This is a genomic window from Ruminococcus sp. OM06-36AC (genome assembly GCF_003438725.1).
Classification (GTDB): Bacteria; Bacillota; Clostridia; order Oscillospirales; family Ruminococcaceae; genus Ruminococcus_C; species Ruminococcus_C callidus.
This window is the reverse complement of record NZ_QSTT01000012.1, coordinates 1-57,671: the sequence shown is the minus strand read 5'-3', so window position 1 is coordinate 57,671 and position 57,671 is coordinate 1. Positions and strand designations below refer to the sequence as shown.

The 57,671-nt window shown below is 51.1% G+C and carries 54 protein-coding genes and 1 tRNA gene (1 of these 55 running past the window's edge); 16 read left to right on the top strand and 39 right to left on the bottom strand.

Annotation, left to right across the window (positions count from 1 at the left end; all coding sequences use genetic code 11):
* The 3 genes in view from thrH to DXB92_RS08950 are tightly spaced (at most 12 nt apart) and all read left to right on the top strand, a layout consistent with a single transcriptional unit that may run on beyond the window.
* Positions 1-534, top strand: partial view of a bifunctional phosphoserine phosphatase/homoserine phosphotransferase ThrH gene (gene thrH / locus DXB92_RS08960; RefSeq protein ID WP_021683362.1) — the 3' portion only. 66 nt of this gene lie to the left of the window's left edge; the window shows 534 of its 600 coding nt (coding positions 67-600); its start codon lies off the left edge, out of view; the stop codon is at positions 532-534.
* Positions 535-546: 12 nt separating this feature from the next.
* Positions 547-816, top strand: coding sequence for a GNAT family N-acetyltransferase (locus DXB92_RS08955; RefSeq protein WP_117733616.1), 270 nt, complete (start codon positions 547-549; stop codon positions 814-816).
* Positions 809-1,132 (top strand): cupin domain-containing protein, encoded by a 324-nt coding sequence (locus tag DXB92_RS08950; RefSeq protein ID WP_117733615.1) that lies wholly within the window; start codon positions 809-811, stop codon positions 1,130-1,132. The genes DXB92_RS08955 and DXB92_RS08950 overlap by 8 nt, the downstream gene beginning before the upstream one ends.
* A gap of 89 nt (positions 1,133-1,221) precedes the next feature.
* On the opposite strand, the gene DXB92_RS08945 is transcribed toward DXB92_RS08950, so the two are convergent.
* Both DXB92_RS08945 and DXB92_RS08940 read right to left on the bottom strand, forming a co-directional pair.
* A complete protein-coding gene (locus DXB92_RS08945; protein WP_117733614.1) occupies positions 1,222-2,289 on the bottom strand; it encodes a hypothetical protein in 1,068 nt (355 codons plus the stop codon).
* Positions 2,286-8,141: an ATP-binding protein gene (locus tag DXB92_RS08940; protein ID WP_117733613.1), complete on the bottom strand. Its 5,856-nt coding sequence runs from the start codon at positions 8,139-8,141 to the stop codon at positions 2,286-2,288. The genes DXB92_RS08945 and DXB92_RS08940 overlap by 4 nt, the downstream gene beginning before the upstream one ends.
* 361 nt (positions 8,142-8,502) lie before the next feature.
* On the opposite strand from DXB92_RS08940, the gene DXB92_RS08935 reads away from it, so the two are divergent.
* Together DXB92_RS08935 and DXB92_RS08930 are read left to right on the top strand one after the other, a co-directional pair.
* Positions 8,503-9,696, top strand: coding sequence for a PLP-dependent aspartate aminotransferase family protein (locus DXB92_RS08935; protein WP_117733612.1), 1,194 nt, complete (start codon positions 8,503-8,505; stop codon positions 9,694-9,696).
* Positions 9,696-10,460 (top strand): tRNA threonylcarbamoyladenosine dehydratase, encoded by a 765-nt coding sequence (locus tag DXB92_RS08930; RefSeq protein ID WP_117733611.1) that lies wholly within the window; start codon positions 9,696-9,698, stop codon positions 10,458-10,460. The genes DXB92_RS08935 and DXB92_RS08930 overlap by 1 nt, the downstream gene beginning before the upstream one ends.
* Before the next feature lie 192 nt (positions 10,461-10,652).
* On the opposite strand, the gene DXB92_RS08925 is transcribed toward DXB92_RS08930, so the two are convergent.
* The 5 genes from DXB92_RS08925 to DXB92_RS08905 all read right to left on the bottom strand — a co-directional run bounded on the left by DXB92_RS08925 (position 10,653) and on the right by DXB92_RS08905 (position 16,139).
* Positions 10,653-10,728: transfer RNA gene (locus DXB92_RS08925), tRNA-Pro, on the bottom strand.
* 156 nt (positions 10,729-10,884) lie between these two features.
* Positions 10,885-12,231, bottom strand: coding sequence for an MATE family efflux transporter (locus tag DXB92_RS08920; RefSeq protein WP_117733610.1), 1,347 nt, complete (start codon positions 12,229-12,231; stop codon positions 10,885-10,887).
* Positions 12,232-12,545: 314 nt separating this feature from the next.
* Positions 12,546-14,507, bottom strand: a complete 1,962-nt coding sequence (locus tag DXB92_RS08915) for a clostripain-related cysteine peptidase (RefSeq protein ID WP_117733609.1) — start codon at positions 14,505-14,507, stop codon at positions 12,546-12,548.
* A 326-nt stretch (positions 14,508-14,833) separates the two neighbouring features.
* On the bottom strand, positions 14,834-15,031 hold the full coding sequence (locus tag DXB92_RS08910) for a TM2 domain-containing protein (RefSeq protein WP_040648207.1): 198 nt from the start codon (positions 15,029-15,031) through the stop codon (positions 14,834-14,836).
* A gap of 217 nt (positions 15,032-15,248) precedes the next feature.
* Positions 15,249-16,139, bottom strand: coding sequence for a hypothetical protein (locus DXB92_RS08905; protein WP_040648206.1), 891 nt, complete (start codon positions 16,137-16,139; stop codon positions 15,249-15,251).
* 271 nt (positions 16,140-16,410) lie between these two features.
* Here DXB92_RS08905 and DXB92_RS08900 point away from each other — a divergent pair, with 271 nt between their 5' ends.
* The 5 genes from DXB92_RS08900 (at position 16,411) to DXB92_RS08880 (ending at position 21,552) form a co-directional block, all read left to right on the top strand.
* On the top strand, positions 16,411-17,133 hold the full coding sequence (locus DXB92_RS08900) for a LytTR family DNA-binding domain-containing protein (protein WP_117733608.1): 723 nt from the start codon (positions 16,411-16,413) through the stop codon (positions 17,131-17,133).
* A 4-nt stretch (positions 17,134-17,137) separates the two neighbouring features.
* The gene (locus DXB92_RS08895; RefSeq protein ID WP_147330041.1) at positions 17,138-18,703 is read left to right on the top strand and encodes a hypothetical protein; all 1,566 of its coding nucleotides are present in this window, start codon (positions 17,138-17,140) and stop codon (positions 18,701-18,703) included.
* Positions 18,700-20,643 carry a GHKL domain-containing protein gene (locus DXB92_RS08890; RefSeq protein ID WP_117733606.1) on the top strand — a complete coding sequence of 648 codons (1,944 nt, stop codon included), beginning with the start codon at positions 18,700-18,702 and terminating at the stop codon, positions 20,641-20,643. The genes DXB92_RS08895 and DXB92_RS08890 overlap by 4 nt, the downstream gene beginning before the upstream one ends.
* 197 nt (positions 20,644-20,840) lie before the next feature.
* Positions 20,841-21,050, top strand: a complete 210-nt coding sequence (locus tag DXB92_RS08885; RefSeq protein ID WP_117733605.1) for a hypothetical protein — start codon at positions 20,841-20,843, stop codon at positions 21,048-21,050.
* Positions 21,007-21,552: a hypothetical protein gene (locus DXB92_RS08880; RefSeq protein WP_117733604.1), complete on the top strand. Its 546-nt coding sequence runs from the start codon at positions 21,007-21,009 to the stop codon at positions 21,550-21,552. The genes DXB92_RS08885 and DXB92_RS08880 overlap by 44 nt, the downstream gene beginning before the upstream one ends.
* Before the next feature lie 36 nt (positions 21,553-21,588).
* Here the strand turns inward: DXB92_RS08880 and DXB92_RS08875 are convergent, their stop codons facing one another.
* The gene (locus tag DXB92_RS08875; RefSeq protein ID WP_117733603.1) at positions 21,589-21,999 is read right to left on the bottom strand and encodes a hypothetical protein; all 411 of its coding nucleotides are present in this window, start codon (positions 21,997-21,999) and stop codon (positions 21,589-21,591) included.
* 335 nt (positions 22,000-22,334) lie between these two features.
* On the opposite strand from DXB92_RS08875, the gene DXB92_RS08870 reads away from it, so the two are divergent.
* Positions 22,335-23,105 (top strand): type III pantothenate kinase, encoded by a 771-nt coding sequence (locus tag DXB92_RS08870; protein ID WP_021683344.1) that lies wholly within the window; start codon positions 22,335-22,337, stop codon positions 23,103-23,105.
* Between the two features lie 72 nt (positions 23,106-23,177).
* Positions 23,178-23,567 carry a DUF2185 domain-containing protein gene (locus tag DXB92_RS08865; RefSeq protein ID WP_021683343.1) on the top strand — a complete coding sequence of 130 codons (390 nt, stop codon included), beginning with the start codon at positions 23,178-23,180 and terminating at the stop codon, positions 23,565-23,567.
* Between the two features lie 308 nt (positions 23,568-23,875).
* Here the strand turns inward: DXB92_RS08865 and DXB92_RS08860 are convergent, their stop codons facing one another.
* The 18 genes from DXB92_RS08860 to DXB92_RS08775 all read right to left on the bottom strand — a co-directional run bounded on the left by DXB92_RS08860 (position 23,876) and on the right by DXB92_RS08775 (position 39,241).
* Positions 23,876-25,564 (bottom strand): GTP-binding protein, encoded by a 1,689-nt coding sequence (locus DXB92_RS08860; protein ID WP_117733602.1) that lies wholly within the window; start codon positions 25,562-25,564, stop codon positions 23,876-23,878.
* Positions 25,564-26,463 carry a sulfate adenylyltransferase subunit CysD gene (gene cysD / locus DXB92_RS08855; RefSeq protein ID WP_021683340.1) on the bottom strand — a complete coding sequence of 300 codons (900 nt, stop codon included), beginning with the start codon at positions 26,461-26,463 and terminating at the stop codon, positions 25,564-25,566. Before cysD ends, DXB92_RS08860 begins: the two co-directional genes overlap by 1 nt.
* Before the next feature lie 12 nt (positions 26,464-26,475).
* A complete protein-coding gene (locus DXB92_RS08850; protein ID WP_021683339.1) occupies positions 26,476-26,790 on the bottom strand; it encodes a ferredoxin family protein in 315 nt (104 codons plus the stop codon).
* Positions 26,774-28,453 carry an adenylyl-sulfate reductase subunit alpha gene (locus tag DXB92_RS08845; protein ID WP_117733601.1) on the bottom strand — a complete coding sequence of 560 codons (1,680 nt, stop codon included), beginning with the start codon at positions 28,451-28,453 and terminating at the stop codon, positions 26,774-26,776. The genes DXB92_RS08850 and DXB92_RS08845 overlap by 17 nt, the downstream gene beginning before the upstream one ends.
* 13 nt (positions 28,454-28,466) lie before the next feature.
* Positions 28,467-29,372: a thioredoxin-disulfide reductase gene (trxB, locus tag DXB92_RS08840; protein ID WP_117733600.1), complete on the bottom strand. Its 906-nt coding sequence runs from the start codon at positions 29,370-29,372 to the stop codon at positions 28,467-28,469.
* A gap of 3 nt (positions 29,373-29,375) precedes the next feature.
* On the bottom strand, positions 29,376-29,789 hold the full coding sequence (locus DXB92_RS08835) for a M67 family metallopeptidase (RefSeq protein WP_021683336.1): 414 nt from the start codon (positions 29,787-29,789) through the stop codon (positions 29,376-29,378).
* Complete coding sequence (gene thiF, locus DXB92_RS08830) at positions 29,786-30,598, bottom strand: thiazole biosynthesis adenylyltransferase ThiF (RefSeq protein ID WP_021683335.1); 813 nt, start codon at positions 30,596-30,598, stop codon at positions 29,786-29,788. Before thiF ends, DXB92_RS08835 begins: the two co-directional genes overlap by 4 nt.
* Before the next feature lies 1 nt (position 30,599).
* Positions 30,600-30,806, bottom strand: a complete 207-nt coding sequence (gene thiS / locus DXB92_RS08825; RefSeq protein WP_021683334.1) for a sulfur carrier protein ThiS — start codon at positions 30,804-30,806, stop codon at positions 30,600-30,602.
* 21 nt (positions 30,807-30,827) lie between these two features.
* A complete protein-coding gene (locus DXB92_RS08820; protein WP_117733599.1) occupies positions 30,828-31,145 on the bottom strand; it encodes a thioredoxin domain-containing protein in 318 nt (105 codons plus the stop codon).
* Entirely contained in the window at positions 31,146-31,391 is a 246-nt protein-coding gene (locus tag DXB92_RS08815) for a sulfurtransferase TusA family protein (protein ID WP_021683332.1), read from the bottom strand.
* Positions 31,384-32,244 carry a 4Fe-4S binding protein gene (locus DXB92_RS08810; RefSeq protein ID WP_021683331.1) on the bottom strand — a complete coding sequence of 287 codons (861 nt, stop codon included), beginning with the start codon at positions 32,242-32,244 and terminating at the stop codon, positions 31,384-31,386. The genes DXB92_RS08815 and DXB92_RS08810 overlap by 8 nt, the downstream gene beginning before the upstream one ends.
* A complete protein-coding gene (locus DXB92_RS08805) occupies positions 32,245-33,483 on the bottom strand; it encodes an aminotransferase class I/II-fold pyridoxal phosphate-dependent enzyme (protein WP_117733598.1) in 1,239 nt (412 codons plus the stop codon).
* A gap of 461 nt (positions 33,484-33,944) precedes the next feature.
* Complete coding sequence (locus tag DXB92_RS08800) at positions 33,945-34,517, bottom strand: Rrf2 family transcriptional regulator (protein ID WP_242986636.1); 573 nt, start codon at positions 34,515-34,517, stop codon at positions 33,945-33,947.
* Positions 34,441-35,373 carry a cysteine synthase A gene (cysK, locus tag DXB92_RS08795; protein ID WP_117733597.1) on the bottom strand — a complete coding sequence of 311 codons (933 nt, stop codon included), beginning with the start codon at positions 35,371-35,373 and terminating at the stop codon, positions 34,441-34,443. The genes DXB92_RS08800 and cysK overlap by 77 nt, the downstream gene beginning before the upstream one ends.
* A gap of 132 nt (positions 35,374-35,505) precedes the next feature.
* Entirely contained in the window at positions 35,506-36,564 is a 1,059-nt protein-coding gene (locus tag DXB92_RS08790; protein WP_117733596.1) for an ABC transporter ATP-binding protein, read from the bottom strand.
* Complete coding sequence (gene cysW, locus DXB92_RS08785; RefSeq protein WP_117733595.1) at positions 36,564-37,388, bottom strand: sulfate ABC transporter permease subunit CysW; 825 nt, start codon at positions 37,386-37,388, stop codon at positions 36,564-36,566. The genes DXB92_RS08790 and cysW overlap by 1 nt, the downstream gene beginning before the upstream one ends.
* A gap of 2 nt (positions 37,389-37,390) precedes the next feature.
* Positions 37,391-38,224 carry a sulfate ABC transporter permease subunit CysT gene (cysT, locus tag DXB92_RS08780; protein WP_117733594.1) on the bottom strand — a complete coding sequence of 278 codons (834 nt, stop codon included), beginning with the start codon at positions 38,222-38,224 and terminating at the stop codon, positions 37,391-37,393.
* A 9-nt stretch (positions 38,225-38,233) separates the two neighbouring features.
* Positions 38,234-39,241 (bottom strand): sulfate ABC transporter substrate-binding protein, encoded by a 1,008-nt coding sequence (locus DXB92_RS08775; RefSeq protein ID WP_117733593.1) that lies wholly within the window; start codon positions 39,239-39,241, stop codon positions 38,234-38,236.
* A gap of 320 nt (positions 39,242-39,561) precedes the next feature.
* On the opposite strand from DXB92_RS08775, the gene DXB92_RS08770 reads away from it, so the two are divergent.
* Both DXB92_RS08770 and spoIVA read left to right on the top strand, forming a co-directional pair.
* Entirely contained in the window at positions 39,562-41,118 is a 1,557-nt protein-coding gene (locus DXB92_RS08770) for a DUF3794 domain-containing protein (protein WP_021682118.1), read from the top strand.
* A gap of 18 nt (positions 41,119-41,136) precedes the next feature.
* Complete coding sequence (gene spoIVA / locus DXB92_RS08765; protein ID WP_117733592.1) at positions 41,137-42,612, top strand: stage IV sporulation protein A; 1,476 nt, start codon at positions 41,137-41,139, stop codon at positions 42,610-42,612.
* 275 nt (positions 42,613-42,887) lie between these two features.
* Here the strand turns inward: spoIVA and DXB92_RS08760 are convergent, their stop codons facing one another.
* The 11 genes from DXB92_RS08760 to DXB92_RS08710 all read right to left on the bottom strand — a co-directional run bounded on the left by DXB92_RS08760 (position 42,888) and on the right by DXB92_RS08710 (position 52,884).
* Complete coding sequence (locus DXB92_RS08760; protein WP_207636446.1) at positions 42,888-43,382, bottom strand: PTS glucose transporter subunit IIA; 495 nt, start codon at positions 43,380-43,382, stop codon at positions 42,888-42,890.
* Positions 43,383-43,406: 24 nt separating this feature from the next.
* Positions 43,407-43,562, bottom strand: coding sequence for a hypothetical protein (locus DXB92_RS13700; RefSeq protein ID WP_181977002.1), 156 nt, complete (start codon positions 43,560-43,562; stop codon positions 43,407-43,409).
* 15 nt (positions 43,563-43,577) lie between these two features.
* The gene (locus DXB92_RS08755; protein WP_181977001.1) at positions 43,578-45,029 is read right to left on the bottom strand and encodes a glycoside hydrolase family 32 protein; all 1,452 of its coding nucleotides are present in this window, start codon (positions 45,027-45,029) and stop codon (positions 43,578-43,580) included.
* Positions 45,030-45,045: 16 nt separating this feature from the next.
* Positions 45,046-46,461, bottom strand: a complete 1,416-nt coding sequence (locus tag DXB92_RS08750; RefSeq protein WP_117733589.1) for a PTS transporter subunit EIIC — start codon at positions 46,459-46,461, stop codon at positions 45,046-45,048.
* A gap of 334 nt (positions 46,462-46,795) precedes the next feature.
* Positions 46,796-47,815, bottom strand: coding sequence for a LacI family DNA-binding transcriptional regulator (locus DXB92_RS08745; RefSeq protein WP_117733588.1), 1,020 nt, complete (start codon positions 47,813-47,815; stop codon positions 46,796-46,798).
* 218 nt (positions 47,816-48,033) lie between these two features.
* Positions 48,034-48,615, bottom strand: a complete 582-nt coding sequence (locus tag DXB92_RS08740) for a hypothetical protein (protein ID WP_021682129.1) — start codon at positions 48,613-48,615, stop codon at positions 48,034-48,036.
* Positions 48,612-48,926 (bottom strand): hypothetical protein, encoded by a 315-nt coding sequence (locus DXB92_RS08735; protein ID WP_021682130.1) that lies wholly within the window; start codon positions 48,924-48,926, stop codon positions 48,612-48,614. The genes DXB92_RS08740 and DXB92_RS08735 overlap by 4 nt, the downstream gene beginning before the upstream one ends.
* Before the next feature lie 322 nt (positions 48,927-49,248).
* Positions 49,249-49,344, bottom strand: coding sequence for a stage V sporulation protein SpoVM (gene spoVM / locus DXB92_RS08730; RefSeq protein ID WP_117733587.1), 96 nt, complete (start codon positions 49,342-49,344; stop codon positions 49,249-49,251).
* A gap of 323 nt (positions 49,345-49,667) precedes the next feature.
* Positions 49,668-50,252 carry an accessory gene regulator B family protein gene (locus DXB92_RS08720; protein WP_117733585.1) on the bottom strand — a complete coding sequence of 195 codons (585 nt, stop codon included), beginning with the start codon at positions 50,250-50,252 and terminating at the stop codon, positions 49,668-49,670.
* The gene (locus DXB92_RS08715; RefSeq protein ID WP_117733584.1) at positions 50,252-50,407 is read right to left on the bottom strand and encodes a cyclic lactone autoinducer peptide; all 156 of its coding nucleotides are present in this window, start codon (positions 50,405-50,407) and stop codon (positions 50,252-50,254) included. Before DXB92_RS08715 ends, DXB92_RS08720 begins: the two co-directional genes overlap by 1 nt.
* A 428-nt stretch (positions 50,408-50,835) precedes the next feature.
* Entirely contained in the window at positions 50,836-52,884 is a 2,049-nt protein-coding gene (locus DXB92_RS08710) for an elongation factor G (protein WP_117733583.1), read from the bottom strand.
* 562 nt (positions 52,885-53,446) lie between these two features.
* Here DXB92_RS08710 and DXB92_RS08705 point away from each other — a divergent pair.
* Positions 53,447-54,763 carry a hemolysin family protein gene (locus tag DXB92_RS08705; RefSeq protein WP_117733582.1) on the top strand — a complete coding sequence of 439 codons (1,317 nt, stop codon included), beginning with the start codon at positions 53,447-53,449 and terminating at the stop codon, positions 54,761-54,763.
* 98 nt (positions 54,764-54,861) lie between these two features.
* On the opposite strand, the gene DXB92_RS13695 is transcribed toward DXB92_RS08705, so the two are convergent.
* Positions 54,862-55,005 carry a hypothetical protein gene (locus DXB92_RS13695; protein WP_181977000.1) on the bottom strand — a complete coding sequence of 48 codons (144 nt, stop codon included), beginning with the start codon at positions 55,003-55,005 and terminating at the stop codon, positions 54,862-54,864.
* Positions 55,006-55,019: 14 nt separating this feature from the next.
* On the bottom strand, positions 55,020-55,250 hold the full coding sequence (locus DXB92_RS08700; RefSeq protein ID WP_187118443.1) for a hypothetical protein: 231 nt from the start codon (positions 55,248-55,250) through the stop codon (positions 55,020-55,022).
* Positions 55,251-55,579: 329 nt separating this feature from the next.
* Here DXB92_RS08700 and DXB92_RS08695 point away from each other — a divergent pair, with 329 nt between their 5' ends.
* On the top strand, positions 55,580-57,370 hold the full coding sequence (locus tag DXB92_RS08695; RefSeq protein WP_117733580.1) for a Na/Pi cotransporter family protein: 1,791 nt from the start codon (positions 55,580-55,582) through the stop codon (positions 57,368-57,370).
* Positions 57,371-57,671 lie beyond the last annotated feature (301 nt).

The following is a 57,671-nucleotide window of genomic DNA, read 5'->3' as shown; positions in this document are numbered from 1 at the left end:
GAAAGCGGTATCCCCGAACTGAAACGCACCACCAGAGATGAACCGGATTATGACAAGCTGATGCATTGGCGGCTGGGAATCCTGAAGGAACACGGTCTGGGACTGAAAGAGATTCAGGAAACCATTTCGAAGATCGAACCGCTGGAGGGTGCAAAGGCATTTCTGGACAAACTGCGGGAACTGACACAGGTCATCATCATCAGTGATACCTTCACCCAGTTTGCAGGCCCTCTGATGAAGAAGCTGGGCTATCCCACCATTTTCTGCAACTCTCTGGAAGTTGCTCCGGACGGCGAGATCACAGGCTTCAAGATGCGTTGCGAAAACTCGAAGCTGACCACAGTCAAGGCTCTCCAGTCGATCGGTTATGACACCATCGCCAGCGGTGACAGCCACAACGATCTGGCAATGATTCAGGCAAGCAAGGCGGGATTCCTGTTCCGCAGCACCGAACAGATCAAAAAGGACTATCCGGAACTGCCGGCATTCGAGTCCTACGACGACCTGCTGCACGCCATTCAGCAGGCTCTTTAAGAGGCATATTATATGGAATATCAAAGTGAACCCTACCGCATTTCCTGCACCGATGATGCCGGAAAGTGTGTGGCAGAGATCACATTCCCTGAAACAGAAGCCGGTGTCTGCTGCATCGACCACACGTTTGTAGACGATTCCCTGCGGGGCATGGGAATCGCAGGCGAGTTGGTTTCCCGTGCAGTACAGCAGATTCAGGCAAACGGGAAGCAAGTCATTGCCACGTGCTCCTATGCGGCACACTGGCTGGAAAAGCAAAAAGGAAGCGGCAAAAATGTATAAGAATATTGAAAAGCAGGCTGTTTTACAGCTGAAAGATCTGGTGAAGTACCAGACCGGTCAGGTTGTCAGCAAAACACTGGTACAGAACGACAAGGTGAGCATGACCATTTTCTCCTTTGATAAGGGCGAGGAAATCTCCACACACGCTGCCGGCGGCGACGCTATGGTAACGGTGCTGGAGGGTACCGGAAAGTTCACCGTAGGCGGCGAAGTGTTCCTGCTCCACGCCGGCGAAACCTTGATCATGCCCAAGGACATTCCTCATGCTGTCTATGGCGAGGAACAGTTCAAGATGCAACTGATCGTTTCGTTCTAAGAAAACAATAGATCAAAAACGCCCCCGCACAGTTTCACCGGTAATTTTCCGGTGACTGTGCGGGGGTGTCTTTTGTATATGATGTTATTTTAGATCATGTCAATGTCTTTTAGTTGTTCATATGACAGAATATCCCAGTGTGCCAGAATGTTGCGGGCATTCCGCATCTTTTTCAGCATTTCAAATTCTGCATAGTCTGTGATCCTGCTGCCGCTGTTCTCTTTGCAGATGTAGAACAGCTGTCCGATTTCCAGATCGGCTGCCTGATCTACTGTATCATTGTTGGAACTGCGAATCGGCAGATACTGCTGCAGTTTGGACGCATACTTTCGAATGATCTCCACGCGGAAATTTTCCAGCTTCGGAAATACCAGCTTGATCTGTGCCTCCCAGACAGCAGCACGCACGACGTTCTGCAAGTTTGTGACCTTGATGTCATTTTCCTGATACACGCGTTCCGTCACGCCAACCGGATCCCGCAGCAAGTCCAGATTTTCTGCTGCCAGCAGTGCGGCACGCTCAATGTGGTTATGGGCAATGTTGCTTGCCACTTCACAGAGATACATCTTTTCGGCTCTTCCGCAGGACAGATCGGATACCATAGTCAGGCAGAGCATCATGCAGTCATAGTCCGTGACATAATCAGTATACCGGAATGCGGTCAGCTGCTTGGTTCCCACCGCCGGTGCTCCCTCTATCATTAGCAGGAAAACGCCGTGTTCCTTTGTCGGATCACAGTTTTCCATATACTCTGAAATGGAAGCGATCCATTTTGCCGCGTGTTCCAGTCGGATACCAGTCAGGCAGACATCTTGCTTATTCAGATTGGTGTCGCGGCTCTGTGCCAGAAAACGCATTTCATTGCCGTGCGTGGTTGGCCAGTAAACATTCTTCTCCTCTTTTCTGCAAAATTCTTCCAACAGGTAAGATCCTATTTCATTACTATCCGATACACTAGATACATTCAACACTCTCAGCTTGCGGTCGTCGTTCTGATCTGCCAGCCGCTGTTCAATGGTTTCGATCATGATGTCCTGCCACGGAATCTCGTCATCGAAAAACAAGACTACCGATTTTTCGTTCATGACCGCAATCTGAATGTCATCGAGAAACCGCACGGAATTGACAAGGCGGTTCCACCAGAGTTCCCCTATCATTCGGATACCTCCTCCTCAAAATAGTCTGCCATGCTCTTTTCCACCTTGTCCTGACTGCCAAGGAATTTCCGGAATCCGTCGGTGGCGAATCGATAATAATTATCCATGACACTGACAACGTTCAGATCCAGCATTTCGTTCAGGATTTCTTCGAACTGGTTGGGTTTCAGCGAAGTGATACGGGTGATGTGATATTCTTCCGCGATCCGCAGCAGATCATCCCTGGTATAGCCCTTTTCATTCGGCGAAACGTAGCACAGATACGCAATGATCAATGCAATGATGTGATAATTGCTCCGTTCCTTGGCATCGGTAAACAGTGTGGCTTCCAGCTTCTGATCGACTTTTTCAGTGAAGTCGGTATCCGAGAGGACTTTCTTATAATGGCTCTCAGTCACTTCATAAAACGGTGTGACAGATTCTCCGTAGCCGGCATAGTCCTCGTTCTTCATTGCCTCCAGAAGCTTCTGACAGTAGAACTGAATCAGTCCCGGGAAGTTATAGGTAGAAGCAAGAATGTTGTCAATAATGTCCTGATTGAACCGGAATCCCAGATAGGAAAGCGTACAGGTCAGCAGCTTGGTGGCTTCTTCCCGCCGGAACTGCTTGATGACGATCCAGTTCAGGTGGATCAGGTTGGAGTTCTCGTGCATCATTTCTCTGTGATAGCGGCTTACATTGTGCAGACCCGCCATGACCAGTTTGAAGCGGCCGGAGGGCAGGCTCTTGAGGGCAGTGATCGGAGAATCCTCTGTGTCACCGCTGGTCTTGATGATCTCGTCCGCCTCGTCCAGCATCAGCAGCAGATAGTGGATCCGTGTTTCCGGATTTTCGTCCATGAACCGCTTCTGGAGATGTCCGGCGAGGGCAGTCCATGTGTCACAGCGGGTGGATTCGTCCAGTATCCCCTCCAGAATCAGCTTGTCGGACACGATCTTGACGGCTTCTGCTGCACTGCGGTCTTTGAGTTCTTCCACCAGAACAGCTCTGTCGCCGTTGCCGTTTTTATCGATGTTGTGCCGTGCCATTTTCAGCAGGGCACTCTTGCCCAGCTGGCGGCCGCCGTAAACCAGATTTGCCCCTTCCGGCGACTCGATTTGGGTCAATTCCGCTTCTCTGCCGGTAAACAGTTCCGGCGGCATGTCCTGTGTAGAGGATTCTACAAAAGGCTGATAGTACGCAAAGGGCAGCGTTACCGCCATGAGCCGCCGAATCACGGTATTTTCCGCATAGTGCTTTGCCAGATAGAACAAAATGACACGGTCGATCACGATAAACGTGGTGGCGAAAGATTTTTCTTCCTTGATCTTTCTGGCGAGCCGTCTGCGTTCTTCCATGTTCATGGCAAAGTCCAGCAGCACAAGGGTATGCTTTGCCACCGCATTGACCTCGCGGAACTTATCCATCAGACTGTCACAGTCGTATTTGCCATACAGACACAGCACACGGAAGCCGTCTGTTTCGCTCTTGGAGCCGAACGCCGGTATCGGGTGAACGTAGTTGATCTTACCGATCTGTTTCCGGCAGAACACCTGATATGCTTCTGTGTCCAGACTGGTGTCCGGCTGAACGGAAACCGGCTTAAATCCCAGATAAGAGAGCAGTTTTTCCAGCTGGTTCAGACTGGCAGGACCGCCGGATGGAATCCAGCTTTTCAGCAGGTTTGCACCGCCTCTGGTTTCCTTACGGGCATTGTTTGTCAGATGCAGCAGTGCCAGATCCAGATCTTTTTTCCCCGAATATTCGGCAATCGTTTCAGTAATGTGCTTTCCGCCCCTGCGGACTGCACGGTAGTTGGTGGCATGCTCATTGATAAACTCGCGGAAATATCCAAACGGCTCATCGGAATAGTCAGAGATCCCGCTGACATCGCGGCGGAGGATACAGCTCATGATGAACTCCGCGGAAGAATAGTTCTGGTCATTGATCTTGGCTTCAATCATTTCCTTGCTGAACACGCCAAAGTCATAGTCCGGACTGTCTGCCAGTTCTTCCAGCTGGTGCAGAAGGCGTTCGCCTTTTTGCACGGCATTGACAGAAATGCGGTTGCGGATCACTTCCAGCAGTCTGACATAGAAGCCGTAATCGTTGGTGACACGGGTGATGCGGTACCACGCGTAGGCAACCGCCATGATCGCACTCTTTTCCCCGTTGATGTTCGAAAGGGTGCCGTAGCTTTCACAGAGTTCCAGTTCATCGGAGAAATCCTGAAACATGGTTTCGAACCGCTGCTTTGCCTGCTTCAGGCATTCCCCGTACTGGGCAAGGTCCTTGTGTTCTCTGATCGCTGCAATGTCCATGTCCTCTCCATAGGCTTTGATGAGCCTTGCAGTACGGAAATTGTGCTTGGTTTCCACATTGCTGAGAATTTCGGAGAGCCGTTCCGGCAGTTCCGGATGCGGCTTGGAGGCATGCTGTTCGATGCGGTACAGAATGTGGAAATCCGGCATGCCGCAGAACGTGGACTGGGTTTCCGGCAGGTAGTTGTCGTTCAGCAGAACGTCCTCGCCCCGCAGGAAGTCCATGAAGAAATACTTTCTGGTTTTGGTGTTGTATGTACCGTTCATCTTTTCCAGCAGTTCGGTGGCTGCACGGCGAACGCTCTCGGTGCCCCAGTCGAATCCCCGCTCTGCAAGCATGTCATTGCAGATGCGAACGATCTCTGTCAGTTCCTCTGTCACCTTCGGCTCCAGCGTGTCATACTGTTTTTTGGCAAAAGCATTATCAGTACTGCTGAAATGCTCTGCCACAGCGAGCCAGTCACAGATACAGGAAAGCATTCGCTTCAGCGTTGCCATAATGCTGTTCCGCTTGCTGCCCTTGATTTTTTCATGAGGTCTGGCGATGTGCTTTCCCTCATTTTGGATCGCAATGCGGGCACGTTCCCAGAAATCGTCAATGCACTTATCTGCTTTTTTCACGTCCAGATATTCCATCTGTATAGACTTATTGGCACGAATGAACAATTCCGACACCGTATCCTTGACAAACTGGAACTTGTCGGTTTCATTTGCTGCAACAATGTTCAGACAGGTACGGAGTTCACTTTCCTCGCTGGCGAACAGCAGTTCCCGTGTACAGCGGACTTGTCCGTGGTTCTCATACACATCATTCCGCATATCCGCCGCATTACAGCACTCCTTCGCCTCGTCAATGACCGATTCAATAACGCTGCTGTTGGTCTTATAGGCAGCAAACGAGTCCATGCCGTATCCGGTTTTTTCACGGAACGCTACCAGATCGCCCAGCAGCGGCAGCATTGCCGGATAGGTATCCAGTCCGAAATTTTCCACCACGAAAGAAAAGTCTTCAATGCTGTAATCTGGTACAGAAGGCGTATGGAACAGGGCATGCATGGCAGAAGCTGCAAAAAGTGATGCACTGATGTCCGGCAGGACGTTCTGTGCCTCATCAAATACTGCCATGATCTCTGTGCTGAGATACTCAGAGTCCAGAAGCGGACTGTGAAACGCATAGGCAAATGCTGCATCTGCCGCTCTGATCGCCTGTCCCACATAGACAGTAGTGCCGTCCTCTGTGTTCCGCACGATTTCGGAATCCTTTGTCAGCATTGCCGCACTGTTGAGATACGTGAGCAGGCAGTGCAGCTGTTCCGGCTGGAAGTGCAGAGCCTTGCTGATAACCGCACTGTCATCAATTCCCAGAGCTTCAAAACCAGCGGTATCCGTGTAGGAATCATACGCTGTTTGCAGAGATTCTTCCGGCTCAGAGCCTTCTTCGAAGCCATCATCTGCATCGTTGTCTGCATCCATGGCATTCGTCTGTCTTTCGGCTTCTTCCAATGCTGCCTTTCTGTCCGCAAGATTTTGCAGCATTACCTGTTTCCGTTCGCAGTCGCTGGAGAGCCCGACATATTTTTCCGCATTCTCATAGTCACCGGTTTCAAAATACAGTTCTGCCAGTTCGATATAAATACAAGTGTTCCGTATCGTGTAGCGTTCTGTAATTTTATTTCGCTTGACAATATCCAGCCAGTCCAGCAGTTCGCTGATCGCGGAAGGATAGTCTTTGATTTCCCGATAACAGCGTCCCTTCCCCTGCAAGTAATGCAGGATCTTGCCGTGCTCGCCGGGGTCGCACTGTTCCATCAGGCGATTCAGGATCCGGATCGTTTCTGCATATTGGTGTGTTTTCATATAATACTGCTGAAGTGCTTCCAGTGCTTTTAACGCCTTTACTTCCCGATCCGCATATTTTTCCACAAACACACGAAGTTCGTTCAGATACCCCAATTCTTCATTTTCATTGTTCATACGTAAATAACACATGATGATCGCTGTAAAAGCATCTTCCCAGCAATCTTTATCCATATAAGTCTTGCAGACCTCGACCACCTTGGAATACGCTTTTTTTGCCGTCCAATGGCTTATGGCGGCACTCAGCTGCTTTCCGTCCTCACTTTTTTCCAAGGGCTCTTCAGAAGCAGGTGCAGATGTTTCCTTCTCTGCCGCTGCTGCCTTGAAAATAGAAGCTGACAGGGGCAGATCTGCTGATGCTGCGGCTGGCGTTTCTGCCGCAGCTTCAACTGCGGCATTCCACTGTGCTGACGGCAAGTAAAACGATGCTGTTCCGCGTTTAATGGATACCGCCAGATAATTTTTGCCGCTTTTCAGCAGCTGGAACTTTACCGGAATAGGAGTCATTGTTCTTTTGTTGATCTTCCGGACTTCTTTCTGAAGCGATTTATCTGTAATATTCTTGACATCAAACGAATACTTTTCTTCGCTGGGTCCCTGAATTTTTCCCTTTTCCTCGAAATAATTGTAAGAAATGATATAGCCAGTGTGTGTCTTGGTGAGATCCGGCTCATCATTTGCAGGCGGTGTTTCCGGCATGTCCACAGATTCCGGTTCGGTTTCCAAGCCGGATTTCAGAGAGTTGCTCTGCAATTTGGTGATTTTTTTCCGCACCGCATTCCCCGGGAACAGATACCGCAGACTTTCCAGCAGTGCCTGCATATCCTGCAGTTCTGCCGTGGTCTTTCCATGATCTACGCCAATGGAACGAATGATGCGGTTCAAAGCTGCCCTGCTGCTTTCTTCCACAGCATGTTCTAATGCATAGGTGATACCGGAGATGTCTGCCAACTGCACAGAGGACTTTTGCAGCACCTCTGCGGCTTCTTCTTTGCCAAGTGCATTGTCCTCAGAAAGAAACAACGCAGCAAAAGCGGCAGCAAGGAGAGCGTATTCCCGTTCTTCTTTTTTCTGTGCCCCCTGATATGCCGCACAGTAGGCATACCGCAGATTACCGGCATAGAACAGCGATTCTGCTGCCATATCATAGTCTTCACAGACTAGTTGCAGCAAGCCCAGAAAAAAATTGACACGAGGATTATAATCCCACTCATTTTCTTCGATCACATTCCACGCCAGCTGAACTGCCTCCTGACACTTCGAAGTTTCATGACTTTGCAGATAATTCAGATACTTATTATATCCTGTTGTCAGAGCTTTTTTCTCTTGGGATTCCATAGCTTTAAACGCCTGTGTTACAGCTTCTTTATCGCATGGAATCTGCATGTTTTCAAAACCAGATACTGGTTTTTGTTTTGGAGCCGCTGGTGCCGGAACCGCTGCCGGCTGTACCGGTGCTGCTTGCAAAACAGGATCAGCTGCTGGTTTTGGCTGTGGCATGCCGGCTTGTGTACATTCCTCCAGTATGCCGATCTGATCGTACCGCAGCGTGGCTGTTGATGTGATCTGTACCGAAAGAGCGTCTTTTCCGTCATTTTCCATGACAACGCCCTCAATGATCTGTCCGGATTTGTGTACAAGTCGAACATGACTGCCTATGGGCAATGCGGCTAGTTTTTGGTCTAATAAATTCATTGGTTGTACCTCCTGTAAGTATGCCGGTATAAATTTTGTTTTTGCCGGCATGATGGAAATACTATCCTATAGATAGCATAGTATTATTATACATCTGTTTTGCCCAAATTGCAACATAGAATTGTAAAACTTGATGCTTTTTCACATTTTATCCATGACGCAACAGTTCTTTGGCAAATAAAGGTGAATATAGTTCTCCGTTGCCGTTGACAAGAAAAATTCCAGAACCCCTTGACAAGTTCCGTTCTGTCATGTATAATAGCATATGTAACCTATCAAAACTATAGGAATTAGAAAATTCAGATGTATACTAATCTGCCGACAGGCTTTCGAACACAAAACACAGAGAGGAGCAAATCTCATGGAAAAACACACTTTCGGAAATGAATACGGCTTTCAGACCAGAGCTGTTCATACAGGAAACGACATCGATGCGGAAACCGGAGCGATCAAGCGTCCGATCACCATGGCAAACAGCTATGCCCTGCCCTATGACCCCAGCGATCTGAACTGGAGCAGTGCAGGCAAAAATCTGTACACCCGAAACGGCGGCTCTAACCAGCAGTATTTACAGGAAAAGCTGGCTTCGCTGGAGGGTGGTGAGGACTGCGTTGTGCTGGCAAGCGGCGTGGCAGCACTGTCCGGCTTGTTCTTCGCCCTGCTGGAAAGCGGCGATCATGTGGTATTCTCCAGTGTGACCTATATTGCCGTATACCGCCTGCTGAACGAACTGCTGAAAAACAAGTTCCACGTGGACACGACCATTGTGGACACCTCTGATCTGGAAGCTGTGAAAAAGGCGATTCGTCCCAACACCAAGCTGGTACACATCGAAACGCCGGGCAATCCCACGCTGACGATCTCGGACATTCGTGCCATTGCAGACATTGCCCACGAAAACGGTGCTCTGCTGTCGGTGGACAACACCTTTGCTTCGCCCTATAACCAGCGACCTATTGAACTGGGAGCCGATTTCACCGTGGAAAGCCTGACGAAATATATCAACGGGCACGGAGATGCCATGGGCGGTGCGATCATTGGCAAAAAGAAATATCTGGACATCATCCGGACACAATCGCAGGTGAATCTGGGTGCGACGATCAGCCCGTTTAACGCATGGCTCATCATGCGTGGTGCAGTTACCCTGCCCCTGCGGATGCGGCAGCACAATGCCAACGCATTGCAGGTGGCAAAGTATCTTCAGACGGTAAAGGGTGTCCGCTTTGTGGCATACCCCGGACTGGAAACTCACAAGGGACACGAGATCGCCGCAGAACAGATGCACGGCGGTTTCGGCGGCGTGCTGTCCTTTGGGCTGCATGCCGATCACGACACCTATAACCGTTTTGTCAGCCACCTGAAGGTGATTACCTCGGCGGTTTCGCTGGGACATGACGAGAGCCTGATCGTCTTTCTGGGTGAAAATGACGAACGGCAGTATCTGTATCCCGAGGAATTCCACGGCGGATTTTTCCGGTTCAGCGTGGGCATTGAGGACACGGAAGATATTATCGCCGATCTGGAACAGGCATTTGCAAAGGAGGGACTGCTGTAATGGCGTTGCACGCATTTTCCAGAACGGAACTGCTGGTGGGAAAGCCGGCAATGGAACGGCTGGCACAGGCACGGGTGGCAGTGTTCGGCATCGGCGGTGTAGGCGGCTATACCGTAGAGGCTCTGGCCCGTAGCGGCGTGGGAGCACTGGATCTCATTGATGACGACCGCGTGTGTCTGACCAACATCAACCGGCAGATCTATGCAACCCGAAAGACGGTGGGGAAATACAAGGTCGAGGTGGCGAAAGAACGCATTCTCCAGATCAATCCGGTTTGTCAGGTAGAAACCCACTGTGCCTTTTACATGCCGGACACTGCCGCACAGTTTGATTTCCGCCAGTACGATTATGTGATAGATGCCATTGACACCGTCACCGGCAAGCTGGAAATGATAGAGCAGGCGTATCGTGCCGGCACGCCGATCATCAGTTCCATGGGAGCCGGCAACAAAATGGATCCCACTGCCTTTGAAGTGGCAGACATTTACGAAACCTCTGTCTGCCCGCTGGCAAAGGTCATGCGGCACGAACTGCGAAAGCGTGGGATTCCCAAGCTAAAAGTGGTCTACTCCAAGGAAAAACCCATTGCCCCGAAAGAGGACATGGCAAACAGCTGTAAGACCCATTGCATCTGTCCGCCGGGCACTGCCCGCAAGTGTACCCAGCGGCGGCAGGTCCCCGGCAGCAATGCCTTTGTCCCGTCGGTGGTAGGGCTGATCATTGCCGGAGAAGTGGTGAAAGATCTGATCGGAGAGATCGAGTAAGGGCAGCAGTGCACAAAACAAGCTGCTCTCCTTGACGATATGCAAAAGAAGGCTGTACACTTTAAAATCGTGTACAGCCTTCTTTTTGTCAATTGGTGTTGTTCAAGAATTTTGTTGCAGATTTCCCTAGTGTTCCCCCACACAAAACAAAACACGCAGTTCCGAAAAATCTTCGAAACTGCGTGTTGATTCTGGTCTGAGTGACCCGACTTGAACGGGCGGCCTCTACCACCCCAAGGTAGCACGCTACCAACTGCGCCACACCCAGATAAAGTGCTTTCTGCACACCAGCATAAATAATTATAGCATGTTTTTTCTGGGTTGTCAATGATTGCGTAGAAAACTATTTGTGATATGGATAAATCAGCAAACAAAATGTATTCCTGAAAATGAATCTGCCGTTCCGCACGGTCGCCACTCCTTATTATTGCGAAACCGCAGTCTGTTTTCGCCGCCATTTTCCCGTGCGGTATTCCAGAAACGAAATCAGCCAGTTGCAGAACCAGCCGATAGGCACGGCACACCACACCATAAAAATGCCAAACCGCGGAGCCATTGTCACAGCAACGATCACGCGAATGCTAAGGTTCACCAGATTGGCGACCGTGAACATTTTCATATCCCCAGCCCCACGCAGCAAGCCGTCCACTGCCATTTTGAAACCGACGAAACAGAAGAACCACCCCATAAAGGTGAGGTAGCCCTCGCCTACGGAGAACGCGGTTTCTGTGCCGTCTGCTCCCAGAAACAGAGCGACCAGCGGGCGTTCCAGCAGTTCCACGCAAACGCAGATCAGGACAGCACTGCAAAGTACCATGCGGTTCGTGGCGTGATACCCTTTTACCACTCGTTCTTCCTGTCCGGCACCCAGATTCTGGGCAGTGTAGGAGGAGAGGGCGTTGCCGAACGCCGCCATGGGCACAATGCAAATGGACTCCACCCGCATTGCCGCCGAAAATCCAGCCAATGCCTCGGAACCGAAGCTGTTTATCACCGACTGCACCAGCATCATGCCAATGGAAACGGTGGACTGCTGTAAAATGGAGGGCAGGGCAATGCGTGTCATTTGCAGCAGTTCCGTGTGACTGAAGATGCCGGTTTTTCCGCTGGGGAAACGCTTCAGTTCCCGCAGCAGCACGAGAAAGGAAAGCACTGCCGAAATGCCCTGTGCGATCAGCGTTGCCCATGCCACACCGGTTACGCCCATGTTTGCCTTTGTGACAAGCACCATGTCCAGCACCACGTTGAACACCGAGGAAAAGATCAGGAAATATAAGGGGATACGGGATTTTCCCAGTGCATTGAACATGGAGGAGAACACGTTGTATAAAAACAAAAACGGCAGCCCTGCGAAGTAGATGTTCAGATAGTCCACTGCCATGTCCAGCACATCTGCCGGCGTTTGGAGGACTTCCATGATCTGTCGGCTCAATGCCAGTCCGAAACCGCCAAGCAGAATGCTGACTCCCAGAAATGCCAGACAGGCGGTGTAAACTGCCAGCTTCATGCGGGGGAATTCTTTTGATCCGAAGTAACGGCTCACCACCACCGAAGCCCCGATGCCGCCGCCAATGGCAATGCAGATGAAAATGTTGGTCAAGGCGTAGGAGGCTCCCACTGCCGCCAGAGCCTGTTCTCCTACGTATCTTCCCACAATGGCAGAATCCATCAAGGTGTATGTCTGCTGGAACAGATTCCCCAGAATCATCGGCAGGGCGAACACCAGCAGTGCCCGAAACGGTTTCTGCCGAATCAGATAGTCGTTTCCCATGATGCCATACTACGGAAACGCCGGAAGCTTTTATGTACAAGCTTTATGCAGCGTTTCCTTGCTCCTTGTCAAAAATTTAGAGTGTGTTCCCATAAAATGCTTTTGCCGAAAAGACGTGCATTTCATTTTTATGGGAACGTACTCTATAGTATAGGACGATCTCCGTGGAAAAGTCAACCACTTCCTGTGAATAAAAAACGACAAGGGAAATGAGTTGTTGTTATTTGATATTCCTACGATGACACTTCATACGACGAAAAAACCGGCAGCACGTCAGGAAACTTCCTGTTCCGTACTGCCGGTATTTGCCTTAGCTATTCCTTCAAATACGCAATCGAATCGGTGTAATACGTATTGTTATAGATGTCCTCCAGCACGTAATAAATAAAGGTATCCCCCAGTTGCTCTGCTGCATCTGCATAGCCAACTTCCAGACTGTCCTGCACGGTGAAAATCTCATCGTCCAGCGTCATCGTTTCCACATAGTTGAGATCCTCGTCGTAGATGTCATAGTACACCTGAAACGTGTCCCCGTCACAGATGTCATACAACCCCTTGGCTGCCACGCTGTCCGTATACACCGGACGAACGCCGGCAGCATATCCCGACGGGTGCTCCGTATCCCAGACAAGCACGATTTCCGCATCGATACCGTTATAGACACACGGCACAGAACCGCAGGTGAAAAAGCTGTCCCCGTCACTGGTATAGGACTCGTGGAAAAACGGCACGACCTGTCCGTCCAGTGCCACCCATGTCTGGTCGTATTCCACGATCAGATTGCCGTAGTCGTCGAACTCGCAGTAATCGTCCAGCCCCATGTCCACATAGAATCCGTCATAGACGGCAAACATCTGCATTGCGGCATCATTGACGATCTCCCAGTCTTCTTCCGAAAGCTCCAGCACACACCTGCCGTCCACCTCCGTGGTTTCCAGCAGGCTCAGGTCTGCACTATAGGTTTCGTAGTAGGATTCGTCATAGCCGGCATCAGCATCGAACCACTGAAAGCCGCTGTATTCGCTGGCAGCTGCGTGATTCTGGGTATTGGAAAAACCGGAAACAGAGATCTGTCCACCTGCCATAACATTGGCAAACTGCTCCAGAAACGCCGGATATGCATCATCATACCCCAAAGTCTGATACATCTCCTCCAGCATATCCAGTGCGGACAAATCATAATATGGGAACAAAATGGATAACCCGTTGTCCCCGCTGCCGTTCTCCGTTTCCCGATAATATACAACACAGTCGGAAACTGCCTGTTCCAGCTGGTCTGCCGTTTCGCTCTGGCTGTGCTGTGCATAGTCCAGCAGATCGATGTGATCCAGTTCTGACTGATACACCGCACGGGTATTGCTGCGACTCTGGGAGATCCGGCGGTACTCCCCTGCGGAAAGCTGCTGCACTGCATCATCGGAGAACTGGCTCAATGCCGGCAGCAGCTTCTGTGTCACCTGCTGCAAATCAAACATGCCCAGCGTGGAATACATACTGGGCGAATCCCAGCCGCTTTCTGTGATATAGTCGTCAATGATCTGCCGCCCGTAACGTTTCGGCGGAATCCCACAGTTTTCCGAAAGCTTTCCGATCCAGTCGGTATAGTACCAGCCGCACCCCGGCTCCGGCTCTTCGGAGGCAATCAGATAATCGGCATACGGTGCCGCCATCAGGCAGGTTTCAAAGTTCGCCATCAGGCAGGCATCAAACCCCAGCATATCCAGATGCACACTGGCATCGCCCAGAGCACGGGACATTTCCGTCAGGCTCATGCTGTCGCCGCCGAAATTTTCGTCATAGCCATAGCCGCCAACCACACCACCGCCGTGGTCCCACAGCACCAGCCCGTAGTGATCGGCAGCGTAATTGCTGCTGCAATATTGGATAAAGTCGGTCAGTGTAGCACTGTCTGCCATGTTCTGCATGCCCAGACTGTCGTCCACTAATTCCAGACCGTCCTCTGTCACCTGATACCGCTGGCAGCGGTCATCTGCAACTACCGTATTTTGCCATTCTGCTGTGCCGCCAGTCTGCACGATCACATTCAGGTTGCCGGCGGTATAGCCATACATGATCTCGTTGAGGTCTTCCGTGGCAAATCCGCACTCGGATTCCAGATCGGAAGCACACATGTACAGCATCAGGGTATAGGTATCCGAAGCATTCCCCTGTTCCTCCAGCGGAATATCTTCTTCCCAGTCCAGACAGCCGACTGTCACTAAGCTCAGTACTGCCGCCATGCAGACTGCGGCACATTTTCGCAAAAATACCGGCATAAACAGTTCCTTTCGTCATTTCTCATTTTTTCATTTTCGGCAATACCGCACAAAGATTGTGCGACAGATGCGTCGTCAAATTTTTCGTCAGATGAAACAAAAAGCGGAGTGAATACTTGATGTATTCACGAGCATTTTTGTGAAATATGACGGGAAATTTGCAAGCAGATGGCGTGCAAAGTCGCCAGACGCTCTTTGTGTGGTATTGCCTTTCAAAAAAAGCAGAGATAAAAATCTCTGCTTTTTACAGCGGCTTTGTGAGCCTGTATCATTCCAATATGAACAGTTGAAAGGCACAGGGGAACAATGCCTTTGTTGCCTTGTGCTTATACCAGTTCGCTGCCGTCCTTGGCTGTCAGTTTTCCGGTAATGATCAGAATCAGATCAATAAGCCACCAGATTCCGAAACCGCCTGCTGTGATCAGCTTCAGGATACCCAAACCGGTATATCCCAAATAAAAACGATCCACGCCCAGTTCTCCCAGAAGAATCGAGAGAATAATTGCTGTAGTTTTGCTTTTCATGGTCATAATCTCCTTTCGTCCCATGTCGTTCCAGTCTGCCATTGGAACAGTATTATAATTATATAGTTTTAGGGCAACACTGTACAAAACTTGTGCATAAGATGCGTCATCAGATTTTTCGGCAGATTGCATGCCAAACCATCAGACAAACTTCAGGCAACACCGCACAAAGCCTGTGCGGCAGTGCTGCCTTTATACAGTGTTTCCTTTACACACTTTATTCTGCGGATTCTTCCAGACCCATTGCCGAATACAGATACTCTACCACGGCATTGGCATCTTCTTCCGATACCTGTGTATATACGATGCTCTCGCCGTCGCTGGTCAGCTGCAGTTCCGAGCCATCTTCCGAAATATCCCAGCCAAAGCTTGCCAGAAGATTGTAATTCTCATCGTAGGCATTCAGAGTATCATAATCCATGCTCCACAGGAACGAGCCCTGATCCAGTGTGCCGTCCTGACTAAGTTCAATGATCTCCAGCGTGTCGCTGCTCATAGAAATAGCAGATGCACTGGTGTCATCGGTGCCTACCCAGTAAGTACCCTGCAAGTATTCCTGTACCTTTGCGGCAGTTGCCATTTCCTGCATTGCAGTTGCTGCATCAGAAAAGCTGTAGTTATCTGCCTGTGCCATGATGACATTGTTGTTGAGGATCATCACGTCATTTTCCATATCATAGCTCCACGGAATGGAAGCGATCTGGTTGGTCAGTTCTGCATCATCGAAAATATAAATGGTAGGGTCACCTGCGGTAACACCCCAATAACCGGAAGCAGAAGAACCGTCATCTGCTTCAAATACGATCTCTTCTTCATTGAAGCCCATAGCATAGCAGTTATATTCTGTATCCATGCCCAGCCAGAGAGTACCTGCCAGTGCATCGGCATACGCTGCGGTTTCATCGTCCACACTGCCGCTTTCTGCATCATCTTCTGCAAGTTCATCTACTTCTGCATCATCTGCTGCATCAGCAGCTTCTTCAGTTTCCGCAGCAGAGGTTTCCGCCTTGGAGGAAGATGTTTCTTCCGAGCCGCAGCCGGTTGCCAGTGCGGCAGTTCCGAGCATTGCCATCGCAGTCAGCCATGCTAACATTTTTCTCAGTTTCATTAATTCTAACTCCTTTTCAGCCTCAGCAGAACACGCTTTCATCTGTCCTGCTCTGATTTCTATTCCAGCACTGCTTTCGAAAAGCACCGCTGTTGATGATATAATTATACTGGATTTTTCACAATTATGCAATACGATTTACGCAAAACGCAGTTTTTCTTCATGAAACGCAAAAAAATCCCTAGACATTCCATGAAAAATATGCTATAATGTAATCTGTATTCGTATGCCTATTCAAAAATCTACAATGCAACGGAGGTGATTTTTGCATATGAATATTGCACTTGTCGATGACTCTGCCGCAGACCGCAACAGTCTGAAATTATATCTGCACGTCTACCTGAAAAAACACCGCATCACCGCGGAACTGGAAGAATTCACCTGTGCTGAAGAATATCTGGAAGCCGCACAGCACCGGACTTTCGATGTGGTTTTTCTGGACATCTATATGAAGCAAAAGACCGGCATGGACGTTGCCAGGGAACTGTTCGCCGCCGGCAGCCGCACAAAACTGATCTTTCTCTCCAGCAGCACCGACTTTCTCCGGCAAAGCTATTCCGTGCGGGCGGTGTACTATCTGGTAAAGCCCATTGTGCCGGAGGAATTCGAACAGGCAATGCAGTTTCTGGAACTACAGCCGGATTATGCTGTGCCATTTCTGGAAATTGTACAAGAAAATGTCCCCCGCAGCATTCCCACCGAAAAGATCCTTTATATTGATGTACAGGGACACACGACGGTGATCCACACGGAAACGGAATGCATCTCTCTTGCTGTTTCCTTCGGAAAGCTGACGGCATCGCTGGAGGCTGACGAACGCTTTCTCCCCTGTATCCGCGGCATTCTCGTAAACATGCAGCACATTCAGGACATGGACGGCAATCTGTTCCGGCTCTCCAACGGCGAAACGCTGCCGATCAATATCCGCAACAAGAAAAAAATCGGCGAACTCTGGCGTACCTATCTCTACGACCAAATGGCAAAGGAGGATTGATGCTTTGATGTGTGCTTCAAAACGTTTCGGCAAATTTGCCGTGCTTTTCCTTTTTCTGCTAACCTGCCTCGGCAGCAGCATTCCGGTTTCAGCTGAAGCGGAGGAAGAACCGGAGGTTCTCACCGCGATCGCTTCTGCCGACGTATTTTTCAGCGGCTTTCTCATTGCCGAAGGGGATACTCTCGAACTGGAAGAATCTCAGTATTATCTGGAAGATGCGGTTTCCTATCTGATCGCTTATAATGAGAACGGCGGCGAAGCCCTGCTTCTGGCGGAGATCTCCGGCTGGGAAGCGGTGGACATTCAGACTGCGGGAAGCTATACCGTTACTGTGCATCTGTGCATTGACGATTCCGACAGAGATGCTGCAAACTATGTGCTTGCTCCGGAGTTGGAGAACATTTCCATTCCGGTCTGCATCAGCCAGCCGGAAGCATTTGACCTGTTCTGTGCACGCACCACAGCGGAGAGCCACGTCATTTACTGCCTGCCGGAGCTCCATGAGGGCGACAGCGTTTATGCCTATTCCAGCGAGCAGCCCTGTGACGATGCTGAGCTGGACGACTGTACATGGACATTGTGCGACAACGAAATGGCATCGATTTGCCAGAACGGCTTTTTCATTCATCGAAATCGTCTGCCGGAAAAGTGGTACACCTATTTTTATGTGCAGACCGAAGATACCCGTTCGCAGTACATCGGCATTTTCGAAGACGGCAGTCAGACCAAGGTGATCTCCATAGGCGGCGATCGGGACGGCAGCGACAATGTGGCTTCTCCTACGCCGGCGGTTTCCCAGCCGGCTCCTGCGGCTCCGGAAGCTGCACCGACAGAAACACGATCTGCCGCTTCCACCACCACACAAACACAGGCGGCTCAGATCAAGGCACCGGCAGCTGTGCCTGCCGCAGCAGAGGAAAATGACAACGCCGGTTCGCCGCGGGAAGAACACAAGAAAAAGGCATATTCTGTCAACCGCACCCCTGCGGAAACTGCCGCTGCCCAGACCACAGCTGCTTCTGCTACTTCCGAAGCCAGCACCGCCCAGAGCAAGACAACTGCTGCAGCTCCCATGCTGGAATACTCGGACAGCGATCGGGATACCATTTCCGGATACCGGCTGCAGTGCATGTTCGAACAAAGCGGCAATGCGGTATTCTCCAAAAACGGCGTTACTCTTTCCATTCCGCAGGGAGCATTCCCCTATACCGACGCCGACACCGTCACTGTTTCGATCACACCAAAAGAGGACGGCAACTACGCCGTACAAGTCACCGTAAATGACGAAAATGTTTCCCTGCAAAAAGAAGTGACATTGTGGTTTCCGGAATCGCTCTTTTCCAAAGATGCCGAACCAGCACTGGAAGTCAACGGAGCCGCACAGCTGTTGGAATACGATGCAGACAGCCACGCTTACCGCATGGATACCAGTTATCTGGGAATCTTCTCCATTCCGGCAGCAGAGGCAGAGCATAATGCTCCGTACTGGATTTTCTGGCTGGCAGGCGGAATCGCTGCGACAGGACTGGGCATCTTTCTGTTCCTGCGGCTAAGGAATCAAAAACGATGAACCGGCAGAATCGCAGGCAGATGCTCCGGTTATATCTGGGCATGCTGCTGTCCGTGCTTCTGGCATCGCTGTTTTTCAGCGGGCTGTACCGTTTCAACAACAAATATACGCAGCATACCACTCAGCCCATCAACGGACTGCTGATCCTTTCCGAAGCGGACATGGAACAGCACCCCAGCCGTTATCTGTGGCATGACTGGGCATATTATCCCAATGTGCTGCTGACACCGGCAGACTTTCAGGACGGCGACCCAGACCGGTATATGACCTATGTCAATCTCCAGTCCGGAAACCGCATGGATCTCTCCGGACAGAGCGGCCAGACACAGCTTGGCTGCGGCACTTATCTGCTCCGCATTCAGGTGCCCAGTACCCGCATCAGTTATTCTCTGGGTATGCCGGAAGTATTTTCAGCATACCAGCTGTATATCAACGGCGATCCGGCTCTGTCTATCGGAAATCCCGACCCAGACCACTATCGGGACGCGACCGGCAGCCGGCTGGTCAGTTTTTTTCCGGACGAAAACGGCATGATCACCATACTGATCGCTGTCAATAATCAGTCCTATTTCTACAGCGGCATGACTTTTCCGCCAGCGTTCGGTACACCGCAGGCATTGAATTACACCCGTGGAATCCGGCTGGGGCTGCGGCTCTGTACGATTTTCACATTTCAGGTTGCCATTCTCATCTGCGGGTACTTCTGGCTTCGGACACGCCACAAAAATACTGCCCTTCTGGCACTGCTCTGTCTGCTGATGATCGGATGGACAGTGTATCCCCTGCTACACACGCTCTTTCTGCTGCCGGTGTTTCCCACTTACTGGCTGGAAACGCTGTGCTGCTACGGAACACTGACTCTGCTGCTCTATCTGCACAATCAGGTCTGCGGCATTGCTGCCACGGCTTCCCGCATCAGCTGCGGCGTTGCTGTGGGGATCTGCGTTGGCGTTTCGGTGTATTTTTTCGGTGCAGCCAGCATACCGGACTGGGGCATTGCCGCTGTTTCCCGACTTCTTGCCGGATATAAGCTACTGCTTTCGGCGTATCTGATCTTCACAGCATTCCTGACCGCCCGCAAAAGCGAAAAGAATCATCGGCTTTTCTATGTATCCCTCTTTTTCGGCTGTGCCTGCCTCTGGGATCGTATCTATCCGGCATACGACCCGATCTTTGGCGGATGGTTTCTGGAATGGGTCTGCACGGTGCTGATCTACATGCTGGCTACGATGCTATGGAAATTTTTAGCAGAAAGTTACACCCAGAACCGCCTGCTCCAGCAGCAGAACCACAATGCTGAAAAGCAGCTGATCATGCAGACCAACTACACCTTCCAGCTGCGGGAACAGGTCGAGATCCGCCGGCGGTTTGTCCACGATTTCCGCCACCATCTCCGCACACTGCACACGCTGGCAGAACAAACCGGCGATCAGGTGATTCTGGAGTATCTGGACTCTGTGGGCGAATACAGCAGCGGATCTGGAAAAATCATGGAAACCTATTGCGGCAGACCGGCAGTAGATGCCCTGCTGTTCTACTATGACAATCTGGCGGAGATCCGGCACATTGACCTGTCCCTGCAATTTCAGATTCCGGAACCGTTTTCCATGACCGACGTAGAACTGTGCACCCTGCTGGGAAACCTGCTGGAAAACGCCGTAGAAGCGTGTCTGCGAATGCCGCCGGAAGCAACAAAACGAATTCGGCTGAAAACTGCCTGCAAGCCTGCATTCTGGTATATGGTGATCGAAAACACCTACGACGGTATGCTTGCACCAAAGGAACAGCAGGGCTTTTTTACCCGAAAGAACAACAACGAATACCACGGCATCGGGCTTTCCTCTGCCATGCACCTTGTGGAAAAGCACAAGGGCACACTGGACGTACAGCCCAGTGCAGAATTGTTTCGGGTGGGAATCATGATTCCTATAGAAAAATAAAAAGCAGCACCGTAACGGTGACTGCTTTGTCGAAAAGCGTGTTTTGTGTGGGCAGAACACGCTTTTTTAGTATTCGATTCATTCGTTTTTCCATTGACTTTTGCATATTTTTATGATATAATCAAATTGTCAAAAGAAAGCGAAAACGTATAGACACACTTCCAAGCAGGTATACTATCTGTAGGAGGTGCAGGACATTGAAGGAGGAAAAGCATATGCTGTCTATTTTTGCAAAACCGGTTTCTTGTGCATTTGTTGTCGCTCCTGAAAAAGCAGAAGCGTTTTTACATGAGAAATCCGATCCGAAAACAAAGGAAAAAATATTAAAACGTGCCAAAAAACTAGAGGAACAGATGAAGAAAAATGCAGAAAACAATCCTGTACGGGAACCAAATTCAAATCAGTGAACCACTTCTTATTACAGAGGAGAACGCTTTTCTGACAGAAAAATTTGACTGTGGCAATGAGGTCATCAATCATTATCTCAAATCAGAAGCGAAAAAAGATACACAAGCTGTTTCTTTCCTGATTACTGATGAAAAAAAGAATGCTGTGATTGGATATTTTGCATTAAGCTGTTCCGGATTTATTATAGAATTTCGAGGACACCCAACCATTTATCCAGCAGTAGAAATCAAGATGTTTGCAGTAGATGAAGCATATCAGCATATTCCATATTCTGATGATCCGGAAGACGGAACGCTGAGTGATATAATATTTAATTTCGCAATTTCCAAAATCTATGATTTTACAGAAAAGTACTGTGGTGCGGATAAAGTCATTCTTTATGCTGTTCCAAAAGCAGTCAATTTTTATCGAAAAAATTTCTTCTCTGTATTTGAAACATTTATGTTAAAATCAGAAAGCAGATTTTTAGATGGCTGCATTCCGATGTATATGAACCTATAAAACCCGTTCTTAGCACACGCAAGAACGGGTTTTATTTTATCCTTCAAATCTCCGCAGAATCTCTGCACAGCAGAGTGCCGGCAGTGTTTCCGGCAGCAGCTGCAACGCCTCGTCTGCTGCCTGCCACAAACTTTCCCAGCCGGAAAAGCCCATGCCGATACCACACCCCAGCCAGCGATGCCACCAGATTTGTACTGATTCCAGTTCCGGCACTGCTGCCGCACGGTCTTCTATGGGGAGCATGTCCCGACAAAGGGGAATCGGGTTGCCGGTAAGCTGCCGCTGTACCAGCCGAAGCAGCAGCAGGGCAACGCCGGCTTTTCCCCGCAGATACGGTTCTGTAACGCCCAGCTGTTCCGTGATCCACGGGGACAAGGGTCCGTTTTCCGGATAAGCTGCCGCGAACTGCTCCGCCGCCTGTTCGAATAAAACTGCAACGTTCTGCATCTGTACACCTCCGTTTTTGTGCGTTAAGAAAACACTGCATAAAGCCGTCAGGCGGGCTTTATTCAGTGTTTCCTTAATTTTTGTGTTTTTATTATAGCATTTTCGCAGAGAGAAGTCAACGTACCTTGCACTTTTTCCGAAATTGTGTTATAATAAAACATATCGCGTGTTTCCAATCTATCAGGAGCAATGAAAGAAGTATATCATATATCATGAGTAAAGTTATTTATGAATTTCATAGGCAATACCGCACAAAGATTGTGCGGTATTGCCCTAAGGAAACACGCCCGAATCTACGGCAGCCTACACGCTGCCCTATCTCAGGAGGTCTTTTCATGGTACTTGCCATTGACATCGGCAACACCAATGTTGTCATCGGCGGCTTTCAGGAGCAGCAGATTTTATTTGTAGAACGGGTTTCTACCAATCAGAACGCCACATCTCTGGAGCTTGCCATTTCTATCAAAACAATTCTGGAAATCTATCAGATCCAGACCACAGAAATCGAGGGCTGCATCATTTCTTCCGTGGTGCCCTCCATTAACCATGCGGTTCGGAAAGCCGTGGAAAAAATTGCACACTGCCACGTGGTTCTGGTGGGACCGGGTGTCAAAACCGGCTTACAGATCGCCATTGACAATCCGGCACAGCTGGGCAGCGACCGCGTTGCCGATGCCGTGGCAGCACTTCACGAATACCAGCCGCCCATTGTCATCATCGATATGGGCACTGCCACAACGCTTTCCGTCATCGATGCCCAGCGGCGGCACATCGGCGGCATGATCGCTCCGGGCGTGGGCATCTCTATGAATGCTCTGACGGAAAAGACGGCACAGCTGCCGAAAATTTCCCTCGATCCGCCAAAGCGATGCATCGGCAGCAACACAGTAGAGTGCATGAAAAGCGGTATTCTCTACGGTGCCGCCGGCTGCATTGACGGACTGCTGGACCGCATTGAGGAGGAACTGGGCGAAACGCCTACATTTCTCGCCACCGGCGGGCTGTCGGAGTTTATCATTCCCCACTGCCGGCACAAGATCGTACTGGACAACCTGCTTCTGCTGAAAGGTTTGCAGCTGATCTATCAGAAGAATGTGGAAGCGTAACAGGAAAAGGCAGACAATGTGTATCCAACTTGAAAAAGGGAAACAAGTCGAGATTTAAGGAGATGAATCATCATGTTTTTCAAGAAAAATAAGAACAACGATTTTCTTAGTATCAAAATAGAGAAATTAATTGATTGGAATGAACCAAATGGAGAAGGATGCATTGTATCCGACAGAATAACAAAAGAAGGTTTTAAAGTAGGATATATGTATCGAGAAGTTCCAGATGAAGACAACCCAGATAGCGGATGGCGTTTTTTAGCAGGTGATGAAGATGAATCTTATATGAATGATTCAAGCAATCATCACGTGCTTTCCATCAATACAATATGTAATTATGACAGAGATATTATTCCTTATATTCATGCGGAAATAGGAAGTGTTTATATACGAACTGGAAGTAATACATTTGAAATTGATGATGGTAGCAAGCCGATATTCGTTGATAAGCAAAAGCGATAAATCCTAGCTTTTTCAAGAAACAACAAAGCATGTACTCTGAAACTCAAATGCTATAGCAAGGAGCTTAAAGAGGAAATACCGGAATATTTCTTTGAAACCATTCCCATTATTGAGAGAATGGACTGTAAAGTCATTGACTTGAAGAAATGCGAACAAGCTTTTCAAAAGTGGGGAAAACAAACGCCCACATTGGAAGAAATCCGCAGTGAACTGTTTTGATGAATGTTCTCATACCAGAATAAAAAACGGCTGCCGTGAGGAAATCCCCTCGGCAGTCCTTTTCTCTTTTTTATCATATTCCTCAACAATTACTGCTGCGGAAATACAACCTTACGATAAGTATCAAAGTGCATCCACTTGCTGAAGAATGCCTGATCCTGTCCGCCGGTTTGAGCATACTCGCTCAAAAATGCCTTTGCTTCCTCGGCGGAGTGTACCAGTACCTCAAAACCGCGTCCGTTGATGACCGGTACGTTGTCATAGGTGTACTCGCTTGCCGGCAGGATTGCCGTGATCTTCTTGTCACGGATCCGCACAGCCACGCCGTCACGGAGTACGATGCAGTCGAAGCTGTCCGGATAGTGGTAGCTGTCGCCGCTGGTGGGAATCTCGTCCCCTACTGTATAGGTCTGGCTCACCGGATTGTACTTCAACACGTTCAGGCTCTCGGTATCGTAGTAGAATTCCTCGAAGATGTCCCCTCTTGCCTTGAGGTCGCCGTACTGGAAGGAGTTGCGGTCGGCAGTGCTGCTGACCTTCTCACTGACAGCATCGACAACGCCGCAGGCAGAAGTCATATTCGTCACACGGTCGATCAGGATCAGTTCGCCCAGCACCTTGTGATTGGAGAACAGATCTGCCACAATGCCCTCTGTCAGCAGGATCTCGCAAACGGCAATGCCGTTCTTTTCCAGTGTGTCTGTTTCCTGATGTGCACCGGTGTTGACATCAATGGCATAATCCACCTTAGTCAGAATGCCGGGGATCAGCTTGGTTCCCAGCTTCACCAGATAGTCCTTGCCGATGCTCAGCGGTTCATCGTCCATCCACAGCAGAGAAACTGTCAGCTTCTTATATACTGCCACATCTGCGTCCTTGACGAAAACGCAGCCGCGGGAAACGTCCACTTCCTTGTCCAGCGAAATGGTGACCGGCTGTCCCTCAAAGGCTTCGTCCACAGACTGATCTGTCATCAGAATGCCCTTGACGGTAGCAGTTTCATTGCTGGGCAGCGTGGTGATCGAATCGCCTACGCGAACTGTACCGGCTTCGATTTGTCCCTGAAAACCACGGAAAGTGTGATCCGGACGGCATACACGCTGTACCGGCATATAGAAGCCCTTTTCGTGGCTGTCGGAGTGAATGTCCACGTTTTCCAGATATTCCAGAAGCGGCACACCGTCATACCACGGAATGTTCTCTGACTTCTTGGTCACATTGTCGCCCTCTGTTGCAGACAGCGGAATGATGTATACGTTTTCCAGTTCCAGCTCCTTGCGGAGTTCTGCGATCTGTGCTTCGATCTCGCGGAACCGTGCTTCGCTGTAGCCCACCAAGTCCATCTTGTTTACCGCAAAGACAAAATAGCGGATACCCATCAGCTTGCAGATTCGGGCATGCCGTCTGGTCTGCACCAGCACACCCTGCGAAGCGTCAACCAGAATTACAGACAAGTCAGCGAAAGATGCACCTACCGCCATGTTTCTGGTGTATTCTTCATGTCCGGGGGTGTCTGCAACGATAAAGCTGCGGTTGTCGGTGGTGAAGTACCGGTATGCCACGTCAATGGTGATACCCTGTTCCCGTTCTGCCATCAGACCGTCCAGCAGCAGGGAGTAGTCAATGGCACCGCTGCGGCTGCCCACCTTGCTGTCCAGTTCCAGTGTCTTTTCCTGGTCTGCGTACAGCAGCTTTGCATCATAGAGAATATGTCCGATCAGCGTGGATTTTCCGTCGTCTACGCTGCCGCATGTGATAAATTTCAATAAACCCTTCATTAGAAGTATCCCTCCCGCTTTCTGCGTTCCATGCTGCCGGCTGCCTCGTTATCGATAACTCTGGAGGTTCGCTCCGAAGAAACGGAACTCAGGGTTTCATCAATGATCTCGTCCAGCGTGGTAGCTGTTGATTCAATACCGCCGGTCAGCGGATAGCAGCCGAGGGTACGGAACCGAATGGATTTATACTCCGGCTTTTCGCCCGGCTTCAGCGGCAGACGGTCGTCATCTACCATAATGATATTGCCGTCCCGATAAACGACCGGACGTTCTGCTGCAAAATACAGCGGCACGATGTCGATGTTTTCCCGCTTGATATACTGCCAGATGTCCTTTTCCGTCCAGTTGGAGATCGGGAATACCCGCATGCTTTCGCCCTTTTTGATCTTGGTGTTGTACAGCTTCCACATTTCCGGACGCTGGTTCTTCGGGTCCCACGCCTGTGCTTCGTTCCGGAACGAGAAAATTCGTTCTTTCGCACGGGACTTTTCCTCGTCACGTCTGCCGCCGCCGAATGCTGCGGTAAAGCCGTACTTGGTCAGAGCCTGTTTCAGAGCCTGTGTCTTCATGATGTCGGTATAAGCTGCACCGTGGTCAAAGGGGTTGATGCCCTGCTTGACACCTTCTTCGTTGGTGTAGACCAGCATCTCAATGCCCAGCTTCTTGGCAGTTTCATCACGGAAACGGATCATGTCCTTGAACTTCCATGTGGTATCGATATGTAAGAACGGGAAAGGCGGCTTTTCCGGATAAAATGCTTTCATCGCCAGATGCAGCATTACGGAACTATCCTTGCCGATGGAGTACAGCATTACCGGCTTTTCGCATTCTGCCGCAACTTCTCGGATAATGTAGATTGCCTCTGCTTCCAGTTCGTCAAGATGTGACAATTCGTGCATAAGGTTTCCTCCTCAATATTGGTTCGACTGTTTGGTATGGATACGGATCTCACTGGTTTTTCCGTCGGGGTGATCGATGATCCAGCGTAGGACATCGCCCTCTTTTTCCGTGTGTACCAGACTGCCCATGCCGCCCATATCTGCTCCCAGATAAAAGCGAATGGCGTGTACTGCACACTCCTTCAGACAGGAGGTGCAGCCCCAGCAGTCTTTCGGGTACTTGATAAACGCTTTTCCGTCTGCATTCATGTGAATCAGACTGCCGGGGCAGACCATGCTGCATTTTCCGCAGCCGACACACTGCTTGGCGTTAATGGCAATGCTCATAGTTCTGTCCCTCCTCTACCAGATCGCGGAAAACGATTTCCAGCTTTCCGTTTTTCATGCGGGAATTGACGTATTTCTTCCAGTGTGCATCGTCCTTTTCCGGATAGTCCAGATTTTCGGCAAAACTGTGCCAGCGGGTTTCTTTTCTCGCCTTGAGGTGTGCGATCACGCTGCGGCACACCAGAAGCCGTTCCCGCAGTTCGTAAATATACATCAGTTCCTGATAATCCGCTGCATGCAGCTGGTCGGACAGTTCCGTCAGCCGTGCGATCTTGTCATCGGCAATGTCCAGTTCCTTTTCGTGGAACCGGTAATTGGTACCGATACCGCCGGCATAGGTGTCCATGACGGTCTGCATCGCATCTTCCAGCTGTTCCGTATCAAACAGCCCGCCGTCTGTTGTCAGAAAATGTGCTGCTTCTGCAAGGTGCTCCTGTACCGCCGTTTCTTCCGGCGGCACCGGCGTATGGGAACGTAGGAATTCCAGCATGGATTCTGCGGCAATTTCACCCTCCGCCAACGCACCGGTAACGTATTTCTGGGGACATCCGCCGGCAACATCTCCGGCGGCGTACAGCCCCTCTATCGTGGTGGCACGCTTGGTGTCCACCCAGTAGCCGCTGGCGGTATGACCGCCTACGATATACGGCTCTGTGCCCTCGATCTCCACATTCTGCTGAGAAGGTTTCCTGCCGTTCTCGATCCACTTCAGCGTCTGGGACGGTGCCATGTTCAGATAGGCTTTCATCAGGGAATCGTCCTGTTCCGGCGTGATGCCCTCTGTCCGCAGATAGCAGGGACCTCTGCCGGCAAGGTTCTCGCTGACTGTGCCGTAGACACGTTCCGAGGTGGTCAGCCCGTACTTGGTTTCATAGACCTCGCCCAGCGAATTCACCTGCTTGGCTCCCACGCCCTGTGCCAGTGTACCGGTAGGAGCAATGGTGTCCTTGCAACGCAGAGCAATGAACCGCATCTCAAAGGTGGTCATCTCTGCACCGGCACGAATGCCCATCGCGTAGCCTGCCCCCGTATTAAAAGGCGGATACCACATTTTGTGGCGGGAGAAGCCGGGGTGGTTGGGCTTATACAGACCAGCCGCACCGCCGGTGGCGATCATAACGGCATTGGCTTCAATGACATACATGGTGCCGTCCTGAATGTTGAAGCCGAATGCCCCCTGGATCCGGTTGTCTTTCACGAAGAAGTCCGTGATGTTGACGTGATTCTTAATCGTCACCTGCGGCAGAGCCTCTACAGCCTTTGCCAGGATCGGCTTCATGTTTTCGCCGTTGATCTTCAGATTGCGGTTGCCGCGTGCCACGTACTTTCCGTTTGCATCTTTGAGGATCACCAGCCCCAGACGTTCCATATGCTCGGTCACCTGATTGAGCCGTTCAGACATGGTGAGAAGCAGATCGCCGCGAACGATTCCGTCGGCATCTTTTCGGGCATAGTCCACATAATCCTGCGGCACTCTGCCCTCTGTAATATACGCATTCAGTGCATTGACACCGGCTGCCAGACAGCCGCTGCGTTTGATATGAGCCTTTTCACAGATCAGTACTTTTGCATCAGACTGATCTGCAATGGTCAGTGCCGCATAGCAACCGGCTGTGCCGCCGCCGATGATCAGTACATCTGTTTTGCAGCGTTCGATTTTCATTTCATCACCATCTTTATCCTCTGTTTTCCAACAGGTATTTTTCCGCAGAAGCCACACAGTTTGCACCGTCCGCCGCCGCTGTGATTACCTGCCGCAATGCCTTTGTCCGCACGTCCCCTGCGGCAAACAGTCCCTCTACAGAGGTCCTGCCGTCCTCTCCTGCCTGCACATAGCCGCTGCTGTCCAGTTCTGCAACGCCCTCCAGCAGGCTGGTATTCGGCACGCTGCCGATCGCCACAAACACACCGTCCAGCGAAAGTTCTTCCGGACTGCCGCCCTGCAGCAGCTTCAGGGTTTCCACCCGTTTTTCTCCGGTGATCTCCGTGGGAACGGCATTGGTCACCAGAACAATATTTTCAGTTTTCTGCACCGCTTCCTGCAATGCCGCATTGGCACGGAACGTATCCCGCCGATGCACCAGATACACGGTCTTTGCCATGCGGGAGAGATACAGTGCATCTTCCAGAGCCGTATCTCCGCCGCCGATCACAGCAACAACTTTGCCCTGATAAAATGCCCCGTCACAGGTGGCACAGTAGGAAACGCCTGCCAGCCTGCCGCCGGCAATTTCCAGCCGCCGGTAGGAAGTCCCTGCGGCGTAGATCACGCTTCTGGCTTGGAGCTCCGTGTGATCCTCCAGCGTTGCGGTGAAGTATCCGTCTTTCTTTTCCAGATGTGTAACATCATTCTCACAGAACAACGTCCCCAGTTCTGTGGCATGTTCCCGAAATTTTTCGCCCAGTTCATAGCCGCCGATGTGGGGCAGTCCGGGGTAATTATCCACCTGTTCTGTCACGGCGATCTGTCCGGCACCCATGGTATCCCGTTCGAGCACCAGTGTCTGTAATCTGGCACGGCTGGCATAGATCGCTGCCGTCAGTCCTGCCGGACCGCTGCCGATGATAATGATGTCATACATAGCTTACTCCTTGATCTGCAAGTCTTCCTTTTCTGCATCGGTGCCTTCGATATGGAACGAATTCAGCACCGGATTCTCCCGATCCATCAGGGAAAGAATCATATAGCTTGCCTTGCTGTCATATGCCAGCCGCTTATCTTCTTCCGACGGTCTGGACGGCGATTCGGGGTGAGAATGCCAGTTTCCCAGCGGCACCAGCCCATTGGCACGCATATCCTTGACTGCTGCCAGCTGTTCCTTGGGATCCAGACTGAAATGCTCATTGGAATGGTCAATGTTCGTCAGCAGGTACACCTTCCTGACGATCTTGTCCGTTCCCTGTACCTCGCCGGCGATCAAACCGCAGGCTTCGTCCGGAAGCTCTCTGGTCGCATGTGCCAGCATTTTTTCAAAATCTGCTTTGTTCAATTGAATCATAGTCCAACACCATCGCATTCTGCCTGTTCATAGTCGATCAGTTCGGTAATTGTGGGGTGTGTTCCGCAAACTGCACAGCCGGAAGTTTCAGACGGCAGCTTTACCTTGCGGAATTCCATTTTCAGTGCATCATAGGTCAGCAGATAGCCGGTCAGCAGGTTGCCGATACCCAGAATGTACTTGATCGCCTCCATTGCCTGCAAGCTGCCGATCACGCCGCCCATTGCACCAATGACACCAGCCTGTTTGCAGGTCGGTACTGCGTCCTTCGGAGGCGGGTTCTTGAATACGCAGCGATAGCAGGGACCTTCTCCCGGCACATAGGTCATCAGCTGACCCTGAAACCGGATAATACCGGCATGGGAGAACGGCTTCTTCGCCATAACGCAGGCATCGTTGATGAGGAACTTTGCCGGAAAGTTATCTGTGCCGTCAATGACGAAATCATAGTCCTTGATAAGATCCATGATGTTTTCGCTGGTGACGAATGTCCGGTAGGTGTTGACCTTGACATCAGGATTGATTGCCTCCATGGTTTCCTTGGCGGACTGTACCTTTGCCTTGCCCACATCAGCGGTGGCATGAATGATCTGCCGCTGGAGATTGGACAGGTCTACTTCGTCTGCATCTGCAATGCCGATCGTACCTACGCCTGCGGCAGCCAGATACATTGCAGCCGGAGCACCCAGACCGCCGGCACCAATGATCAGCACCTTGGCATTCAGCAGCTTCTTCTGTCCCTTGACACCGACTTCTTTCAGAATGATGTGGCGGGAGTAACGCTCGATCTGTTCGTTGGTAAATGCCATGTTACTGTCCACCTCCCATGAAATAGAGGAACTCTACATTGTCGCCGTCCTTGAGAACGGTCTGCTCGAATGTGCCGTTTTCTACGAATTCGTCGTTAATGGTGACGGTGACGTACTGCGGGGTTTCCACATTTTCGTCCACGATCAGCTGAGCCACGGTCAGACCGTCTGCGACTTCCTTCTGTACACCTGCAACTGTGATTTTCATAATTCTATACTCCTTTATGTGTTATTTCAGGGAATCAATGATCTCCTGCAATTCTGCTTTTTTGACCAGACCTCTGCGTCTGTCCTGCTCTGCTCCGTTTTTGAAGAAGATCAGAGTCGGTACCGCCTGCACTTCGTACTGTTCCGCCAGCGGCAGATCAAAGTTGATGTTGATCTTTGCCACTTTCAGAGCATCGCCGTATGCTTCTTCCAGTTCCGCCAGAACCGGCGAAAGCCGCTTGCAGGGAATGCAGCTGTCGGAATAAAAGTCCGCCAGTACCAGTCCCTCTGCTTCCAGCACTTCTTTCCGGAACGTATCCTGTGTGACACGTGCAGCCATTCAATCACCCACTTTCTTGACGATCAGGTCGTATGTGCCGTCCTCATTCTGGAGCAGCTTCAGGATCTTGTGTCCTTCTTCCTTAATGCTCCGCGGTACGTTCTGCACCGGCTCGCCGTCGTTCATGTGAATGGAAAGAATCTGTCCGTCGTCCAGTTCTTCCAGTGCCACCTTTGCCTTGACAAATGTCACCGGGCAAACTACGTCTGTAATATCTACGGTATCATCAATTTGAAAATCAGCCATTGTATGCCTCCCAGATTTTTTCTTCAAATTTTTCTCTGCCTACACGTTCCAATGTGAACTGGAACCGTTCGCCTGCCTTGGCGTTGTTCTCAAAGAACTGAATGGTCGCATCGCAAATCTTCAGAAGCTTTTCCTTGTCCGCAATAAACGGAATAACCGGTTCGCCCTTATGAATGCTGTTGCCGAACAGTCCGCCAAAGGAAACGATGTAGCCATGTACGGTATCCCATGCTTCTGTGGGACATGCCTTGACGCAGCGTCCGCAGAAGTTACACTTGCTTTCGTCTACGACGATTTTTTCACCCTCGTGTGTAATGGCACCGCTGCGGCAAGCCTTGACGCAGACACCACACTGAATGCAGTCCTCCTCACGCCATTTCACCTGAATGCCGCCCTTGATGCCCAAGTCATTTTCTTCGGACTTCAGGCAGTTATTCTGACAGCCGGTGATGCCGAACTTGAACTTATGGGGCAGTTCCCGTGCAAAGTATCGTTCGTCCAGTTCCTTTGCCAGTGTGTACGTATCGATACAGCCGCTGGGACAGATTGCCTCGCCCTGACATGCGGTAATGGTACGGACACGCGGTCCGCAAACGCCCGGTTCCACATCGCCCTCTGCCAGTGCCGCCTTGACTTCTTCGATCTGATCCAGCTTCACAAAGGGAATTTCCACGCTCTGGCGGGAGGTCAGATGCACATGTCCGTCACCGAACTGTTCTGCCACTTCTGCAATTTTTGCCAGCTGCTTTGCCGTCAGATTACCGCCGACCACACGAAGCCGGAGGGAGAAGTGATTCTTCTGTTTCTGCCGCATGAAGCCGCCTTTTTTTAAGGTCGCATAATCGACTGCCATTTAACATTCCTCCTGCATTTTCGCGATCGCCTGTCCGAAATCTTCGATCAGGTCTTCAATATCTTCAATGCCCACGCTGATGCGGATCAAATCCTCATATACGCCGGCACTTTGTTTTTGTGCTTCATTGCTGTGTGCATAAATCGTACTTGCGGGGTGGATCACCAGTGTCCGCACATCGCCGATATTGGTAGCATTGGTGGCGAACTGCAAATGATTGATCAAGCAGAACGCCTTTTCCTTGCTGCCGGTACGGAGCGTCAGAATCGCACCGCCCTTGCCGCCGAACTGTTTCTGCACCAGCGAATAATAGGGACTCTTTTCCAGTGCCGGATAATTGACCTCTACGCCGTCCACGCTGTCCAGATACTGTGCCAGCTGCAACGCATTGTCACAGAGCCGTTCCATCCGCAGCCCCAGCGTTTCCAGCCCCACGGAGTTCAGGAACGCATTCATCGGGGACAAACAACCGCCCACATTTCTCCAGATCGCATTCCGCAGCTTTGCCAGATAAGCAAACTTGCCATACTTGGCATAGGGTTCGAATCCGTCATACCGGCTGCTGTCCCAGTGGAAATTGCCGCTGTCCACGATCACGCCGCTGATGGCATTTCCGCCGCCGTTGATGTACTTGGAAGAAGAATGTACCACCACATCTGCTCCGTATGCAAACGGGTGGATCAGATACGGTGTAGCAGTGGTGCTGTCGATGATTAGCGGAATCCCGTGAGCATGCACCAGTTCCGAAACCGCTTTCAAGTCTACTACGTCCAGCTTCGGATTTCCGATCAGCTCCGTAAAGACCACCTTGGTGTTCTCGTTGATCAGCGGTTCGATCTCCTCTACTGTGATCGATTCTGCAAAGCGTGTGGTGATGCCAAACGCTTTCAGGTCAGAAAACAGATCAATGGTTCCGCCGAACAGTCCCGAACCAGCGATCACTTCATCTCCCGCATGGAGAATGTTCAGAAGTGCCATTGTCACCGCCGTCATGCCGGAAGAACAGCTGACTGCTCCGATGCCGTTTTCCATTGCGGCTACCCGTTTTTCAAAAGCATCTACTGTGGGATTGCTGATTCTCGTATATGCAAATCCCGGTGCCTGATTGTGAAAGACTTTCTCTAATTTTTCTGCCGTTTCATGTGCGAATGCACTCACCTGATAAATCGGCATGATCGTAGAACCTGTACTCTTTTCGCCGTCAAAATTCTGATGCAGCAATGCCGTATTAAACTTCATGCGTTCACCCACGCTCCTCTCGTTCTCGGAACATTTTTTCGGCAATACCGCACAAAGATTGTGCGACAGATGCGTCGTCAAATTTTTCGTCAGATGAAACAAAAAGCGGAGTGAATACTTGATGTATTCACGAGCATTTTTGTGAAATATGACGGGAAATTTGCAAGCAGATGGCGTGCAAAGTCGCCAGACGCTCTTTGTGCGGTATTGCCTTTCGATTGTTCCCTTGTCATGAGCCTATTATATCACCTTTTCACTAGTAAGTCAATAGGTTTTATATGATTTGTTCGACTTTTTCAATTTGTTCAAATTCGACATTTTTAATCGATGTTTAAAACGGAAAATACATGATTTTTCTTGCAAAAATCAGACGGTTCACCAGAAATCGCTTCTGGTGCCGTCTGATTCCGGAATCCGCTTTCCCTTAGGGCAACACTGTACAAAGCTCGTGCGGTATTGCCTTAGATGTAGTACATAAATGCCTCGTCCTGCGGAATAGAATTCCGATAACGATCCATCATATCCTGTAACGTGATGCTGCTGCAAAACTGCCGCAGATAAGCAGTCATCTGATCCCAGAGGCATTCCTGCACAGTTGCTTTCAGGAGAGAGGTGTCTTCTGCTCCGCCGGTATCCGCATCGCCCAGAATGGTAATATCCAGAGCATCAATGATTTCCCGAAACGAAATCTTGTCTGCCGGACGGGCGATCACATAGCCGCCCTTAAAGCCCTTGATACCACGAATCAAATGTGTCTGCCGCAGTGCAACCAGAATCTGTTCCAGATATTTCACAGAAATATTCTGCCGCTTGGAAATGCTGCTGACTGCAACTGCTTCTCCATTTTCCGAATGCAGGGCAATATCGATCAGTGCGATAATGCCGCATTCTACTTTCGTTGAAATTTTTATGGTACTTCCTCCTCTCTCCGGTTTGCGTGATATTGCAGTGTTTCCTTTAGTCTGCGAACAGGGTGGTGGAATAATACCGGTCGCCGCTGTCCGGCAGCAGAGCCACGATCGTCTTTCCGGCATTTTCCGGCTTCTTCGCCAGTTCCAGTGCGGCATGGAGTGCTGCACCGGAGGAAATGCCTACCAGAATGCCCTCATGCTTTGCGATCAGCTTTGCTGCTGCAAACGCATCATCGTTCTGTACTTCGAAAATGTCATCATAGATTTTGGTGTTCAGAGTCTTGGGCACAAATCCGGCACCGATACCCTGAATCTTGTGCGGACCGGGCTTTCCGCCGGCGAGCACCGGAGAATCTGCTGGTTCTACGGCAACGATTTTCACATCCGGATTCTGGGACTTCAGATATTCACCGGTACCGCTGACAGTACCGCCGGTGCCGACACCGGCAACAAAGAAGTCCACCTTGCCGTCCGTATCCCGCCAGATCTCCGGACCGGTCGTCTTGCGGTGTGCTTCCGGATTGGCAGGGTTTTCGAACTGTCCCGGAATAAAGCTGTTGGGAATTTCTGCTGCCAGTTCCCTGGCACGTTCAATGGCACCCTTCATGCCCTTTACGCCCTGTGTCAGCACGATCTCCGCACCGTATGCTTTCAGAATGTTCCGTCGTTCCACACTCATGGTTTCCGGCATGGTGAGGATCACACGATACCCCTTTGATGCAGCAATGGCAGCCAGTCCGATACCAGTATTCCCCGAAGTCGGCTCAATAATCACAGAGCCTTCTTTCAGCTTGCCTTTCTGCTCTGCATCTTCCAGCATTGCCTTTGCGATACGATCCTTGACGCTGCCTGCCGGATTGAGATATTCCAGCTTCACCAGCACACGGGCTTTCAGTTCCTGTTTCTTTTCCAGATTGGTGACTTCCACCAGCGGGGTGTTTCCAATCAGTTCTACTGCACCTTGATAAATCTTAGACATAACGCGTAACTCCTTTTCCAGAATAATGATATAGACAACAATATAAAAAAAGCCAAGGGCAATACCGCACAAAGCCCGCCTGACGGCTTTGCACGCAATCTGCGTGCAGATTTTCCGTCGTGTTGCCCAAGTTTAAATGAATACGGAATCGTCCTGTAAGGACTGGTTCTCCAGCAGGTAGCATTTTTCTCCTGCAATGACAAACAGCCGGTAGAGGAACACATCTACAGTTTCTCCTACCGTAATGGGTTCTTCCTCCAAGTCCCGCTTGGCGATCAGCAGATCTCCGTGGACACGCACCGCCAACTCGATCCAGTCGCCGCGGAACGAAGTCCGTTCCACCACGCCCTTGGAAGCGGAACTGCCGTACTTCTGCACCTCGTTCTTGCGGGTGATCTTCAGGAATTCCGGACGGACAATCGCCTTTTCCACGCCGTCCATATGCTGGAATGTGTGGTACTTCTGATAGTCTGCCAGCACGGAGGTCTGCCCGAAGAACGATGCTGTAAACGCAGTCTGCGGGTGACGGTAGATCTCAATTGGCGTTCCCATCTGTTCAATGTGTCCGCGGTTGGTGATGATGATCTCGTCCGCCACCTCAATGGCTTCGTCTTGGTCATGGGTTACAAAAATGCTGGTCACGCCCAGCTTGCTGATCATTTCCTTCAGCCAGCTGCGGAGTTCCTGCCGCACCTTGGCATCGATCGCCGCAAAGGGTTCGTCCAGCAGCAGCAGCTGGGGATTCGGTGCCAGAGCACGGGCAAATGCCACACGCTGCCGCTGGCCGCCGGAAAGCTGGCTGGGATACCGCCGTTCCAGTCCCCGAAGTCCGATCAGGTCTACCAGTTCCATCACACGGCTGGCAATGGTTTTCCGGTCTACTTTCTGAATCTTCAAGCCAAAGGCGATGTTGTCATACACAGTCATGTACCGGAACAACGCGTAGTTCTGAAACACAAATCCAATGCCACGCTTGCTCGCCGGAATGTCATTGACCACTTTTCCGTCAATGCGGATCTCACCGCTGTCGGGGTGTTCCAGACCGGCGATCATGCGGAGAATGGTGGTTTTGCCGCTGCCGCTGGGCCCCAGCAGACCGATCAGCTTTCCCTTTTCAATACCGAAGCTGACATCATCAGAAGCCTGATAATTGCCATATCGTTTCTGAATATGATTTAACTCTACGTACATCAGCTATCCCTCTTTCCTCCGCGGTGTTCGATCAGACTGCGAATCACCAGAATCACAATTGCCATAAGCACCAGAATCGACGAAGCCGCAAATGCCGGTACATACTGAAATTCATTGAACAAAATTTCCACGTGCAGCGGCAGGGTGTTGGTTCTGCCACGCAGGTGTCCGGACAGTACCGAAACCGCACCGAATTCGCCCATGGCTCTGGCTGCACACAGCACCACGCCGTACAGCAACGCCCACTTGATATGGGGAAACGTCACCTTGCGGAAGATCGTCCACGCGTTGGCACCTATCAGGGCAGCCGCTTCTTCTTCATCTGTCCCCTGCGATTCCAGCACCGGAATCAGTTCGCGGGAAACAAAGGGGAATGTTACAAAAATCGTTGCCAGCACAATGCCCGGCACTGCAAACACCACATGGATCCCCAGATCATGCAGCAGCGGATAAATCACGCTCTGTCTGCCGAATGTCAGCAGGAAGATCAGACCGGCAATGATCGGAGAAATGGTCACCGGCACATCGATCAGCGTAGTCAGCACTTTCTTGCCGCGGAACTGATACTTGGTGACTGCCAGTGCTGCAAACACGCCGAATACCGTGTTCACACCTACGGCAATGGCAGTGGCTTCCAGCGTCAGCAGTACAGCTTTTACCGTGTATTTATCGGTGACAGCTGCCTGATAGGTTTTCCACCCGTCCCGCAGTGTCTCGGAAATGACAGTCGCCAGCGGCAGGAGCAGCATGACGACCAGAAACAGCACGCTGACACCGATCAGAACCCACTTGACGATTTTCGAACCAACGGTTTCTTCATGCATGCTCACTGCCCTCCTTTCAGAATCTTCGAACTTCTGGACTGCACCAGATTGGTCAGGAACAGGATCAGGAACGCTGCGACCAGCATTACCAATGCAATGGAAGTGGCACTGGTGTAGTCATATTCCTGCAACTTCGACATAATGATCAACGGCGTGATCTCGGTTTCATAGGGCTGGTTGCCGGCAATGAATACCACGCTGCCGTACTCTCCAAGACATCTGCCGAATGCCAGACCGAATCCGGTCAGGGCTGCCGGCAGGATTTCCGGAAATATCACCTGCCAGAAAATCCGGATCCGGCTGGCTCCCAGAACCCCTGCCGCTTCTTCATAAGTGGAATCCAGCTTTTCCAGAATCGGCTGCACCGTGCGGACTACAAAGGGAATCCCCACAAATACCAGTGCCACGGTAATGCCTACCCTAGTGTAGGCGATCTGAATGCCGAACCGTGCAAAGAACTTTCCCACCAGACCGGTGTCTGCTGTCAGGGAAGTCAGTGCAATGCCTGCAACCGCTGTCGGCAGGGCGAACGGCAATTCGATCATGCCGTTCAGCAGCCGCTTCATGGGGAACCGGTACCGCACCAGCACCCACGCCAGAATCACGCCCATTACCGCATTGATCGCAGAAGCGGCAAACGCCGTCAGCAGACTCACCCGAAAGCTTGCCAGCACACGGGGCCTGGTAATGGTTTCCCAGAACTCTGCGGGGCTAAGTTTTGCGGTATAGACCACCAGCGATGCCAGCGGGATCAACACGACGATACTAAGAACGGAAAGCGTCACTCCCAAGGATAATCCAAATCCGGGAATCACCCGTTTACTGCCTTTTTTCATAGCTGCTCCTTATTTTTCATAGATCTGATCGAAAATGCCGCCGTCGGAGAAGTGCACCTTCTGTGCCTCGTCCCAGCCGCCGAAATCCTGAATGCTGACCAGATCGATGTTCAAGTCAAATACATCTGCATATTCTTTCAAAATTTCCGAATTGGTCGGTCGGTAATAATGCTTTGCCGCGATTCGCTGTGCCGCATCGGAATACAGATACTGCAAATACTCGGTCGCCACATCGCGTGTACCGCGGTCGTCCACCACGTCATCTACCACTGCCACAGAGGGCTGTGCCAGAATGCTGATGCTGGGGTTTACGATCTCATAGTCCTCCGGATTGTCCCGCATGGAGAGATACGCTTCATTTTCCCATGCCACCAGCACATCGCCCTGTCCGTTTTCCACAAAGGTGGTCGTGGCTCCTCTCGCACCGGAGTCCAGCACCAGCACATTCTGATACATCTTCTTGACGAAGTCCTCCGTCTGCTGGGTGTCGCCGTTATATTTCCGGTCGGCATATGCCCATGCGGCAAGGTAATTCCACCTTGCACCGCCGGAGGTTTTCGGGTTCGGGGTAATGACATCTACGTCGTCCCGCACCAGATCGTCCCAGTCCTGAATGTGCTTCGGGTTGTCCTTTCGCACCAAGAACACAATGGTCGAAGTATACGGAGCACTGTCGTCCGGAAACTCGTCCACCCAGCCGTCCTCGATCAGTCCCGCCTTTTCAATGGAATCAATGTCGTATTCCAACGCCAGCGTGACCACATCAGCTTCCAGCCCGTTTGCCACCTCCAGAGCCTGCTTTCCGGAACCACCGTGGGACTGAATGACTTCCACGTCCTGTCCCGTCTGCTCTTTCCAGTGCTCCGCGAATATCGTATTATAATCTGTATAAAGTTCTCTGGTGGGGTCATAGGAAACATTGACAATGCTCACCGTGTTATGATCTCCGCAGCCGGTAAATGTCCCGCCTGCCAGAACCGCCGCCAGCAGCAGTCCGATGCACTTCTGAATCTTCATACAGCTTCCTTCTTTCCTGCGGAGAATCGGGCTTTTCCCGCTTCTCCGATAATACATACCGTTTTGATATGTTTAGTATGTTACATATCATACTGCAAAACTAGTAATTTGTCAATAGGATTTCTCCGGTTTTGTAGAATTGCACAAGCAAAGTACTAAAATCATAGTGATTTTATAGGCGTTATATATAAAAAGCTGTCCGATGCCGTTCTATCCCCTCGCTTGTCTGCATAGGATAAAGCAAAGGCAGCACCGCAGCAGAATCTGTACGGTACTGCCCAAGCCAACGCCGCCGGACGGCAAAAAAGGAGGAGTTCCATATGGACCTGAAAATCAATCGGGAAATGCTCCCTGTGACTGAAATTCTTCTGGACGAAGTACAGGAGCAAAGTGTTGAACTGGACTACGTACTGCCGGACTATGATCCGGACATCTTTCGCATCATCGGCTGTGAGATCCAGCCGACCATTGTCAATTCCACTACCGGAACCGACCGCATCACCTACGAACTGCGTGCAGACATTCGCGTGCTGTACTGTGGTTCGGAGAGCACGCTGCTGCAATGCGTGGCACAGCAGATGACATTCACCAGAAATGTAGAACTGCCCCGCCCTGCTGAGGACCTGCAAGTGCAGATCCGTCCCCGCACCACCTATGCCAACTGCCGTGCCGTCAGTCCCCGCCGGCTGGAAGTCCGCGGAGCCGTTTCGGTTTCGATTCGAGCTGCCGGCGACCGGAAGCAGGAGGTCATCGAGGACGTTTTCGGCATGCACGTACAGCTGCGAAAAGTTCCCGTGGAATACGCCGCACAGAAACGCCGTGCCACCAAGCATATCCTGCTCAACGAAGATGTGGAACTGGGACAGTCCAAACCGCCGATCCGCAGCATTGTCCGGAGCAGCGTCCGGCTGAACCACGAGGAGCAGTCGATCCTCGCCGGCAAGCTGGTGGCAAAGGGCGAAGCAACGGTGCAGTTCCTCTACACATGGCAGCAGGAGGACGGTTCCAACGGGCTGGAACAGATGCAGTTCACTGTCCCTTACAGCCAGATCGTGGACATGGAGCAGATCGACGACACCTACCGCGGCAGTGTGGACACACAGGTGGTACGGTGCGACCTGAAGCCTTGTACCGGCAAAAACGGCAGCATGGACAGCTTGCAGTGCGAACTGGAACTGTGCCTGCGGTGCACAGCGATCAAAACCGCTTCCATTCAGCTGGTGACTGATGCCTTTTCCACGCTGTACCCCTGTGAGCAGGAAACGGTTTCTCTCCAGATCGACATGGCACCGGTGCCGGTGCATGCGGTGATGCCGTGCAGTGCCTCGCTCCAGCCCACCGACACCGTGCCGGAATGCATCTATGATCTGCACTGCCACGTTCGCAACATCAACATGCAGCTGCTCTCCGACACCAACCGCATTCGCATCAGCGGCATGCTCTGCTGTAATCTCCTCGCCGGTGATGCAGACGGCATGCCCATGATGCTGGAAAAGGAGGAAGCGTTCGAGGTGTACACCGACTCGGAAACGCCGGTAGACAATGCTGTATTGCAGGCGGAGGTGCTCCCCACAGACTGCACCTATCATCTGGCTTCTGACGGCAAGATCACCATTCAGGCATCACTGCTGCTGCGGGGATACCTCCGTCCCTCTGCCCGCCACACCTGTCTGTCTGGTCTGACGGTGGACGGCGAAAACAAACTGGTGCGGGACGGCGACTATGCCCTGAAGCTGTACTATGGAGTAGAGCACGAAAACGTCTGGGACATTGCCAAGCGGTGCCGCACCAGCGTCGGGGCGATCATGGAGGAAAACGACCTGACAGACGAACAGCTTACCGCTGCGGGCATGCTCTTTATTCCCATTGTACAGTAACGGCAGGAGGTACAGAATATGGCAAACACGATTTATCAGGACATTGCCTGCCGCACAGGCGGTGACATTTACATTGGCGTAGTGGGTCCCGTGCGTTCCGGAAAGTCCACGTTCATCAAACGGTTCATGGAACAGCTGGTCATTCCCCACATTCCCAACGAAGCATGGCGGGAACGTGCCACCGACGAACTCCCCCAGTCCGCCGCCGGCAGAACGATCATGACCACCGAACCGAAGTTCATTCCGGAAGATGCGGTGGAACTGACGCTGGAGGACAATGCCCGCATGCGGGTACGCATGATCGACTGCGTGGGATATATCATTCCCAGTGCACTGGGCTACATCGAAAATGAACAGCCGCGTATGGTACATACCCCGTGGTTTGAACAGGAAGTCCCTTTCAACATGGCGGCAGAAGTCGGCACGCGGAAAGTCATTGCAGAGCACTCCACCATCGGGCTGGTAGTCACCACTGACGGCAGCATCACCGACCTGCCCCGTGCGGAATATGCCGAGTGCGAACAGCGTGTCATTGCAGAATTGCAGGAACTGGGAAAGCCCTTTGCCGTCCTGCTGAACTGTCTGGATCCGCACACTGCCGCCGCCAAGGCAATGGCAGAACAACTCTCCCAGCAGTATCAGGCACCAGTGCTGCCTGTCAGCTGTCCCGATCTGGATGAAAACGACATCTGTCAGATCCTGACGGAACTGCTGCGGGTGTTTCCGGTGCGGGAGATCAACGTCTGCATGCCACGCTGGATCTCCTCGCTGGAAAAAAGCCACTGGCTGCGGGAATCGGTCTTTTCCTGTATCCGGCAGGCTGCCGCAGAGATCCACACCATTCGGGATACGGCTCTTTTCGCCGAGGCAGTGAGCACCTGCCCCTATGTCACGCGGGCAGCCATTCGGGAGATCGACATGGGCACCGGCAGCGTCTGTGCCGAAGTGGAACTGGACGCATCGCTGTTCTACCGCATTCTGGGAGAAACCACCGGTCTGGACATTCACGGTGAAAGCGACCTGCTGCCCATTCTGCTGGAGCTGAGCCGAATCCAAAAAGAATACGCCAAAATCGAACCGGCTTTGCGGGAGGTAGAAGCCACCGGCTATGGCATCGTGATGCCGGAGCAGGAGGAAATGACACTGGAAGAACCGGAGATCATCAAGCAGGGCGGACGATACGGCGTGCGGCTCCGTGCTTCGGCACCGTCCATTCACATGATGCGTGCCGACATTCGCACCACTGTCAGCCCCATTGTGGGCACGGAACGCCAGAGCGAAGAACTGGTCATGTACCTGCTGGAGGGCTTTGAGGAGGACCCTACAAAGATCTGGTCGTCCAACATCTTTGGCAAGTCCCTCCACGAGCTGGTGGGCGAAGGACTGCACAACAAGCTGTCCAAAATGCCCATGGACGCACGGCTCAAGCTACAGGAAACACTACAGCGAATCATCAACGAAGGCTGCAGCGGTCTGATCTGCTTCATCTTGTAATCGTAAAACAGCAAAACGCCGGAACGGTTCTGACACACGTTCCGGCGTTTTGCGTTTTGTGGAATGGGTTATCGAAAAGTCCTCTCGGACTGAAAATAGCTATGGCAATACCGCACAAAGAGCGTCTGGCGACTTTGCACGCCATCTGCTTGCAAATTTTCCGTCATATTTCACAAAAATGCTCGTGAATACATCAAGTATTCACTCCGCTTTTTGTTTCATCTGACGAAAAATTTGACGACGCATCTGCCGCACAATCTTTGTGCGGTATTGCCCTATTTCTCGTAAGTCAGTGCCGCAGTCTTTCCGGCTTCGGCAGCTGTATAATTCGGACGGATCACATGCACCGCGTCCATGTTGGTGATCAGGACAACTGTAAACTTTGGCAGCTGGTTCTGTTCCAACAGATTCAGGTTCACCTCTGCCAGCAATTCGCCGGCGTGAACGGTATCGCCTACCTTGTGCTTCGTCCGGAAGCCGGCACCATTCAGGGAAACCGTATTGATGCCGATATGCACCAGCACTTCCAGCCCGTCAGGTGTTTCAATGCCATAAGCGTGCAGGGAATCCTGTATGTCTACGATCTTTCCGGAAACCGGTGACAGCACCTTGCCGTCGGTCGGGTCAATGGCATAGCCGTCACCCAGTACCTTTTCTGCGAAAACCGGATCCGGCAGCGTGTCTACCGGAACGATCTTGCCGTTCTGCACTGCCAGCAAAGTATTCGCCGGAGCCTCCGGCAGGTCTGCTGCTGCTTTATTCTTTTTCAAAAAATCAAGCATTCCCATAACTGCTCAATCCTTTCTGTTCTGTTTCCACGCGAGAAATGTTTCTCGGTCGGAGTATGATGCAATGGCACCGTCTTTTCCCATGGAGTAAAACCGTATACGGCAGGAGCCGGCAAACAGCCGCTGGCGGAGTGCTTCTCCAATTGCCAATACCTGTTTCATACGCATTCCCGCCTGTCACGCCTGCTTGCCGCCGGAAAACAAATTTTCCACGCAAAACGGCTGCATTTCCCAAAGGTGTACCTCTGCCTGCTCCGCCTGCACTGTCAGCTTCGACTGCTCTGCATCGGCATAGAAGCGGGACGTGAACACGGCTTCGCCCTCGTTGGCAAAAATCTCTACAGAAGAAGTGTCACAGAACAGCCGCAGCTGTTTCAGCCGTTCCAGCGGTACCTGCCGCATGGGGCGATTGCAGCCGCTTGCTCCGAATTCCAGTGTGAGGAAGCTGCCGTCCCATGTGAGCACGCCGTCTGTGCCGAACTGCACCCGCAGGGACTTTCCCGCGGTCAGGCGAATCTCTGCCTCATAAGCGGCTGCGGTCCTGCACGAGAATTCCTGCTGTACAACGACAGTCTGTTCCGCACCGCGAAGCTGCTGCAATTCCGGTAGCGGCTCCTGTTGGATCCTGCCGTTTTTCTCATGGAGCACCCGCGGAATGGTCAGCAGATTGGCCCAGCCGAATTCCCGTTCCGGATAGCCGTAGTCGCTGTCCGGCATACCCAGCCAGCCGATCAGGATCCGCCGTCCCTGCCGGTCTGTGTAGGTCTGCGGAGCGTAGAAGTCGAACCCATGGTCGTACTCCTCAAATGCAGACAGGGTGTATTCCCCGTACAGGTCACCCTCCAGCCGGCAGTAGCCGCTTTGGTAGATGTTCTGATACTTCCAGTCCTCCGCCGCCACGCCCTGCGGAGAAAAGGACAGGAAGCGGGTCCCCTGCAATTCGAAGCAGTCCGGACACTCCCACATGTACCCGAAGGGCTTCTGAGAGGTGATGCGGTTTGCCAGCGTCCACGCTTTCAGGTCATCGGAACGATACACCAGCACTTCGCCTACGTCGTCTTTTCTTCTGGCACCCAGCACCATTGCGAAGCTGTCGCCGTCTTTCCAGACCTTCGGGTCACGGACGTGACAGGTCAGGTCTGCCGGATAGTCCTCGTTGTACAGCAGCACCGTCTTTTTGGTGAAGTGCAGCCCGTCCTCGCTCTCTGCCCGAATGGTGTTGTGTTCTCTGCCGGCAGTGGTATAGTCGTAGTCCTCTCTGTCCCGCCGGAGCACGTTTCCGGTATAGAACAGGTACATGGTGCCGTCCTGCCCCAGTGCAGAACCGGAGTATACGCCGTGACAGTCGAACTTTTCATCGCTGCACAGTGCCGGTTCGCAGTACTGGTAGTGGATAAAATCTTCTGTGGTATAGTGTCCCCAGTAGTTCAGCCCCGGCTTGACATCAAAGGGAGAATACTGGAAAAAGATGTGATGGGTTTCTCCGATCTGGCACAGCCCGTTGGGGTCGTTCAGCCAACCGGTCACGGGAGCCAGATGAAACACCGGTCGCCACGTCGAAGTCCGGTCGGTGCTCCGTTCCAATGCCCGACAAGCATTTTTCAGGTTCTGTGTTCTAACAGTACTCATAGGATTCTGCCTCCGTTCACGCATTCGATGCAGTCTTTGCCGCTGCCGGTTTTTCTGCCTTATAGCCAAAGATCCATGTGAGCAGGAATGCCACGCCCATTGCCACCAGCATGGAAACGATATACTGAACCGGCTGGTTCAGGTGCAGCAGAATGGCGAAGATACCGGTTACGCCGGTCGCCGTTGCTCCCAAGTGGAAAATCGAGGTCATCAGTGCACCGCATGCTCCGCCGATGGAACCGCAGATAAACACTTTGATATGCCGCAGGTTGACACCGAAAATTGCCGGCTCAGTGATGCCCATCATGCAGGACAGAGCTGCCGGAAATGCCAGCGACCGCATCTTCTGATTGCCGCGGCTTTTCAGTCCCACTGCCAGACAAGCTGCACCCTGTGCCATATTGGCAGCCGATGCCAGCGGCAGCCAGTGTGTCACGCCGTACTGGGAAAGCTGTCCCAAGTCAATGATCGTATACATGTGGTGTACGCCAGCCACAACTGTGGAGGAATACAGTCCGCCCATGAGGAATGCTCCGATGCCGTAGGGCACTGCGATCAGCCACTGTACGCCGTCCAGTACCCATGTTTCCAGCTGGGAGAATACCGGTCCGATAGCCGTCAGTGCCAGATAACCGGACACGCCCACGCTGACCAGCGGTGTGACAAACAAATCTATTGATGCCGGCACGATCTTATGCAGCCGCTTTTCCAAGAAGCACATGAGCCATACGGAAATGATTACCGGAATGACATGGCCCTGATAGCCCACCGCGTTGACATCATACAGTCCGAACCAGACGGAGAACTTCGGGATTGCCTCGCCGGCTTCCACCGCAGATGCCACGCTCCACGCATTCATCAGGTCGGGATGGATCATGATCATGCCGATTACAGAACCCAGGAACATATTGCCGCCAAATGCCTTTGCCGCACTGGTGGCGATCAGGATCGGCAGAAATGTAAATGCAGTGTTGGAAAACATGTGGAAAATCTTATAGGTATCCGAATTTGCCATTGCCGGAAACAAGGTACTGAAGCCCTCCAGCAAGCCCATCAGCAAACCGGTTGCCACGATTGCAGGAATGATCGGTACGAAAATATCCCCCAGCACCTTGATCGCTTTCTTGAACAGATTCATCTTCTGTCCGGCTGCCGCCTTGACATCTTCCTTTGTGGCGGTTTCAATGCCGGAAACGGCTACGAATTCCTCATAGACCCGATTGACAACGCCGGTGCCGAAAATGATCTGCAACTGTCCCTGTGCGATAAATACGCCCTTGACGCCTTCAATTTCTTCGATTTCTTCTTTGCGAATGCTCTTTTCGTCTTTGACAACCAATCGCAGACGGGTGGCACAATGGGCACCGGAAATCAGGTTTTCCTCACCGCCGATTTTTTCCAGCACCTGTACCGCTGCTTCATGATAATTCATTAGATCATCTCCTGTCATTTTTTGAAACGGGGAATCGCTGTAAAAAAATCTTTCCCTTTTCTTTCAAGCTGCCGCAGGTTTCCGTTTTGCGGCAGTTCTATTTCTGCAAATGCTGTCGAGAACCATTTCCATGAATCAATGTGAAATCGATTTCTTAATGTGATTCTATTATAGCAGAAATAAAAGAAAAAGGAAAGATGTAAAATCACCAAATTTAAGGGATTCTTTTTGTATCAGAACATAGAATATATGAAATTGTTTTCATATATACAGGAAAACTGGTGGAGAGTCCGGCAAAATCCTGCTTCGAACACAGCACCGCACGTTTCCCTATTTATTCCGCCGCACCAGTGCTTTCCCGTTCGTACAGCCGGCACTGCATCTGTGCGGTACGAACAGCATCATTGTCGTTCTGGATCATATCCATGAGAATGGCACCGGCTTCCAGACCGCCTGTCCGGTGGGACAGACTGACAGAAGTCAGGTGGGGCGAATAGATCGCCGACATGCGGTTGTTGCCGACTGCTGTCAGTTTCACCTGTTCCGGAATCTGGATTCCTGCACGCCGCAGCACGTCGATTGCTCCGAATGCAATGGTATCTGTAGCACAGAAAACGCCGTCAAAAGGAATCTGCTTTTCCAGAAATGCCGCCATGGCGTCGCTGCCGTCCTGTGTGGTGAAACCGGCACACTCTGCGATCAGTTCCTCCCGAAAAGCAATATGGTTTTCTTCCAGCGTATCCAGATAACCGCCCCTTCTGGCACGTCCGGCAGCCTTGTCCTTTAAGGTCACACCGAGGTGCACAATATTCTGACAGCCGCAGCGAACCAGACAGTCGGTCGCCAGCTTTGCGGCACCGTAGTCGTCAAAATATACGCAGGAAACATCGGATTCCTGCTGTCCCATTAAAACGATCGGCTTCTTATAGGATTTCATCAGGGCGAGGTGTTTTTTCGTCATCAGCGTTCCGATAAAGATCACGCCGTCTACGTTGTTCAGCCGGAACGTTTTCAGGTATTCCATTTCCCGTTCCGTGTTGTTTCCGGTGTTCGCCAGCAACACCTGATAACCGGCATTGTTGACAACCTCTGTGATGCCGTCCACCATTCGGCTGACGGATTCTGAGCTGATTTTCGGAACAATCACACCGATCAGATTGTTTCTGCCGGTGCGGAGCGTCTGGGCAGAGGAACTGGGCGTATAACCGGTCTGTTCGATCACCGCCTGAATCCGCTTCCGCTTCTGTTCGCTGACATATCCATTATTCAGATAGCGGGACACCGTTGCCGTAGATACTTCCGCCAGCTGTGCGATCATACTGATATTCATTGCAAATCTCACCTTTCGTTCCAACAGTATATCTTCCTATGAGAACGTATACTGCATCTATCATAATTCTCACATTTATTGTAACAGATTACCATAAAAAATGCAAGTAAAATCTGTATTTTCATGATTATTGATAATTACTTCCCCAAAGTTTTGTGTTTTTTGACGATTTCACCGCGTTTGGTTGGGATTGTTGCAAACGTTTCTAAGGCAACACCGCACAAAACCAATGCAATGTTGCCCTAAGCATACGATTCCCACAGCTGTATCCACAGCAAATAAACACACATCAGACAGAAAGGCAGATTTTGCAGCCGGAACTGCCAGCAGACTGTCCCCAGCAGTACGGTCAGCAGAACTGCTATGCCATTCTGGAGCCGCTCGGTCTGTTCCGGCAGGCAGCCACAGACAGAAAGCACACTGCGGCAAACTGCCCCGCCGTCCAGTCTGGCATAGGGCAGCAGGTTGAACAAGCCCAGTCCCAGATGCAGCATACCGGAAACCGAACCGCGATCTCCCCACAAAAACGCTGTCCCCAGCAGCAGATTCACTGCCGGACCTGCAAGAGAAACCAGTATGTCCTGCCAGTATGCCCCGCAGGCAGCAGACGGCACAAACAACGCTCCGGCACCGCACAGTGAAACTGTCTGCACGTGGCGGTGAAACAACAGCAGCATTGCCAGATGTCCCAGTTCATGCAGCAGACACGCCAGAAACAGCAGCAGAAAATACAAGGCTCCGCCGCGGACTGCCACCAGTGCCGCCACGGCAAAGAAGCTGAAGTCCACGGTGAACACCGTCCCACGCCAGTGCCAGCAAATCACTTGGTGATCCACTGCTGCACGGCACGGAGCAGCTGATCCAGCCAGAGCACCGGCGGTGCATCCCGTTTTGCGGCGTACTGTTCCAGCAGCATGATTTGCCACTCCGGTTTCAGCCAGTGCAGCCCAAACACGCAGAGCACCAGCAGCAAACAGAGAATACACTGTGTCAGGGCGATGTCGTCGGCATGCTGAGGCTTTCGGGGTGCCGGCGTGTCCGACAGATGTATGGTTTCCAGCAGCGGCACCTCTGCCGGCTGGGTTTCCGGTTCATGGGGCTGCTGTTCCGAATGCTTTTCCATTTCCTCCATCATGATCCTGCTCCTTTTCCTAAGGCAACACCGCACAAAGCTTGTGCGGTGTTGCCCTAAACTTGCGGCGATATTGTGCTACTACCATATGAAGCAGGACAGAAAAATAGACCTGTCAGCATGCTTCTGCTCACAGGTCTAAGGCAATACCGCACAAAGATTGTGCGACAGATGCGTCGTCAAATTTTTCGTCAGATGAAACAAAAAGCGGAGTGAATACTGGATGTATTCACGAGCATTTTTGTGAAATATGACGGGAAATTTGCAAGCAGATGGCGTGCAAAGTCGCCAGACGCTCTTTGTGCGGTATTGCCCTAAGGCAAAATTACTGTTCTTCCGCCGGCGTTTCTTTCTGGATCCTGAAGATCATGCGAAACAGACTGGACAACAGCTTCGGGCTCTTGACAACAACGATTTTCATATGAAACTCCTTTCAAACATACATGTAATCTGTCACAGGCACACATTCCGTGTCCTCTGTCCCCAGTATATTCACTTTTCCAAAAAAGGTGCAGAAAAGCGTCCGGAAGACTTCTGGCTTCCGAACGCTTTTCCGGCAGTACTGTACAAGGCTGCACTTCATGTATTCCGATTTTCCGCATTTGCGTGTTTTGTTGTCTCCAAACGCAGTGCATGCCGCAGTCCGATATATTTTTCTCTCCGGATATTTTTTTCGCGGCGAAAACGGATCGGTTCTCACTCGTTTTGTTTCTTTCTTTTGTTTTTCTTTTGTTTTTCTGTTTTTTATCTATGCTTGACGTGCATATGCAGCTGGAATTTTCCCGCCGCCAGCATCACGCTTAACGCTGCCATAGACAGCAAAATACAATTTCCTGCCTGCTCCAATTGCAGGAAAAATAACCCGATCATAACCAGACTTTCCACGCACCAGATCAGACGGGCACGATGCCGGTACACCCGCTGTTCCAGCTCGTCCAGAGGCTTATGCGAAGTTTCCACTGGTGCAAGCAGCCACAACAGTATGCTGGAAATCATATATACCGGAACCGCCGTCCACAGGGGAAGCGGCACAAACCGCAGCAGTACCAGCACGATCGCGATCATTGCCGCCGAATACCAGTAGCACCGTACCGGCGTTTTCGCGTGGAATCCGCCGGCAAAGCTGCGAAGCGGGATATACGCCGCCGTAAACAAGACACTTTCCCACACCAGACCGAAAGCCATGCCGATACAAAGCGTTGTGAGCAGGTTCAGACAGACGGAAAACAGTTGCTTGATCCCATAGCGGCATATGGAGAAACGTTCTTCTGAAATGGTTCCGCGTGCCACAAAAGAACGTGCAATGGTATCTGACAGCTTCGCAAACATTAGAACTTCCGCAGCTTTCTTGCACGCTCCGGCAGCTCGTCCTGATAGGAGAAGTAGATGCAGGTGGAGTTTGCCACCAGCGTGGTCATCATCATTGCTGCTGCGGCAAAGGCTGCTGCAAATACACCGTAAACATTCATCATTTTTGCTTTCATTTTGAAACCTTTCCTTTCTGTTGGTGTCATCTTCGACACATTCCGCGGCGTGTGATACGCCATAGTATAAGTGGTTTGAAATGCCTTTGGATACTTCTCCTCCTGCTCCTGCCGGATTCAGAAGCGACTTTCATTCTGGCAGAAAGCATTCCCCCTTTCCCGTTTTTTCGCACCCTTCGGTATTTCAGAAGCGGGTCACAGAACCGAAGAATATCATTCTCCTGCGTTTCCTGTAATCCTTGTGTATCATTATAGCACACTTTCTCTTCACTTTTTAGAAATTGTCAAAAATAGCATTTGAATCGTCAAAAACAGTACGGAAACAGTTGCGGTTTCAAAAAGATACAAAAATAACCAGCTGTTCACAAAAGAAACAACTGGTTACTTTTACGGCAATACCGCACAAATTGCGATTGTTCAAAAAAGCATTACTCCGATGCGGAAGCAATGACCTCTGCCACCAGATTTGCCGGCAGCTGTTCATAGCGGGCAAATGCCATGGAGAAGGTTCCCTCGCCCTGTGTCATCTGCCGCAGCTGCAATGCATAATCTGCCATTTCCCGAAGCGGCACTTCTGCCGAAATGAAAGTCATACCCTGATCTTCCACAGAATTCATGCCCAGCACTCTGCCGCGACGCTTGTTCAGGTCGCCCATAATATCGCCGGTGCATTCGTCCGGAACAGTTACGCTCATCAGTCCCACCGGTTCCAGCAGCGTCGGTTCTGCCTGCTTCATGCCTTCTTTATATGCAAGAGAAGCCGCCGTCTTGAACGACATCTCCGAAGAATCCACAGGGTGATAGGAACCGTCCACCAGAATTGCCTTTACGCCGACCACCGGAAAGCCTGCCAGAACACCCTTGGTGTAGGATTCCTGCAAGCCCTTTTCCACTGCGGGGAAGAAATTCCGCGGCACAGCACCGCCGAATACCTTTTCTTCAAAGACCAGTTCTTCCGACGGATACGGTTCGAACTCGATCCAGACATCGCCGTACTGTCCGTGGCCGCCGGACTGCTTCTTGTACTTACCCTGAACTTTGACCTTTTTCCGAATGGTTTCCCGATAAGCGATCTTCGGCACGGAAAGTACCACATCTACCCCAAAATCAGCTTTCAGCTTGGAAACCACCGCACTCAGGTGCTGCTCGCCCAGTCCGGAGAGGATCATCTCATTGGTTGCCGGATTCTGCTGATAGGACAAGGTCTGGTCTTCCTCCAGAATCTTCTGGATCGCCGCAGCCACCTTTGCCTCATCGCCCCGTGCCGCCGGACGCACTGCCATACTGTAGCACGGTGTCGGGAAGCTGCTGCGGGGCAGGCTGACTACGCGGGAACTGTCACACAGTGTATCACCGGTATTGGCGGAAAGCTTTGTCGCTGCCACCAGATCCCCTGCTTCCGCAACAGCCGTTTCCGTCTGCTTCTTGCCGCAGAGGAAGAACAGTTTGTTCAGTTTTTCTGTGGCTCCGGTTTTGCTGTTCACCAGTTCGGCACCAGCTTTCAGCGTGCCGGAAATCACCCGCATCATAGACAGTTTGCCCACATAGGGGTCTGCCAGTGTCTGGTATACCTGCACGCAGACCGGTTCTTCCGGTGACTGATGCAATACAACTTCTTCGCCATTCTGGTTCAGTGCCGCGATCTCGTCAGAAGCTTCCGGCACCAACAGTTCCATTTCCTTGCACAGCAGATCTACGCCCTCCAGCATCTGAGCCGAAACGCAGGCAACCGGTGTGATCGTGCCGTCACGCATGCCCTTATGAATACCGCCCACCCGTTCTTTCTGGGTAAACTCCTCGCCGGAGAAGAACTTTTCAAACAGTTCCTCGTCAGTTTCCGCAATTGCCTCTGAAAACGCCTGAATCAAGCCGTCTACCCGATAACTCAATTTTTCGGAAACCTCGGAAGTCGGCATGGGGATCTCCTGAGCCTTGCCGTCCTTGTCGTAGCGATAGGCTTTCATTTCGATCAGGTTGATGTAGGAATCCACCTTCCGGTCTGCGATGACCGGTACTACTACCGGACAAACCGACGGCCCGAAAGCGGATTTCAGTTCTGTCAGTACATTATAAAAGTTGGCGTTTTCATCGTCCAGCTTTGTGACCACAAACATTCGCGGCTTGCCCTCTGCTGCACGGTATGCCTTTTTCGTGCCCACCCGAACGCCGGATTTTCCGGATACGGTAATCATTACGCAGTCCGCCGCAGAGATGCCCTGCACCATGCCGCCGGCAAAATCAAACATGCCCGGTGTGTCCAGCAGGTTGATCTTCTGACCGTCCAGCATGATGCTGCCGGTGGCGGTGTACACGGAAGAATGCCGCTTGATCTCCTCCGGTGCAGCATCAGAAACTGTAGTGCCCGCTGCAACGCTGCCCATGCGTTCCACGCAGCCACCCTGATACAAAAGGGCTTCCAGTAATGTGGTTTTTCCGGTGCCGGCATGGCCAGCCAGTGCAATATTCTTGATGATCATAGCTTTTTCGCTCCTATCATAAATTCTATTTCGCAGCAATTTAGCAAGTTGCCTAATTTTATTTCAACTGCATATTGCAATTATAGCACATTTCACATCACATTGCAAGCCCTTTTTGAAAAAAGTTGAATTTTTTTCGAAGAACCGGAAAGCATTCCGCCTGTCCAGTGTGTCCGACTGTCAATATTTCTTGTGGAGTTTCCACAAACTTTTGAAATGCTATTGACAAGTGCACAAAAAGGTGATAGAATATAGCTTAAAATATTTAAGGAAACACTGAATAAAGCCGGCAAACAGACTTTATGCAGCGTTTCCTTTATGAGAGTAACTGGAGGAATTTTTTCATGGACGCCGCCGATGACAGCGACACAGCAAATCCGAATCGAATGATAATGACAGCACGATGCCTTGCCATGTGGCAGAGGTATGGCATTTTCTGCGTTCGTGCTGCCTGTAGAAGGCATGGTCTGCACCGTATGCGGTGCTAGCTGTGTCTTTTTGTATTTTTTACAGAAATCACACATATGGTATTGTAATAAGAAAGGTTGGAATTTTTTCTCAAATGGTAGGTTTAATTTTATTGCAGATCGCCCTGATCGCCCTGAACGCCATATTCGCCGGCACAGAGATCGCGGTGATCTCCGTCAACGAGGCAAAACTGGAAAAAGAAGTGGAAAACGGCAACAAGCGTGCCCGCTGGCTGTTGAAAATGGTGCGGAACTCCTCCGGATTTCTGGCAACGATTCAGGTGGCGATCACCCTGTCCGGCTTTCTGGGTGCGGCATTTGCCTCTGACAGCTTCGCGGAAAAGCTGACGGGGCTGCTTCAAAAGACCGGCATCGGGTTGAGTACCTCTGTGCTGAACACGATTTCTGTCATTCTGGTAACACTGGTCATCTCCTATTTTTCCATTGTCTTTGGCGAAATGGTGCCGAAACGCATTGCCATGAAGAACGCCGAAAAATTTTCGCTGACAATGTCCGGACCGATCACGGTAATTTCCAAGCTGTTCGCCCCGCTGGTGTGGCTGCTGACCAAATCCACCAACGGAATCCTGCGGCTCTGCGGCATTGACCCCAACAGTGAGGACGAGATCGTCACGGAAGAAGACCTGCTGCTCATGGCAGATGCGGGACACAAAAAAGGAACGATCGACACCGAAGAAAACGACCTCATTAAAAATGTATTTGCATTTGACGATCTGACTGTCGGCGAGATCTGCACCCACCGCAAGGAAGTGGCGGTGCTCTGGCTGGACGAAACCATTGCTCAATGGGAACAGACTATTCATGAATCCCGCCACTCGGTCTATCCGGTCTGCGGGGACAGCGTAGACCAGATCGTAGGCGTGCTCAACGCCAAGGACTTTTTCCGGCTGCAAAACCGCACCAAGGAATTCGTCATGGAACACGCTGTACACACGCCCTATTTCATTCACGAAACCATGAAAGCTGACGAGTTGTTCAGCAAGATGAAACGGCACGCAGACCATTTTGCAGTCGTTGTGGACGAATACGGCGGCATGTGCGGTATCATTACTGTGACCGATCTGGTGGAACAGCTGGTCGGAGATTTCGACGATGACGAAACCGAACGGCAGGAACCGGAACTGGAACGTCTGGATTCGAAAACGTGGAAGATCCGCGGCACCTGTTCCCTCCACGATGTGGCAAAGGCTCTGGATCACGAATTTTCCGATGCGGAGGAATACGAAACCTTCAGCGGCTTTCTCATCGGCAAGCTGGGCGAGATTCCAAAGGACGGCAGCCGCCTGAAGCTGGAGATCGAGGGATACCTGATCCGCATTCTCAACGTCCGGCAGCACTGTGTGGAAAAGGCAATCGTCCGGCTGGAGCATTCTCCGGCGAATCCACTGTAACAGAAGACTTTTCCGGAGAAAACAGCATTAGAATGTAAAAGAAGCATCTCGTTGAGATGCTTTTTTTCATGTGCGGTGTTGTGAAATTCAGTGTTTCCTTAGATTTCTTCTTGTTTATGCTTTTCTGCAAATTCTTTTTTAAACGCCTCAAATTCCGCGTCTAATTCCTCAGCGGTCTTTTCAGAACAAATTCGTCTGACTTCTTCCATATCAACATCTTTTTCTTTATCAATATCATTCATATTTTATCTCTCCTTTATGAAATACCGAACTCCTGCTTTATCTCTTGTATGATAGAATCCGGCAGTTCTCCGTACTTTTCTTCTGCTTCTTTCAGCTTTTCAGGGTGTTCTTTTGCATAATGTTCCACAGTGTCGTCCTGCACCATAAATAGTTCTTGTCTTTGCATGTTGATTCGTTCTTTCATTTGGTTCGTATCCGATTCTGAATTCTGTGTTTCAGAATGGCTGAATTTCAACATCTGCATAAACCTCCGCAAAGATTTTCCTGCTATAAACAGAAATGTGAAAACATCATTTCCTTCCTTACGCAAAAAACTCTATCACATTTCATAATTGGATTATATCACATTCTCACTCCAAAATCAACATTTTTTCAAAACATTTTTCAACTCGTCAGACTGCCCTCTCCAGCTTCGACAAAATGCAACTTATTTTTTACGCAGATTTTACATAGCCACCGTGCGGACTTTACAGAGAACCGGTATAATAATGGCAGTACAACGCAAGCACTTTGCGGTGTTATCCCAGAAAAATGCCCCTGTTTTCACGGGGCAGCAATAAGGAGTCGAAACCTATGGATATTTTTTCCGTCATTACCCTGCTGGGCGGTCTGGCGTTCTTCCTGTACGGCATGAACGTCATGTCCTCCGGTCTGGAGAAACTCGCCGGCGGCAAGCTGGAAATCGTTCTGAAAAAGATGACTTCCAACAAGTTCAAGAGCCTGTTGCTGGGCATGGGCATCACCATTGCCATTCAGTCCTCCTCCGCCCTGACCGTCATGCTGGTCGGGCTCGTCAACTCCGGCATCATGGAACTGAGCCAGACGATCGGCGTACTCATGGGCTCCAATGTGGGCACCACGCTGACTGCATGGATCCTGAGCCTTTCCGGCATCGAGGGGGACAATCCCTTCCTGAAAATGCTGAAGCCGGAATCGTTCTCCCCGATCATTGCTCTGATCGGTGTCATTATGATCATGACTGCCAAACACAACCGCACCAAGGACATCGGCAAGATCATGGTGGGATTCTCCGTGCTGATGACGGGCATGACCCTGATGAGTGGAGCCGTCAGCCCGCTGGCAGATTCCCCGCAGTTCTCCCACATTCTCACCGCGTTCCGGAACCCGATCATGGGCGTTCTGGTGGGAGCCGTTTTCACCGGCGTGATCCAGAGTTCCGCTGCTTCTGTGGGAATCCTGCAGGCACTCTCCCTCACCGGACAGGTCACCTACGGCATGGCGATCCCGATCATCATGGGACAGAACATCGGTACCTGTGTCACCGCCCTGCTCTCCAGCATCGGCGTAAACCGCAGTGCCAAGCGGGTGGCATGTGTGCACATCTGCTTTAACTGCATCGGCACACTGGTGATTCTGCCGATATTCTACGGACTGTACTGGCTGCTGGACTTCGCCTTTGTCGGCTCTGCAATTGATCCGGCTGGCGTGGCTCTGGTACACACGATCTTCAACATTGTCACTACAGCAATGCTGCTGCCGTTCACCAAGCTACTGGAAAAGCTTGCGTATACGCTGGTACGGGACAGCAAAAAGGAAAAGGAAGCCAAGGAAAAGCATGCTATGCTGGACGAACGCCTGCTGGCAACACCAGCAGTTGCCATTGAAGTCTGTCACGGTGTGACCATGGAAATGGCAGAGTTGTCCAAGACCACAATGAAACTGGCGATCAACATGCTGTTCCAGTATGACAAAGCCACCGAAGAACAAATTGAGGAAAACGAAAACCGCATCGACAAATACGAGGATAAGCTGAACGCCTATCTGGTACGCATCAGCAAGCACAGCCTTTCCTCCAAGGACAGCCGGACAGTTTCGAAAATGCTGCACTGCATCGGCAATTTCGAGCGAATTGGTGACCATGCGGTGAATATCATGGAATCAGCACACGAACTCCACGAAAAGGGGCTGCACTTCTCTGGCGATGCCGCAAAGGAACTGCGTACCCTGTGTGATGCTCTGCTGGAAACACTGAACATGGCATATCAGGCGTTCGAAAAGGACGACCTCGCCATTGCACACCAGGTAGAGCCGCTGGAAGAAGTTATCGACACCCTGAATCTGGAACTGAAAAACCGCCACATCAAGCGGCTGCAAAACGAAGAATGCACCGTGGAACTGGGCTACATCTATCAGGATCTGCTCACCAACATCGAACGCATTTCCGACCATTGTTCCAACATTGCCGGCGTGCTGATCGAAATCGACGAACAGCAGAATATCCACAAGTATCTGTACAAGCTGAAAGAAAACGATGAAACCTTTCAGGAATCCTACCACCAGTACCTGAACCACTACTATCTGGAACTGGGACAGCCCACGCTGGACGAAGTCGTGGACGCGTGATTTTCACACTGAATAAATAAAGGCAATACCGCACAAAGAGCGTCTGGCGACTTTGCACGCCATCTGCTTGCAAATTTTCCTTCAGAGCCTGTTTCGTATCTTCCCGCACGCATCTTGCGTGCATATTTTCCGAGATATTTCGGGAAAATACTCGAAAATCCACAAAGGATTTTCTCCGTTTTTCCCTTCATCTCTCAAAAAATCTGACGACGCAATCTGCATACGTCAGATACGAAACAGACTCTCATATTTCACAAAAATGCTCGTGAATACATCAAGTATTCACTCCGCTTTTTGTTTC

Coding starts and splice junctions, on each gene's coding strand:
- DXB92_RS08890 (WP_117733606.1), top strand. CDS start 18,700: ATGAACCGGCAGAATCGCAGGCAGATGCTCCGGTTATATCTGGGCATG.
- DXB92_RS08790 (WP_117733596.1), bottom strand. CDS start 36,564: ATGTACGTAGAGTTAAATCATATTCAGAAACGATATGGCAATTATCAG.
- DXB92_RS08880 (WP_117733604.1), top strand. CDS start 21,007: ATGCAGAAAACAATCCTGTACGGGAACCAAATTCAAATCAGTGAACCA.
- DXB92_RS13700 (WP_181977002.1), bottom strand. CDS start 43,562: ATGAAACAGGTATTGGCAATTGGAGAAGCACTCCGCCAGCGGCTGTTT.
- DXB92_RS08820 (WP_117733599.1), bottom strand. CDS start 31,145: ATGGCTGCACGTGTCACACAGGATACGTTCCGGAAAGAAGTGCTGGAA.
- spoVM (WP_117733587.1), bottom strand. CDS start 49,344: ATGAAAATCGTTGTTGTCAAGAGCCCGAAGCTGTTGTCCAGTCTGTTT.
- DXB92_RS08860 (WP_117733602.1), bottom strand. CDS start 25,564: ATGAAGGGTTTATTGAAATTTATCACATGCGGCAGCGTAGACGACGGA.
- DXB92_RS08835 (WP_021683336.1), bottom strand. CDS start 29,789: ATGATTCAATTGAACAAAGCAGATTTTGAAAAAATGCTGGCACATGCG.
- DXB92_RS08700 (WP_187118443.1), bottom strand. CDS start 55,250: ATGCAGATGTTGAAATTCAGCCATTCTGAAACACAGAATTCAGAATCG.
- DXB92_RS08930 (WP_117733611.1), top strand. CDS start 9,696: ATGGCGTTGCACGCATTTTCCAGAACGGAACTGCTGGTGGGAAAGCCG.
- DXB92_RS08775 (WP_117733593.1), bottom strand. CDS start 39,241: ATGAAGATTCAGAAGTGCATCGGACTGCTGCTGGCGGCGGTTCTGGCA.
- thiS (WP_021683334.1), bottom strand. CDS start 30,806: ATGAAAATCACAGTTGCAGGTGTACAGAAGGAAGTCGCAGACGGTCTG.
- DXB92_RS08945 (WP_117733614.1), bottom strand. CDS start 2,289: ATGATAGGGGAACTCTGGTGGAACCGCCTTGTCAATTCCGTGCGGTTT.
- DXB92_RS08915 (WP_117733609.1), bottom strand. CDS start 14,507: ATGCCGGTATTTTTGCGAAAATGTGCCGCAGTCTGCATGGCGGCAGTA.
- DXB92_RS08850 (WP_021683339.1), bottom strand. CDS start 26,790: ATGAGCATTGCCATTAACGCCAAGCAGTGTGTCGGCTGCGGAAAATGC.
- DXB92_RS08810 (WP_021683331.1), bottom strand. CDS start 32,244: ATGGCAGTCGATTATGCGACCTTAAAAAAAGGCGGCTTCATGCGGCAG.
- DXB92_RS08865 (WP_021683343.1), top strand. CDS start 23,178: ATGTTTTTCAAGAAAAATAAGAACAACGATTTTCTTAGTATCAAAATA.
- trxB (WP_117733600.1), bottom strand. CDS start 29,372: ATGTATGACATCATTATCATCGGCAGCGGTCCGGCAGGACTGACGGCA.
- DXB92_RS08770 (WP_021682118.1), top strand. CDS start 39,562: ATGGACCTGAAAATCAATCGGGAAATGCTCCCTGTGACTGAAATTCTT.
- thiF (WP_021683335.1), bottom strand. CDS start 30,598: ATGGCATTTACCAACGAACAGATCGAGCGTTACTCCCGCCACATCATT.
- DXB92_RS08870 (WP_021683344.1), top strand. CDS start 22,335: ATGGTACTTGCCATTGACATCGGCAACACCAATGTTGTCATCGGCGGC.
- DXB92_RS08905 (WP_040648206.1), bottom strand. CDS start 16,139: ATGAAACTGAGAAAAATGTTAGCATGGCTGACTGCGATGGCAATGCTC.
- DXB92_RS08710 (WP_117733583.1), bottom strand. CDS start 52,884: ATGATCATCAAGAATATTGCACTGGCTGGCCATGCCGGCACCGGAAAA.
- DXB92_RS08900 (WP_117733608.1), top strand. CDS start 16,411: ATGAATATTGCACTTGTCGATGACTCTGCCGCAGACCGCAACAGTCTG.
- DXB92_RS08950 (WP_117733615.1), top strand. CDS start 809: ATGTATAAGAATATTGAAAAGCAGGCTGTTTTACAGCTGAAAGATCTG.
- DXB92_RS08750 (WP_117733589.1), bottom strand. CDS start 46,461: ATGAATTATCATGAAGCAGCGGTACAGGTGCTGGAAAAAATCGGCGGT.
- DXB92_RS08720 (WP_117733585.1), bottom strand. CDS start 50,252: ATGTTTGCGAAGCTGTCAGATACCATTGCACGTTCTTTTGTGGCACGC.
- DXB92_RS08805 (WP_117733598.1), bottom strand. CDS start 33,483: ATGAAGTTTAATACGGCATTGCTGCATCAGAATTTTGACGGCGAAAAG.
- DXB92_RS13695 (WP_181977000.1), bottom strand. CDS start 55,005: ATGAATGATATTGATAAAGAAAAAGATGTTGATATGGAAGAAGTCAGA.
- DXB92_RS08735 (WP_021682130.1), bottom strand. CDS start 48,926: ATGATGGAGGAAATGGAAAAGCATTCGGAACAGCAGCCCCATGAACCG.
- DXB92_RS08935 (WP_117733612.1), top strand. CDS start 8,503: ATGGAAAAACACACTTTCGGAAATGAATACGGCTTTCAGACCAGAGCT.
- cysD (WP_021683340.1), bottom strand. CDS start 26,463: ATGCACGAATTGTCACATCTTGACGAACTGGAAGCAGAGGCAATCTAC.
- DXB92_RS08815 (WP_021683332.1), bottom strand. CDS start 31,391: ATGGCTGATTTTCAAATTGATGATACCGTAGATATTACAGACGTAGTT.
- spoIVA (WP_117733592.1), top strand. CDS start 41,137: ATGGCAAACACGATTTATCAGGACATTGCCTGCCGCACAGGCGGTGAC.
- cysT (WP_117733594.1), bottom strand. CDS start 38,224: ATGAAAAAAGGCAGTAAACGGGTGATTCCCGGATTTGGATTATCCTTG.
- DXB92_RS08845 (WP_117733601.1), bottom strand. CDS start 28,453: ATGAAAATCGAACGCTGCAAAACAGATGTACTGATCATCGGCGGCGGC.
- cysK (WP_117733597.1), bottom strand. CDS start 35,373: ATGTCTAAGATTTATCAAGGTGCAGTAGAACTGATTGGAAACACCCCG.
- DXB92_RS08755 (WP_181977001.1), bottom strand. CDS start 45,029: ATGAGTACTGTTAGAACACAGAACCTGAAAAATGCTTGTCGGGCATTG.
- DXB92_RS08955 (WP_117733616.1), top strand. CDS start 547: ATGGAATATCAAAGTGAACCCTACCGCATTTCCTGCACCGATGATGCC.
- DXB92_RS08695 (WP_117733580.1), top strand. CDS start 55,580: ATGGATATTTTTTCCGTCATTACCCTGCTGGGCGGTCTGGCGTTCTTC.
- DXB92_RS08715 (WP_117733584.1), bottom strand. CDS start 50,407: ATGAAAGCAAAAATGATGAATGTTTACGGTGTATTTGCAGCAGCCTTT.
- DXB92_RS08940 (WP_117733613.1), bottom strand. CDS start 8,141: ATGAATTTATTAGACCAAAAACTAGCCGCATTGCCCATAGGCAGTCAT.
- DXB92_RS08920 (WP_117733610.1), bottom strand. CDS start 12,231: ATGGGAAACGACTATCTGATTCGGCAGAAACCGTTTCGGGCACTGCTG.
- DXB92_RS08705 (WP_117733582.1), top strand. CDS start 53,447: ATGGTAGGTTTAATTTTATTGCAGATCGCCCTGATCGCCCTGAACGCC.
- DXB92_RS08910 (WP_040648207.1), bottom strand. CDS start 15,031: ATGAAAAGCAAAACTACAGCAATTATTCTCTCGATTCTTCTGGGAGAA.
- cysW (WP_117733595.1), bottom strand. CDS start 37,388: ATGCATGAAGAAACCGTTGGTTCGAAAATCGTCAAGTGGGTTCTGATC.
- DXB92_RS08875 (WP_117733603.1), bottom strand. CDS start 21,999: ATGCAGAACGTTGCAGTTTTATTCGAACAGGCGGCGGAGCAGTTCGCG.
- DXB92_RS08800 (WP_242986636.1), bottom strand. CDS start 34,517: ATGCCGGAAAGACGATCGTGGCTCTGCTGCCGGACAGCGGCGACCGGT.